The 45,421-nt window shown below is 66.9% G+C and carries 30 protein-coding genes and 1 pseudogene; 11 read left to right on the top strand and 20 right to left on the bottom strand.

What is annotated here, in order from left to right; all coding sequences use genetic code 11:
- Positions 1–255 precede the first annotated feature (255 nt).
- Positions 256–1,416: a PucR family transcriptional regulator gene (locus AC3EUJ_RS31405; protein ID WP_431967355.1), complete on the bottom strand. Its 1,161-nt coding sequence runs from the start codon at positions 1,414–1,416 to the stop codon at positions 256–258.
- A gap of 321 nt (positions 1,417–1,737) precedes the next feature.
- On the opposite strand from AC3EUJ_RS31405, the gene AC3EUJ_RS31400 reads away from it, so the two are divergent.
- The 3 genes from AC3EUJ_RS31400 (at position 1,738) to AC3EUJ_RS31390 (ending at position 5,424) form a co-directional block, all read left to right on the top strand.
- Positions 1,738–2,352, top strand: coding sequence for a TetR/AcrR family transcriptional regulator (locus AC3EUJ_RS31400; RefSeq protein ID WP_431967353.1), 615 nt, complete (start codon positions 1,738–1,740; stop codon positions 2,350–2,352).
- 307 nt (positions 2,353–2,659) lie between these two features.
- Positions 2,660–3,856 carry a sensor histidine kinase gene (locus tag AC3EUJ_RS31395; RefSeq protein ID WP_431967363.1) on the top strand — a complete coding sequence of 399 codons (1,197 nt, stop codon included), beginning with the start codon at positions 2,660–2,662 and terminating at the stop codon, positions 3,854–3,856.
- Positions 3,857–4,074: 218 nt separating this feature from the next.
- A complete protein-coding gene (locus AC3EUJ_RS31390; RefSeq protein WP_431967351.1) occupies positions 4,075–5,424 on the top strand; it encodes a sensor histidine kinase in 1,350 nt (449 codons plus the stop codon).
- 18 nt (positions 5,425–5,442) lie between these two features.
- On the opposite strand, the gene AC3EUJ_RS31385 is transcribed toward AC3EUJ_RS31390, so the two are convergent.
- Both AC3EUJ_RS31385 and AC3EUJ_RS31380 read right to left on the bottom strand, forming a co-directional pair.
- Positions 5,443–7,536 (bottom strand): SpoIIE family protein phosphatase, encoded by a 2,094-nt coding sequence (locus AC3EUJ_RS31385; RefSeq protein WP_431967349.1) that lies wholly within the window; start codon positions 7,534–7,536, stop codon positions 5,443–5,445.
- Between the two features lie 170 nt (positions 7,537–7,706).
- Positions 7,707–8,363 carry a response regulator transcription factor gene (locus AC3EUJ_RS31380; protein ID WP_431967347.1) on the bottom strand — a complete coding sequence of 219 codons (657 nt, stop codon included), beginning with the start codon at positions 8,361–8,363 and terminating at the stop codon, positions 7,707–7,709.
- Between the two features lie 343 nt (positions 8,364–8,706).
- Between AC3EUJ_RS31380 and AC3EUJ_RS31375 the strand changes: the two genes are divergently transcribed.
- Positions 8,707–9,534: a DUF3152 domain-containing protein gene (locus tag AC3EUJ_RS31375; protein WP_431967345.1), complete on the top strand. Its 828-nt coding sequence runs from the start codon at positions 8,707–8,709 to the stop codon at positions 9,532–9,534.
- 98 nt (positions 9,535–9,632) lie between these two features.
- On the opposite strand, the gene AC3EUJ_RS31370 is transcribed toward AC3EUJ_RS31375, so the two are convergent.
- From AC3EUJ_RS31370 to AC3EUJ_RS31360, 3 genes are all read right to left on the bottom strand, one after another.
- Positions 9,633–10,034, bottom strand: coding sequence for a tautomerase family protein (locus AC3EUJ_RS31370; RefSeq protein ID WP_431967343.1), 402 nt, complete (start codon positions 10,032–10,034; stop codon positions 9,633–9,635).
- A 79-nt stretch (positions 10,035–10,113) separates the two neighbouring features.
- Positions 10,114–10,902, bottom strand: a complete 789-nt coding sequence (locus AC3EUJ_RS31365; RefSeq protein WP_431967341.1) for an acetoacetate decarboxylase family protein — start codon at positions 10,900–10,902, stop codon at positions 10,114–10,116.
- Positions 10,903–11,203: 301 nt separating this feature from the next.
- Positions 11,204–14,170, bottom strand: coding sequence for an FAD-binding and (Fe-S)-binding domain-containing protein (locus tag AC3EUJ_RS31360; protein ID WP_431967339.1), 2,967 nt, complete (start codon positions 14,168–14,170; stop codon positions 11,204–11,206).
- A 1,732-nt stretch (positions 14,171–15,902) separates the two neighbouring features.
- Between AC3EUJ_RS31360 and AC3EUJ_RS31355 the strand changes: the two genes are divergently transcribed.
- From AC3EUJ_RS31355 to AC3EUJ_RS31345, 3 genes are all read left to right on the top strand, one after another.
- Positions 15,903–20,483: an AAA domain-containing protein gene (locus tag AC3EUJ_RS31355; RefSeq protein ID WP_431967337.1), complete on the top strand. Its 4,581-nt coding sequence runs from the start codon at positions 15,903–15,905 to the stop codon at positions 20,481–20,483.
- On the top strand, positions 20,480–21,337 hold the full coding sequence (locus AC3EUJ_RS31350) for a hypothetical protein (protein WP_431967335.1): 858 nt from the start codon (positions 20,480–20,482) through the stop codon (positions 21,335–21,337). The genes AC3EUJ_RS31355 and AC3EUJ_RS31350 overlap by 4 nt, the downstream gene beginning before the upstream one ends.
- A gap of 734 nt (positions 21,338–22,071) precedes the next feature.
- The gene (locus tag AC3EUJ_RS31345; protein ID WP_431967333.1) at positions 22,072–22,728 is read left to right on the top strand and encodes a sigma-70 family RNA polymerase sigma factor; all 657 of its coding nucleotides are present in this window, start codon (positions 22,072–22,074) and stop codon (positions 22,726–22,728) included.
- Between the two features lie 225 nt (positions 22,729–22,953).
- Here the strand turns inward: AC3EUJ_RS31345 and AC3EUJ_RS31340 are convergent.
- Positions 22,954–23,088, bottom strand: a pseudogene (locus AC3EUJ_RS31340) (IS5/IS1182 family transposase); the annotation flags it as partial.
- A gap of 59 nt (positions 23,089–23,147) precedes the next feature.
- Here AC3EUJ_RS31340 and AC3EUJ_RS31335 point away from each other — a divergent pair.
- The gene (locus tag AC3EUJ_RS31335; RefSeq protein ID WP_431967331.1) at positions 23,148–23,321 is read left to right on the top strand and encodes a DUF389 domain-containing protein; all 174 of its coding nucleotides are present in this window, start codon (positions 23,148–23,150) and stop codon (positions 23,319–23,321) included.
- 142 nt (positions 23,322–23,463) lie between these two features.
- On the opposite strand, the gene AC3EUJ_RS31330 is transcribed toward AC3EUJ_RS31335, so the two are convergent.
- The 5 genes from AC3EUJ_RS31330 to AC3EUJ_RS31310 form a co-directional block, all read right to left on the bottom strand.
- Positions 23,464–24,471, bottom strand: coding sequence for an aldo/keto reductase (locus AC3EUJ_RS31330; RefSeq protein ID WP_431967319.1), 1,008 nt, complete (start codon positions 24,469–24,471; stop codon positions 23,464–23,466).
- Between the two features lie 92 nt (positions 24,472–24,563).
- Positions 24,564–25,475 (bottom strand): SDR family NAD(P)-dependent oxidoreductase, encoded by a 912-nt coding sequence (locus tag AC3EUJ_RS31325; protein ID WP_431967329.1) that lies wholly within the window; start codon positions 25,473–25,475, stop codon positions 24,564–24,566.
- Positions 25,476–26,070: 595 nt separating this feature from the next.
- The gene (locus tag AC3EUJ_RS31320; protein ID WP_431967327.1) at positions 26,071–26,970 is read right to left on the bottom strand and encodes an SDR family oxidoreductase; all 900 of its coding nucleotides are present in this window, start codon (positions 26,968–26,970) and stop codon (positions 26,071–26,073) included.
- A 383-nt stretch (positions 26,971–27,353) separates the two neighbouring features.
- On the bottom strand, positions 27,354–28,091 hold the full coding sequence (locus AC3EUJ_RS31315) for an SDR family oxidoreductase (RefSeq protein ID WP_431967325.1): 738 nt from the start codon (positions 28,089–28,091) through the stop codon (positions 27,354–27,356).
- A 1,127-nt stretch (positions 28,092–29,218) separates the two neighbouring features.
- Complete coding sequence (locus AC3EUJ_RS31310; RefSeq protein ID WP_431967323.1) at positions 29,219–31,336, bottom strand: PP2C family protein-serine/threonine phosphatase; 2,118 nt, start codon at positions 31,334–31,336, stop codon at positions 29,219–29,221.
- 610 nt (positions 31,337–31,946) lie between these two features.
- On the opposite strand from AC3EUJ_RS31310, the gene AC3EUJ_RS31305 reads away from it, so the two are divergent.
- Positions 31,947–32,414, top strand: a complete 468-nt coding sequence (locus AC3EUJ_RS31305) for a DUF1348 family protein (protein WP_431967321.1) — start codon at positions 31,947–31,949, stop codon at positions 32,412–32,414.
- Positions 32,415–32,803: 389 nt separating this feature from the next.
- Here the strand turns inward: AC3EUJ_RS31305 and AC3EUJ_RS31300 are convergent.
- From AC3EUJ_RS31300 to ilvC, 6 genes are all read right to left on the bottom strand, one after another.
- Positions 32,804–33,612, bottom strand: a protein-coding gene (locus AC3EUJ_RS31300; protein ID WP_431967361.1) for an IS5 family transposase whose coding sequence is annotated in 2 segments (ribosomal slippage) — positions 32,804–33,273 and positions 33,273–33,612 — 810 coding nt in all. Because the reading frame shifts where the segments join, the coding sequence is not laid out codon by codon here.
- A 188-nt stretch (positions 33,613–33,800) separates the two neighbouring features.
- On the bottom strand, positions 33,801–34,808 hold the full coding sequence (locus tag AC3EUJ_RS31295; protein WP_431967319.1) for an aldo/keto reductase: 1,008 nt from the start codon (positions 34,806–34,808) through the stop codon (positions 33,801–33,803).
- A gap of 92 nt (positions 34,809–34,900) precedes the next feature.
- The gene (locus AC3EUJ_RS31290; protein WP_431967317.1) at positions 34,901–35,101 is read right to left on the bottom strand and encodes a hypothetical protein; all 201 of its coding nucleotides are present in this window, start codon (positions 35,099–35,101) and stop codon (positions 34,901–34,903) included.
- Positions 35,102–35,531: 430 nt separating this feature from the next.
- Positions 35,532–36,896 (bottom strand): NAD(P)/FAD-dependent oxidoreductase, encoded by a 1,365-nt coding sequence (locus tag AC3EUJ_RS31285; protein WP_431967359.1) that lies wholly within the window; start codon positions 36,894–36,896, stop codon positions 35,532–35,534.
- A gap of 357 nt (positions 36,897–37,253) precedes the next feature.
- Positions 37,254–37,778: an MEKHLA domain-containing protein gene (locus AC3EUJ_RS31280; protein ID WP_431967315.1), complete on the bottom strand. Its 525-nt coding sequence runs from the start codon at positions 37,776–37,778 to the stop codon at positions 37,254–37,256.
- A complete protein-coding gene (gene ilvC / locus AC3EUJ_RS31275; RefSeq protein ID WP_431967313.1) occupies positions 37,771–38,769 on the bottom strand; it encodes a ketol-acid reductoisomerase in 999 nt (332 codons plus the stop codon). The genes AC3EUJ_RS31280 and ilvC overlap by 8 nt, the downstream gene beginning before the upstream one ends.
- Positions 38,770–39,515: 746 nt before the next feature.
- On the opposite strand from ilvC, the gene AC3EUJ_RS31270 reads away from it, so the two are divergent.
- Entirely contained in the window at positions 39,516–41,222 is a 1,707-nt protein-coding gene (locus AC3EUJ_RS31270) for an aldehyde dehydrogenase family protein (RefSeq protein ID WP_431967311.1), read from the top strand.
- A 138-nt stretch (positions 41,223–41,360) separates the two neighbouring features.
- Here the strand turns inward: AC3EUJ_RS31270 and nicT are convergent, their stop codons facing one another.
- Together nicT and AC3EUJ_RS31260 are read right to left on the bottom strand one after the other, a co-directional pair.
- Positions 41,361–42,464, bottom strand: coding sequence for a Nickel transporter NicT (nicT, locus tag AC3EUJ_RS31265; RefSeq protein WP_431967309.1), 1,104 nt, complete (start codon positions 42,462–42,464; stop codon positions 41,361–41,363).
- Between the two features lie 167 nt (positions 42,465–42,631).
- Entirely contained in the window at positions 42,632–43,660 is a 1,029-nt protein-coding gene (locus AC3EUJ_RS31260) for a DUF4331 family protein (protein WP_431967357.1), read from the bottom strand.
- A gap of 390 nt (positions 43,661–44,050) precedes the next feature.
- Between AC3EUJ_RS31260 and AC3EUJ_RS31255 the strand changes: the two genes are divergently transcribed.
- Positions 44,051–44,878 (top strand): helix-turn-helix transcriptional regulator, encoded by an 828-nt coding sequence (locus AC3EUJ_RS31255; RefSeq protein ID WP_431967307.1) that lies wholly within the window; start codon positions 44,051–44,053, stop codon positions 44,876–44,878.
- The last annotated feature ends 543 nt before the right edge of the window (positions 44,879–45,421 follow it).

Genomic DNA, 45,421 nt, shown 5'->3' with positions numbered 1-45,421 from the left:
ATGGGCTCGCCATGAAACGTGCAGCATCGACGGCATGGTCGCGAGGCTGAGGGGCTGCGCGTTTCACGCGCCGCCCGACGTTGACTGAGAGCAAGGTCGGGCCTTCCGAGGACAGCGGGACGCGAACGGCGGACCGACCACCGGAAATCCCGACGCGCGCACCCTCCGCGAGTGCGCGCGTTTCCTGGCGCACTTCGCCCGTACCCAAGCACGACCGATGTGAGCAGGACGTGAGCGATGCTCGAAGTGCCCAGCTCAGGGGGTGCGAGCCGCCGGATCGGGGCCCGGGTTCTCCGGCGGGTACAGCACGATGGCGGCGAGGGAGCGGGCCAGCCCCTCCCAGCATCGAGGGTCCCAGCCCGTGAGGTGGTGCCAGCGATCCAGCCGGTAGGACACGGTGTTGGGGTGCAGATGCAGGACCGCGGCACTCGCGCTGATCGAGAAGCCGTTGTGCGCGAAGGCCAGGACGGCCTCGGCGAGGCGTGGGTGGCTGCGCGGCACCGTGGAGCGCACGAGGGGGGCCAGCCGATCACGCTGGGGCAGGAGGGTGGCGATGAGCCACTTGTCGTCGAAGGAAACGGTGCACCCCCGTTCCCGGGCGACCACGAGTGCCCGTTCCGCGTCGCCGATGCTCTCCGCGGCACCCGCAAGTCCGGCCCTGGGCATGCCGATCCCGGCCACCGGGTCGACTCCCGCGGGCAGCAATTCGCCGGCGTCCGCGATGATCACGCCTTGCGCCAGGATGACGACGCGCTCGCCGTGGATCACAGCGTGCAGCGTGCCGCCGTCCGCGTGCAGCTTCCGCCGCAAAAGGTCGAAATGGGTGTCGGACCAGGCTTCGACGGGTGCGCACACGGCCTGGAAGGAGGCGTAGGGGTCGAAGTCCAGAGCCCGCGCCATGCACAACCCGTCCTCGCCCTGCGCGCCGTCGGCGTAGAGGGCCCCGATGAATCGGTGCCGAAGTTCGACGAGAGCCGTTTCCCTGCCCCGGCTCGTCTCGGTGTAGCCCTCGGCCACAGCGCCGCACATGTGCTGCACCCATGCCCAGGCCTGGTCCACCAGTTCCAGCAGGGCGAGCAGGGCCGCCGCATTCCTGTTGCGGGCCTCGCGGCGCAGCATGCCCCACAGATGCCGGTAGCCGATGTGGAAGCCAGTGATGACGGCTTCCATGGGAACGAACTGCCGGGCCCGCCTTCGTCCGAGTTCTCGGGCAGCCTCGATCTCGCGTCCGGTGGGCGGTCGCCTCTCCTGGAGCGAGGCGAGGAATGCCTGGTACTGCTCCAGCACCGCCTTCTCGTGGTCGGCGCGTGGCATCGCTTCGAACGATCCGACCTGGCCGCGGATGTCGTCCACGACGGCAGGCACCAGATCACCGATCTCCCGAGTTGCCCATCGGTAGAGCGAGGAGAGCTCCACGGCAACGGCATCATCAGTGCTCGGGAGATCCGCTTGTCGTGCGCTCACGAGAATCCTGGCCCTTCGAACGGATGACGATTTCCACCGTACCTCAGCACGTCATGCCTCCTCCCCGGTGCGCAGTCGCGTGATCCGTCTCTGATTCCGTGCAGGAATTCATTCGGCCGGGCCTCCTCCGCGCTGCGATCGCATATCCGGAAAACGCGTCGGCCACGAAGGGAAACCCTCCGCCCGGCCCGGGTCCCGAGCCCGGTCGGCACGTGTCCCGGCAGCGCGGCACCATGCCTTGACGCCGAACAAAACGATACGTATCGTTTTGGCATGGCACTGGAATTCTCCTCGGGACCGCCGACCGGTGGGCCGCGGTCCGCAGCGAAGATCCTCGACGCGGCGCGGGATGTCCTGTCGGCACAGGGCTACCCGGCACTGACCATCGAAGCCGTCGCGGCCGCCGCCGGCGTCGGCAAGTCGACCATCTACCGCTGGTGGCCGAACAAGGAAGCCCTCGTCGCCGACGCCCTCGCCGAGATCTTCCGGGCCGAGGAGATCCCCGACGTCGGCGACACCCACGCCGAACTGCGCCACGCCGTCGACATGACCATCGACAACTACACCAACGAGGACATCGCGGCCTCACTGCCCGCCCTCGCCGCGGGCCTCCTCCCCCACCCCGAACTCATGACCCGTTTCCGCGAGACCTTCCTCCGCCGCAAACGCGAGAACATCGCCGCCGCGCTACGCCGCGGCATGCGCCGCGGCGACCTCCCCGGCGACCTCGACACCGACCTCGTCCAGGACATCTGGGCCGGCACCATCCTCTACCGGCGCCTCATGACCGACACGCCCACCGACACCGCCCTTGCCGAGCACCTCACCAGGCTCGTCACCGAAAACGGCTCCCACTTCGCGCTCCGCGCGGCCGAGCCCTCCGCGTGAACCCGGCACCCGCCGCCCCGGCCGCGGCGATCAATGAGTCGGGGTGGGCTCCTGTGATTTCCACAAGGATGCCGGCCTGGATTCTTCGGTCTTCCCTCTACCCCCGTGACGGGAGATGCGAAAAAATGGGGACGAAGCCTTTTCCATCCCGGCTGAAAGCGACCGCATTTCACTGACGGCCGGGCCCTCGATCCGCGGACGGAATCGAATGCGGATGGGCGGGCCAGAGAAGTCGAACCGGGAGCCAGTGAATGCCCCCCCTGCCCCGTAGCCTGAAGGCCGGCGTCGCGGGCCGGAAATCGTGAGCATGGTCATCCGCCGGCTCGCCGAGCACTGGGGGAGCTTGCGCCTCCGGCTGACCGGCATATTCGGCGTGATGTTCTTCCTGGCCGTCGCCGTGGTGCTGGGTGTCACCGTGCTGCTGGTCTACCGCTTCCGCCAGACCCACCCCGGAGCGTCCTTCCCTTCCTACGTGAAGATGCGTCCACCTCTCACTCCGCAGCAGCAAGCGCAGTTCCAGGAACAGGCCAGGTGGCTCGCGGCTGCCCAAAGCACGGACACGCGTGCCGACATGTTGTGGATGCTGAAATGGGGATCGCTCGTAGCCACGGCCGTGGGAGGCGCGGCCACTGCGGCAGGCTGGGTGGCGGCCGGCCGGCTGCTGCGGCCGCTGACGCAGATCACCGGAACGGCCGAACGCGTCGCCGAAGGGACCCTGCACCAGAGGATCGCCCTGAAGGCCGGGCCGGGCGAGGTCAAGAGGCTGGCGGACTCCTTCGACCGGATGCTGGCGAGACTCGACGAATCCTTCGCCGGCCAGGGCCGCTTCATCGCCAACGCGGCACACGAACTCAAGACCCCGCTCGTCATCAACCGCACCCTCGTCGAAGTCGCCATGAACCGGCGCGACGTTCCTGTGGAGACGCGTCACCTGGCCGAGGACCTGCTCGCGGTCAACGCTCGCCACGAGCGGCTGATCGACGCCTTGCTGGCCCTGGCCCGCTCCGAGAACGGCACCGTGGACCGCCTGCCGACCGACCTGGCCGAGGCGGCCGCCTCGGTCGTCGCGGCCTCGGCGCAGGCGGCCGAACAGGCCGCGGTGACGGTCCGAACGGATCTGCGTCCCGCGCCACTCCGCGGAGACCCGCTCCTGCTGGAGCAAGTGGCCCGGAACCTGGTCGACAACGCCATCCGCTACAACGTTCACGGCGGCGCGGTCGGCGTCCTCACGGCACAGGTTGCCGGCGAAGTGCGCCTCACCGTCACCAACACAGGGCCCGTCGTCGCCGCGCATGAGGTACCCGTCCTGTTCCAGCCCTTCCGCCGGCTGACCGACCGGGTCGGCGACGAGGCCAGGGGCAGTGGTCTGGGCCTGTCGATCGTCCGGGCCGTCGCCCACGCCCACGGCGGAGACGTCGATGCCGTACCTCGTCCGGGCGGCGGCGTCACCGTGACGGTCACCCTGCCCACCCCGGTCCCGGGCAGCGCAACGCCCACAAGATGACGCCGCCGAACGTCGGTCTTGACCAGGACCGCCTCGTCCTTTGATGGCCGGGAGGCAGCGTCCTTCAACGGCACTTTCAAGGAAGTCCTGGTCACGCTGCTGCCGGCATACCAGCAGCAGGCCGGTGAGCAGCCCGTGAGCACTCGCGCTCACCCCCAGCTCACGCCCGGTCCGGACACTGGGCGTAGCAACATCGCTGAGTGGAGGAAGGTGGACGGATGGGTGTGGGGGCGGCAGTGCGGAAGTTCGTCCCGGTCGGCTTGCCGCGTTCGCCGGGCCTGAACCAGCGGATGTCCGTTCATGACGGCGGCCGGGTTCCGCGGGCGGAGGCGGACCACCCGAAGCGCCGCGGTCACCGGTGCTGGACCCGGCGAGCGCCGGCCTCACCGTTCCTGTGGATCGCCGCTCACCGCGGCAGCCTGCGCCTGCAACTGACCGCCGTCTTCGGCTTGATGTTCTTCCTCGCCGCCTCGGCCGTACTCGCGGCCACCGTGCTGCTTGTCGTCCGCTACCTGCATTGGGACAGACAAGTGGTGGCGCCCGAAGCGCATCCGAAGATCTATTCGGTGGTGGCGCCGGAGCACAGAGGTGCGTTCAAGGAGCTGTCGAACGAAGACCGTTCCGTTGATCCGGTCCTCCTGCACAGTGATGTGTGGTGGTTGCTGAAGTGGGGGTCGCTGGTCGTCGTCATCGTCGGCATCACGGCCACAGCGGCCGGCTGGTGGGTGGCCGGACGGCTTCTCCGACCGCTCACGAAGATCACGCGAACCGCCGAGCGGGTGGCCGGGAGCACGCTGCACCAGCGCATCTCCCTCGAAGCGCCGCCCGGCGAGGTCAAGACTCTCGCCGACTCCTTCGACCACATGCTGGAACGTCTGGACGAGTCGTTCGCCGGTCAGGGCCGCTTCATCGCCAATGCCGCGCACGAGTTGAAGACGCCGCTCGCGCTCAACCGCACACTCGTGGAAGTGGCCATGAACCGCCGCGACGCCACGGCGTCCCTACGCCACCTCGGTGAGGACCTGTTGAGGGTCAACGCTCGCCAAGAGCGCCTCATCGACGCCCTCCTCGCGCTCGCCCGCTCGGACAGCGGCACCGTGGAGCGCCTGCCCACCGACCTTCGCCTCGTCGCCGAAACGGTCCTCGACGCCTCCGCGGCAGCGGCACGAGAAGCCGGGATCGCCCTGCGCGGCGATCTCGATGTCGCGCCGCTACAAGGGGATCCCACCTTGCTGGAGCAGCTCGCGCGGAACCTCGTCGACAACGCCATCCGCTACAACCATCACGGCGGTACCGTCCGCGTCATCACCCGGTTCAGCCCCGAAGCAGCCGTGCTGACCGTCACCAACACCGGGCCCTCGATCGCCCCGCACGAGGTGCCCACTCTCTTCCAGCCCTTCCGCAGGCTCACCGACCGCGTCGGTTCCGCCAAGGGAAGCGGCCTGGGCCTGTCCATCGTCCAGGCGATCGCCCACACCCACGGCGGCGAAGCCGAAGCCACCCCACGCCCCGAGGGCGGCCTGACCATCAGCGTCACACTCCCCCACCGAGGAGCCCGGCCCCGGTAGGGGCACCGAACGCTGTCGTCACGCGGCCGTCAGCGTCTGCTCGGCCCAGATCGTCTTGCCCACGTCCTCATAGCGCATGCCCCAGCGGTCGGCGAGGGACGCGACGAGGAACACGCCGCGCCCGCCCTCGTCCTGCAGGCGGGCATGACGCAGACGCGGGGTCGTATTGGCGTCGTCCGCGACCTCCACGGTCAGCACACGGTCGCGTATGAGGCGGAGCCTGATGGGCCCCTCGGCATGCTCGATCACATTGGTGGCGAGTTCGCTGACGATCAGTTCCGTGACGGGGGCGCACTCCTCCAGCCCCCACTGCGCCAGCCGGTCCCGTGCGGCCCGGCGCGCCTCGCGCACGGAGATCGCTCGGGCGGGGAGGGTCCAGGAAGCGACACTGCCGTCGCCGACGGACCGGGTTCTGGCCACCAGCAGCGCCGCACCGTCCTGGGGAGTGCTGCCACGGAGGACCTGGTACGACACCTGGTCGCAAATGTCGTCCGGAGCCGCGAGGGGGTGGGCCACCGCGGCTCGGAGCCGGTCGACGCGGTCCCTGGCCTCCGACGGATGGCGATCGGCGCTCCCGTCCGAGTACAGCGCCAGGAGACTGCCCGGCGCCAGCTCCGCACTGACGACCTCGTGCGGCTCGCCCTTGCCGAGAGTCGCGCCGCGCGGCACGTCGAGCGTCCCTACGCCGCCCTCGGGACTGGTGACGAGTGGGCTGTCGTGACCGGCGGACGCAGCCGTACAACGGCAGGTGACCGGGTCGTACGTCATGTACAGGCAGGTCGCGGTGAACGGCGGCCGTGCACGGTGGAGGGTGGCCGGGTCCGCTTCCTGCTCGCCGGCCAGTCGCTGGGCGACATCGTCGAGATGAGCCAGCAGCTCATTCGCCGGCAGGTCCATCGCGGCCAGGGTGGAGGCCGCCGTCCGCAGTCGCGCCATGGCGACGGACGCCTGCAGGTCCTCTCCCGGCACATATCCGATGGTCAGACCCACACGGCAGCTCGACAGCGGGAGCACCTCGAACCAGTGAGCGCCGTAACGGCCGACCCGGTAGCAATGGGAGGCTTCGACGGCGGAGAGCTGGGGCGTCTGGCGGGGCAGCAGGGTGCGTTGCAGAGCCGTCGCGACCACGTGCTCCCGGGTGAAGCGACGTGCGTTGTCGATGCAGACCGCCGTGCAGGAGGCGAGCTGCGTCGCCAGCGACAGATCGTCGTCGCCGAACGGCTCGGGGTTGGAGCGGGTCCGGTAGAAGCTGGCCAGACCCAGGACCAGGCCGTGCACGGTGAGCGGTGCCACGATCATCGAGTGCGCCCCGGACCGGACGATGAACTCGGCCCGCATGCGGTCGTGCACCAGCCAGGCGCCCGAATTCGTCGCCAAGTCGACCAGCCGCGGCCGCAGGTCCGCCAGGGCCCGCGTGTAGGGCGTGTGGGACGTGAACTGGCTGGTGCCGCCCACCGGATAGACCCCGTAATACCCCTCGTGAGAGGAGAAGGCGGCACGCCGCATCGGGAGGTGTGCCGTGACGGGCGCTATGGGGGCGTCGCCGTCGGACACGGCCTCCGCCAAGTCGACGGTGACGGCGTCGGCGAAGGCCGGAACCGCCATGTCGGCGAGTTCCTGGGCCGTACGAGGTGCGTCGAGCGTGGTGCCGATCCTGGACCGGGCCAAGGCCATCAGGTCCGTCGCCCTCTGCTTGCGGACCTGCTCGGTCACATCGCGGACCATCGCCGCGACGGCGCCCGGTTTATGGCCGTCGCGTCGCAGGGGGTAACCGGTGACGGAGTACACGTGCTGATGCTGCGGGTCGTCGGCCGGGACCGCGGCGACCGTGCGTTCCCGGACCACTTCCCGGGTGTCCAGAACCTCACGCATGATCGGCGACAGAGGGATCCGGCCGTCCAGATCACCCAGGCTGGCTCCGACCACTTGCGCCTCAGGCATGCCCCGCAAGGCCAGGAAGACGGCGTTGGAGCGCAGAACCCGCAGATCCGGACCGTACACCTCAAGGCCTGTCTGGGCCCTCCTGAACAGTTCCCTCTCGAAGGTCTCCGCTTTCTCTCCCGGAGGCACCTTCGGGAAACCCGGTTCGGCGTGTCGATGTCCACGAGGCATGACCGACCTCATCTTTCCTCGGCATCGCCAGTAAACCCGCCTCCGGACCGATGGGCCAACCGGGCGCGGTGGCGCACGGCGTCCAGTGCGGGCGCAGGTGGCCGGAGGGTGCGCTCGTCCCCGGTCGCCGACGGCCGCGGAGGCATCGCGGGGCAGCGGTGCCCCCCGGCTCAGCGGATGCGGTACCCCACTCCGGTGACGGTCTCCACGACGCCCGGCTCGCCGAGCTTGCGCCGCAGGCTGCGCATGGTGACCCGCACGATCGTGGTGAAGGGGTCGATGTTCTCGTCCCACACCCGTTCCAGCAACTGCTCCGCCGAGACCGGCCCGCCCTGCGCCCGGAGCAGTTCCTCCAGGACCGCGAACTCCTTCCTCGACAGCGGTACGAAGCGGCCGTCGCGGGAGGTCTCACGCAGGTGCGGGTCGAGGCGGATTCCCGCACGCTCCAGAACCAGCGGGGCCGGTGGCCGCACCCTGCGGCCCAGCGTCCTGATCCGGGCCACCAGCTCGGCGAACGCGAAGGGCTTGACCAGGTAGTCGTCCGCCCCCAGGCGCAGCCCGGCAACGCGTTCGGCGACCGTCGTCGAGACGGTCAGCATGAGGATCTTGACCTCGGCCCCCGCGGAGGCGGTGCGTCGGCACACTTCGTCGCCGTGCAGCTTCGGAAGGTCCCGGTCGAGCACCATCACGTCGTAGTCGTTGACCGCCAGCCGCTCCAGAGCCGCCTCACCGTCATGGACGACATCCACCGCGAACGCCTCCTGCCGCAGACCCTCGGCGATGGCACCCGCGAGCAGTTCTTCGTCCTCCACGACCAGCACCCGCACCTTGCGTCTCTCCCATCAGCCGTTTCTGCGCCGTCCGCCGGGCAGCAGCCATCTCGTCATGTCCGCGCCGAAGGCGCCCGTTCAGCCTCACCGGCAGCGGCACGAAACCGGCCCGTCCTTCGCTGGACCGCGGGCCGGACGACCGAGCTGCCAGGGCGTACGCGGGCCTCCGCGATGCGTCCGGGTTCGCCGCCGCTTCATCCCCTGCCCGGAGCGGGAAGGTGGCGTGGGGGCCGGCAGCGGTTCCGGCGCTTTCTTGCCAACTATGCATCGCGCCGCGTGAGGACAGCGTGAGTCGCGGTGCTCACCGCTGTTTCACCGGAGGCGTTGTGTAGTCCGAGGCATGAAGCACCGTCGCCGCAAACACCGCCGGGCAAGGAGGCGGCGCAGGGTTCTTGTCATTCCCTGCCTCGCGATCCTGGGAGTGTGCCTCGCGGGGGTGTTCGCCGTCACAAGGCAGGACACACCGGAGCCGGCCGTGCCCGCCGCGCACAAGAGCCGTCCCTCGCCGACCACGCCCGCCTCGACGCCTCCACAGGACTCAAGCCCCTCGACGACACCGCCGAGTCCCCGGCGCAGTCCGTCGCCCCCGCCGGCTCCACGCGTGCCGCAGCACGGGGCCGGCACGTTCACCTCCGCCGCCGGCTCATCGGAGGCCGTCGGGCACGGCAGAACCCTGCGGTACGTCGTACAGACCGAGGACGGCAGCGAACTGACCGCGGCGTCCGTGGCCGACGAGGTCGAACGCATACTGGCCGACAGCCGGGGCTGGACGAGGAGCGGCGTGGCATTCCGGCGTGTGGAGGGGCCGCCGTACGACTTCCGGGTCCGTGCGGCGACCCCGGACACCGCGGATGCCCTGTGCGCCGCCTATGGCCTGGACACCCAGGGTGAGCTGAATTGCAACGTCGCCCAGACCGTCGTGGTGAACATCAAGCGCTGGATCCTGCTCAGCCCCCAGTACGAGGGCCGGCCGGCCGATTATCACGCGATGATCATCAACCATGAGGTGGGTCACTTCCTCGGGCGTGGACACCGGGGATGTCCTGGACCGGGCATGCCGGCCCCCGTGATGATGCAGCAGATCAAGGGGCTGCACGGATGTATCGCGAACCCATGGCCCTACGACGACCAGGGCGACCTGATCACCGGGCCGCCCGTGCCCCCCTGACCCGGAAGCGGCCGAACGGTCCTGCCCCTCGTGAGCATGAGCTGTGGCCCGCGGAATCGACGATGCGCACGTCGGGAACTCGCGCGGAGCATGCGCCGCTACGCCTCCCGCCGGCCCAGCCATTCCTTCTCGTGGCCGGGGTCCGGCAGGACATGGCCGCCTTCGACCGCGGACCGCGCGGGGCTGTCCTGGATCACCACCAGAACGCGGCGCTCGGCGATCCCGGTGACGCGGGAGGCGGCCGCCGACAGTTCAAGCGCCAGGCGGGTGGTCTCCTCCTGCGGGTGGCCACGCCGGGCCCATCCGGTGATCAGCAACGGCGCTCCGGGCTCTCCGCCGACGTAGACGCTGTCCCGGGGCAGTTCGGTGAAGACCACGTTGACGTAGGCGGGCGGCACATGGTTGATCTCCGAGTGGATCCGGGTGATCTCTCCGGCCAGTTCCCCTTTGGTCGCGACTTCCAGCGTCCCCTGAGCGGTGGTGCAGGTGTAGATGGGCACGTCGGCTCCTGAAGTGTGAGGCCTACGGGCATGCCCCTCGATGCGAGGGGCATGGCTGGGTCGTCGGGTGGGGTGGGGCTCAGTCGGTCAGGGTGGTGAGGTCGGTGACCGTGTAGGCGAGGTCGAAGTGGAAGCCCTTGCCAGTGCGGCGGACGGGGAGGTCGGCGAGTTCTTCGCCGTGGGCGGGAAGGAAGGTGAGGTCGGCGGTGCCGGCCCAGGCGTCGCTGACGGCGGGGTTGTCCAGGACGGCCATGACGAGTTCGTGGACGGCGGGCTTGTCGTGCTGTCCGGCGGTCAGGTTGGGGAAGTGCCGGAGGTTGATCAGGGGGCGGCCCATGAGTGCGGTGGGGTCGGGGACGGGCTGCTGGAGGGTGACGGTGGCTTCGGCGATGCGCTGTCCGGCGGAGGATGCGGTGGCGGCGAATTGCCCGCCGGGGCCGAGGACGGGGGTGCCGGGGCCGCCGACCGAGTAGGCGCGGGTCTGGTGGACGGCGCCGAGCTTCTTGGGGAAGCCCTGGACCCAGCCGCGGGCCATGGCGGAGTCGTTGTCGACGTAGATGTACGGGCACCAGGAGACGGGGGTGCCCTTGTGGTGGGCGTCAAGGGTGATGAAGAACTCCCGGTACTGGGAGCGCGCGGGGTCGAGGTACTCCATGTTGGTGGAGGAGTACTGCCAGTCGATGAACATCGCGACGCCGCGGCCGGCGGAGTCCGGGTCCGGGGTCAGTCCCTCGGGCAGGGTCGCCGCGGCCGCGTCGGGGTCGGTGAAGAACTCGACGGCGACCACGGTGCCGGCGTAGTGCCACGGCGGGGCAGGCGCCAGGTTCGCGATGCCGCGGGGCGAGAGGGGGACGGTGTAGCCCTTCATCACACGCACTCCTTCACAAGAGAACCAATCAAAACGATACGTATCGTTTCGTTCGACTGGTACGACCGTAGCAGACGTTGATCGGGAAACAAAACGATACGTATCGTTTTGCCAATGTGCTCGTCATCCCTTCCGGTTCGGCGGCCGGTGAGCTGCGGTCTGCTTCAAAGATCCTCGACGCGGCGTGCGATGTCCTGTCGGCACAGGGCCGCCCGGCACTGACCAGCCGGTGACCGAACACGGAAGCCCTCATCGCCGCAGCCCTCGCCGAGATCTTCCGGGTTCCGGCGACCTCCTGCAGCTACGCGTCCGGGCTGCAAGACCCGTTGCCCACCGCGCCAGTCGGGGGGCGGGTCAGTTCTTCCAGAAGGAAGACGAAGGACTCGTACGGGCGGCCGGTCGCGTGGCGCAGCCCCATCTCGCAGGTGCGGTTGGCCGACAGGTAGGCATCCGCGGGGGTCTCGTCCAGGACGGCTTTCTCGTCCCGCGTCGCGGACCGGACCAGTTCCGGGTGGAGGAGTCCCCGGTCGCCGGCCGTGCCGCAGCAGGTGGTGCCGACCGGTACAAGGACCTCGGCGGCGAGTTGTCCCGCGATGACTTCCAGCGTCTTGCTCAGCCCCAGATGCGCTGTCGAACAGGTTGGGTGCAGCGCCACGCGGTTCACCCGTCTGGTGATGGTCAGGTGCGGCAGCAGGTCGGCGCACCAGGTGATCGCGTCGAGAAGAGTGATGCGTTCCAGTCGGGCGCGGTGTTCGTCGTCGAGGTAGTTCTTGACGTCGTCGAGCAGGCCGTTGGTGCATGAGGCGGCGTCGATGACCACGGGCAGGGCGCCGTGCCCACTCCAGGACCACAGGGCGTCGCAGGTGGTCGCGGCCATCCATTCGTGGCCGCGCGTGTAGCCCTTGCTGCTCCACGGTGTGGAGCAGCACTTGCCTGCCACGTCGTCGGGGATCCACAGCGGCTTGGAGGCACGTGCCGAGACCTCGACGAACGCCTGCTGCAGGGACGGATGCCGTGGCTTCCCTGGGTCACGGCCGAAGATGCGGTTGACACAGGCCGGGAAGTACACCGCCGCCGCGCCGTCGCGGGAAGTGTCGGGTGGTTTGCTCGCCGCGCCGCGCGGCATCGGTCCGGGGATCGCCGGCATGAGGTCGTTGCTGATCGCGAGCCGTGCGCCGGCCGTCAGTCCGGTGAGTGCTTTCGCGCCCACGGCTCGCTGGACGATGCCGGCGGCGCCCATGGCAATGCGGGCGATTCCCTCCACCGTTGCCCAGCGCTTGGCGATCTCCAGGGCGGCCTTCTCGCGGTGTTCCGTCGATTCGTCCCGCCGGAAATCCTTGATCAACGCGCCGGTGTTGATATGTACGGGGCAAGGGAGCGCACAGGTGCCGTCGACGGCGCAGGTCTCGATGCCGTCGTACTCGTATTCCGCCTGCAACTGAGCCAGCAGCGGCGATCCTGCCGGTTGTCGCGCCATTTCCCGGCGCAGGACGATGCGCTGGCGGGGAGTGGTGGTGACGTTCCGGCTGGGGCAGGCGGCCTCGCAGTACCCGCACTCGATGCAGTGGGTCGCGACGTCCTCGATGTCGGGCGTCGACTTGAAGGACTTCAGGTGGATGTTGTCGTCGCGGGTGAGGACGACGTTGGGGGCGAGTACGCCGTGCGGATCGGCGAGTTCCTTGATCCGCCACATGATCTCGGTGGCCTTGTCACCCCATTCGTGGCGGACGAACGGCGCCATGTTGATCCCGGTGCCGTGCTCCGCCTTGAGCGACCCGTCGTACTTGTCGATGACCAGTGCCACGAGGTCGGACATAAAGGCGGCGTACCTGTCGCGGTCGGCGGGATCGGCCAGCTTGGGGGTCAGGGTGAAGTGCAGATTGCCGTATGCGGCGTGGCCTGCGACGCCCGGCAGAAAGCCGTGCTTGGTCAGGAGAGAGTGCAGATCGCCTGCCCCTTCGGCGATCCGGGCGGGCGGGAAGCAGACGTCCTCGTTGACCACCGCGGCGCCGGACGGACGCAGTTGGCCGACGATGCCGAGCAGGCCCTCGCGGATGCGCCAATCCAGTTCGATGAGTTCCTGGTCGCGGGTGAAGTCCAGCGGGTGCAACAGGTTCGCGTCCACGACGAGCTCCGCGACGCGGGCTTCGACTTCGTCGAGGCCGGCCGGGTCCTCGGAGGCGAACTCGACGAGAAGCGCCGCCGCGCCCGGATCGAGGGTCTTCCAGTATTCGGGTGTGTGGGGGAAGGCCTGGGCGGCGGCGGTGAGGGCGGGCGCGACCATGAGTTCGACGGCTTCGGCGCCGAGACCGACCAGGCTGGGGACGAGAGCGACCGCTTCGTCGACCGACGGGAGCGCGATCCAGGTGACCGTGGTCGCGGTGGGGGCCGGGAGGGTGTCGATCACCGCCTCGGCGATGAACGCGAGGGTGCCTTCGGAACCGATGATCAGGCGCCGGAAGATCTCGAGCGGGGTGTCGGCATCGAGCAGCGCCGCAAGGGTGTAACCGGTGGTGTTGCGTATGGTGAACTTGCGGCGCACGCGGGCGGTGAGCTCGCTGTCGGCAAGCAGGTGCTCCCGCAACTCGGCAAGGCCGGCCGCCAGCCGGGGTTCCGCTGCGGCGAAGCGCTCCTCGGCGTCGGGTGCGGCGGTGTCGATGACGGTCCCGGACGGCAGCACCAAGGTCATCGACGCCACGGTGTGGTAGGCGTTGCGCTCGGGGGTGCAGCGCATTCCCCCCGCGTTGTTGGCGAGCACTCCGCCGATCGTGGCGACGTCCGAGGAGGCCGGATCCGGGCCGAGGCGTCGACCGTGGCTGCGAAGTACCGCCGCCGCGTGGCCGAGGATGGTGCCCGGCCGCGCTCGCAAGCGCGCGCCGCCGTCCTCGACGGCCATCCCGTTCCAGTGCCGGCGCACGTCCATGAGGATGTCATCGGACTGGGCTTGGCCGTTGAGGCTGGTCCCGCCGGCACGGAATGTCGCGTGCCGCCCGCTCCTGCGGCAGTAGCCGAGCACTTTCTGGACGTCGTGCACGTCGCGTGGCAGGACGACGACCTGGGGCAGGTAGCGATAAGGGCTGGCGTCCGAGGCGTAGCGCACGAGGTCCGAAATGCGGTGCAGCACTTGGTCCTCGCCGAGCAGCGCGACGAGGTCGTTCTTGAGTTCGTGAGGTGTCCCGCCCGCGTGAGCGGTGTCGATCGCATCCGCCTCTGGCAGACCCGACGGGCGGCCGACCGCGGAAACGCGGGGACTGAGCAACTTCTTCACGGTGCCGACCTCTCCGCCACGGCACCGGTGGCGGTACACACGGCTTCTTGCGAAACGGTGCACTCGGCGGGGCTCACGGTCTGTGGAGTTCACTGTGGCAACCCGAAAGACCGTGAGCGGGCCGACCGAACTCGGCTCCCGCGCGTCTCACCCTGGCCGGCGCCGGGGGACCACAGACCCTGGTATCGCGCCCTGATCACACAGTGGCAAGTCGTAGTCGAAGCGGACTTCAGACGATTTTACCGCGGCCATGCGGCGCGCGCCCGGTGACGTCGCGTGGCTTGCGCTTGCGCTTCCAGGGCCTTGAGGGGCGGCGGTGAGTGCCCGGTCGGCGGCCACCCATGCGGCGGCCGGCACGTCCCGGCGCACGAAGCTCGCCGCAATTACCTGGTGGTCCCGGCCCAGGCGTTTTCTCCAAGCGGCCCGCTCCGCCCGCACTCGGCTTCCGAGTGGTGAAGTGCTGGGCCTCACATGGGAGAACGTGAACCTTGATGCTGGAGCGATCACGATGCAGCCCCAACTCCAGCGTATCCAGCGCCGCCTGGCACACGACGAGACCAAGACCGAGGCGTCGACGGCGACCCAGCCGCTGCCGCAGATCTGCGTCGCAGCCCTACAGTTCCGCCGGAACGAACGGGGAAGCCGCCGGCGTGCCGCCGGGGAGCCGGCGAGGGCCACGTCGAGGGCGGTCAGGACCCGCGTGGTTCCCCCGGTGGCGCGGCCGATCCCGCAAGCCGAACGGCTGCGGCCCCTTCCCAAGAAGGACCTGCCGCGGATCTGCCCATAAGCCCACGATCACCGTCCAACCCGGCGCCCTCGGCAAGCTCGACAAGTTCCCGCCAGGACCGGCACTGCCTCCACCCCACCTGACACGACGCCTACCGGCCGGAGCGAGCGAACACTGCACGGCCGCCCGACGCGGCTGGCCTGCCGCCGCCCACGGGCCCGCCGATCCGCACGACCACCCGAGACCCCAGCACCACAAGCCGGGATCACGCACGCCCGACGACAGTGCCAGAACGCCCCACGCACCCGAACCACCCCGGAACTCCAGGCCGGCGATCGCCAGGCAACCGCCTCCAGCACCGACGCCGTTCGGACAACACCTCGAACAGACCCCGGGAACGCCGAGATCCCGCCCGATCAATCAGATCGGACGGGATCACGTGAACTCTTCTTGAACCAACTCAAGAACAGTCGTGCTGTGGGCCGTTCACGAGTCTGGTTGACCTGCACCCATGCCTGCCATGCAGGGCACTCTTCCCGCAATCCGCAAGATCACTTCCCGCAACGGCATGCCCACGCCAAAACCTAGAGAAACGCACGGCTTGCTCGGCGCCGCCACCTTCAGCGCGTCCGACGAGTGGGAAGCAGACGCGGAGGGGCCTGCAGCCGGATCCGACACTGGCTGACCACCAGGCGCCCTGGCCCTGGCACCGGCCGCCCCGAAGGGCGGGCAACCGACTCTATGCGTCGTCGCCCTTCTGTCAGCGCCTCCTTTGGTGTGCGCGCTGCACAGTCGCCTACACCTGGCTTCCCGGTCTTGCCAGAGATAGCGCGGAAAGCTGCCCATGCGCCACCCCGCCCGCAGACACGACAGAGCTCCACCTGCTCAAGTGGTGGCGAAAACCAGTCATCACCGGCGCAATTCACGCCATTCTCAATTCAACAACTGCGGCACGGTCAGCCGGCCCCGACCCTGAAATGTTGGTCACCGACTGAGGGGAGAACGGTGAACGCGACCGGACGTCATGCAGGGCATCCCGAGGTCATCGCCTCGACAACGGGGCTGGTCAGCTTCCTGCGCGAGGTGGTGCAGAACGGGACGCAGCGATTGCGGGACTCGCGAGACAGGTCGCGGGAGTACTGGTGGCTGTCAGAGGTGCCGGAGGGCGTGCGGAGGCCGGCGGAGCGGCTGGACGGGGTGCTTTTCAGGCTTGACTACGTGCCGCCGGTTGCAGCGCCTGAGCTTCCAGAGGTCTTGGTCGGATGGGTTGATCCCGTGCGTCTTGCCGATCCCGAGGGGGGTGACCCGCCGCTGGCCGAGGAGGGGCCGGTGCGGGAACGGGTGCGGGATGAGTTCGGGCGCGCCATGTGGGAGGAACGGACCAGCGCACAGGTGGACGCGGGAGATGTCCTGCATGCGTACGGTGCCTGGCTGGCCCGATGGCGGCGCTGGGCGGAACGGGAGACCGGGGACCGTCCCAGGCGGGAACGTTATGAGGCGTTGTACGGCTGGCATCAGCAGTTGGCTCAGCACGACGACCAGCGTGAGCTGGTGCTTGCGGTCGGGCTGCTGTCGTGGGTGGATGCCCATGGGGAGGCCGTGTACCGCCACCTGGTCACGCGGCGGGTCGAGATCGCAGTGGAACGCCGCACGGCCAGGCTGACGGTTCGCCTTGCGCCGGACACTGCATTGCGGGTGGAGGACCAGGACTTCCTCGACAGTGACGACGGCTGGGATCCGGAGAGAGCCGCGGCAGTCGGCGAGGATCTGGCAGCGCGCTCGCCTCATCCGCTGAGTGAGGCGGTACTCGAGCACCTGGTCCAATGGCAAGAGCGGGCGCTGTCCCGGCCCGTCGCCTTCAGTGCGGAGTGGGCGCCTCCCACGGACATCGAGCCGGGAGCGCGCCTGACGTATGCCCCCGCGCTGGTACTGCGTCCTCGTGACCGGAACGCGCTGCTGCGTTGCTACGAACAGATTGCCGCCGGGCTTGCTACAGACGGACACGCGCCGCTGGGGCTTGCCCAACTGGTGATGACGTTGGATGACGACGACCGGAAGCGGTGGAGCAGCGTCCAAAACGCTCCCTTGCTGGGAGATGACCCGCTGTTCCCGCTGAAGACCAACGCCCAGCAGCGGTCGGTGCTGCACCGCCTGGAGCGCAGTTCGGGCGTCGTGGTCCAGGGTCCGCCGGGCACAGGCAAGACGCACACCATCGCCAATCTCGTAGCCGCGCTGCTGGCTCAGGGCAAACGCGTTCTGGTGACCAGCGCCCGCGACCAGCCGCTGACGGTGCTGCGCGACAAGCTTCCTCCGCATGTGCGGGACCTGTGCATCTTGATGCTCAGCTCCACGCGTCAGGACGGGGCCAGCGAGCTGGAGCGCACCATCAATGCGCTGACCGACCAGGTGGCCGTCAGTGATGTCTCACACCTGCAGGATGACATCGCCCGCCTGTCGACCCAGCGTGACGGGCTGCGGGCGAGGATCTCTTCACTGAGCGACCAGGTGGTCGAATTGCGGGAGGCTGAGATTCAGCCTCACGACGACGTGGCTGCGGGCTATTCCGGCACGCTCGCCGTCATCGTGGAGCAGGTGCAGCGTAATGCCGATCAGTTCGGCTGGATCGGTGCTCTTCCGGAAGGCTCGCGCACAGGACCGCCGCTGACCGGGCTGGAAGCACAAGAGTTGCTTGCGCTGCTACGTGAGGGGGCGCTGGAACCACGAGCGGACGGCTGGTTGCCTGCTCCGGGCGATGTGCCGTCCGTCGGTTTGGTCGCCGAGACACTTGCTGCCGGCAGCGTCGCCGATGGGGACCTTTCGGAGGCGACGGTAAGCATCAGGGACTCGCTGGCCCGGCTCACCGAGACGGTGACCGACGAGCTGGCTGTTCTCGTCGAGCAGTGCCGGACTGCGCTGCATCATCTGGGACTGCCGAGCTCGCCGACGGATTGGCCGGCTCACTCCTGGAGCGCGGCGGCACTCCAGGATCGCCTGGCGCGCAGGAAGGCATTCTTGTGGAAGCGTGTGGCGCAAGTGTCGGGGGAGCTCGATGTCGCCCGGCGCAGCCTGGATGCCGCCGGTATGCGCCATGTCTCAGTGCCGGCCGACGTGTCGCCCGAGGCCGCAGGGCGGATGGCGCAGTCGGCCCGTGACCTGCGTGCGTTTCTTGAACGCGGCGGCAGGCTCCGGTCCCGCTGGCCGGGCAAGGAGCAAAAGGCGGCGCACGACATCCTCACTCGCTGCACGGTCGATGGCCAGCCCCCTGCCGAAGAGAGCAGCCTTGACGCACTGATCGCACACCTCCAGGCCCACGCCACCGTCTCGATGGTCGTCGCGCGCTGGGAACAAGCAGGCGTGCGGCTCACCCCGGAGCCACCCGAGGTCGCCATCGCCATGCTGGCCGAGCACTACGAACATCTGTCCTTCGTCCGAGCATTCGGCGAGGGGCGGGAACGGATCGATGCCCTGCTGGTATCACACGGTGTGCACGTCCCGCTGACCACGCCGCAGCAATGGCTGGAGTTCTGCCAGGCGCTGGCGGCGCTGGCCGACCGTCGGGCCGCGGACGACGCACACAGGCGTCTCGATGCCTGGGAACAGCGACTCCGCGCACCCGTCGGGGACACGCCGCCCGCCGCCGAGGTGGTCGCCCTCGCCGGCGCCCTGAACAGCGCAGACGTCGAACAGTACGCGGCTCAGCTGCAGATCTTGGCCCGGGCACACGAACACGACGCCCGCTTCCGGCGCTGCTCCAGCCTCCTGGAGGCACTCAAACAGGCCCACCCCTCGCTTGCCATCCACCTCGGTGCCGACCCGTCAAGCCCGCACTGGGACACGCGCCTCGCGCTTCTGGGCGAGGCGTGGGCATGGGCCACCGCGGCTGGATTCGCGCGGCGCCGCCGAACCCCCGGACTGGAACAGCGCCTCGACGCCGAGTTGACCGAACACGAGCAGCGGCTTGAGCAGGTCACCGGCGAGCTGGCCGGCGCCCTGGGACGCCTGCACTGCCTGAACCGCATGACACAGGACCAGCGGTCCTCATTGCAGGCTTACCGCACGCACACCGCTTCCTACGGCCGCGGCAAGGGTCGTCGTGCCGCACACTTCAAGGCCGCAGCGCGCGAAGCGATGTCTGTCGCCATGGAGGCGGTACCCGCCTGGGTCATGCCGATCGGGCAGGTCGCCGAGATGGTCCGCATGCAGCGCGACACCTTCGACGTCATCATCGTCGACGAAGCCAGTCAGGCCGGCATGGAATCCCTCTTCCTCATGTGGCTCGCCCCACGGGTCATCGTGGTGGGCGACGACAAACAATGTGCCCCGTCGGTCACCAGCCTGGGCCGCCTCCAGGTGATCGAGGATCGTCTCACCGCGCACCTGCCGGAGATTCCCGTCCGGCTGCGGGAGCTGTACACCCCGCACACCAACCTCTACCAGTTGCTGTCCACGTTCTTCCCGCTGGTGATCCGACTCAACGAACACTTCCGCTCCATGCCCGAGATCATCTCCTGGTCCTCCCGGACCTTCTACGACGGCAAACTGATCCCGCTGCGACAGTTCGGCGGGGAGCGCCCCGAACCGCTGGTGACACACTTCGTCGACGAGGCACTGACCGAGGGTCGTGACGGCCGTTTGCGCAACCCCAAGGAAGCCCAGGCACTGGTCGACCATCTTGTGGGCATGGTGGAAGACCCCGCTTACCGTGGCATGACGATCGGTGTGATCGTGCTGCAGGGGCAAGGCCAGGTCCGGCTTCTGGACGACATGATCAAGCAGCGTATCGATGCACCCACCCGGGAACGGCACGCAATCCGAGTCGGCAATGCCGCGTCGTTCCAGGGCGACGAACGTCACGTCATCTTGCTGTCGATGGTGGTGACCAACCCGCCCCGGGTCGCGGGCGGACACCGCAGCGAACAGCAGGCCTACAACGTGGCCGCCAGCCGCGCGCAGGATCAGATGCACCTGTTCTACTCAGTTCCGCGAACCAAGCTCAAATCCAACGACCTGCGCCTGAATCTGCTCACCTTCATGGAGAACGCTCCCGCCGCCCTGGCGGCTGACGACGATCTCAAGACGGTCCTTCCCGACGTCCCCACCCCGCCCTTCGAGTCGCTGTTCGAGCAGCAGGTCTACCTGCACATCAAGAAGCGCGGCTACCACGTAGTCCCCCAGTTCCCCGCCGGCGACAAGCGCATCGACCTGGTGGTGATCGGCGCCCGCTCCCGGCTGGCCGTCGAATGCGACGGCGACCACTTCCACTCGACACCGGAGCAGATCCGGCACGACCAGAGAAGGGAGCGAGAGCTGCAACGCGTGGGCTGGGAGTTCTGGCGTGTCCGGGAAAGCGAGTTTCGCTTCGACCCGGAGGCGGCCCTCACAGGCCTGTGGACAGAACTGGACCGGAACAACATTCATCCAGCCACCTTCGGCCTCACGCCGAAGCCCTCCGGAACTGGTCAGGTCTGGACGCCCATGGACTTGCCAGAGGCCACCGACGACACAGACGACGATGTCGAGGGCATGGAGGACACAGCAGACGACATCGATCCGCCGGACACGACCTCGACAGAAGGCGCAGCATGACGCAGCACGGAACCGCGGCGGCTCTCGGCCAGCTGGACGCGAACACGCTTGAAGAGATCGCTCGCGTGATCTGCGGTGACGACAACCTCTACTACCGCAAGGGCTGGGAGATCTCCCGCTTCTTCATCAACGCTGGCTGGGAGGGGGTACCTGCCTTCGACGCCGAATTCCGCCGCGACTGGGCCAAGGAACGCCTCACGGAACGGCGCACCCAGCCCGCAGCCCTGGAGCAGGTTCTCCTCCGCCTCGCCGACCCACGCGAATACCTCGATGAGCCCAACCAACTACCCCAGGTGGTCAGCGCCCTCAACGCCTTCCTCGTCCACGAGGGGCTGCGACTGGACACCACGGGCGGCAGGCCCCGGCTGCAACTGTGCGATCCAGCCCTGGCCCAGCCCGGCCAGCACGCACCAGCGGAGTTCCGGGCCACCCTCACCGACATCATCCGCGATCCGGTGATGGCCCGGGTCCTGCAGCACCGGCTCGACGAAGCACAGACCTGCTACCACAACGGTGCGCACATCGCTGCCACCATCATGCTGGGCAGCCTCCTGGAAGGCGTCCTGCTGCAAGTCATCAAGGAACACGACACGACCCTGCTCGGCTCGACCCCACCAGACAAAGCCACGCTGGAAAAGCTCATCAATGCCTGCAACACCGCCCGGCTCATCGGCGCGGACATTGAACGCTTCTGCCATGAACTGCGCATCTACCGCAACTATGTCCACCCAGCAGCCGAAATCCGAGAAGCCCACGCTCCAGACCGCGACACCCTCAACGTCTGCTGGCAAGTTGTCGGCGCTGTACTCAACGATCTCAAAAGTTCCCACCCCGCGCCCCCGGCACCTGCCTGACCACACAGCACTCGAAGCCACAACCAGAGCTCCCCTCCCGTCGGCCCCCTCCGACGGGAGGGAGCGCCACTGCCTTCGGAAAAGGGGCGGCAGCCGGAAGGTCACAAGTCGGCCGTTCATGTTCGGCAGCGACGACAACAGCGGCTACGGAGGCGCGTGCCTTGGTCCTCGGAGCGTCGACCAGGGTCGGCGGGAATGGGCACGGAACCGGAATCGCCGAGTCTCACGGGCCCGGTCCTGGCAGCGAGCGGGGCAGCGCTGCTGCTGCAGACCTTGACCACCTTCGCGTGAGCAGCGTCCCGACCATCGAGCTCACCGCTGACAGGTGCGACGCAAGGGAATTTTTCTCAAGGTGGTCACGGGGTGGGCTACCCGGCTGGATTCGTGGGGTTACCCCTATGGTGTGTCGCGGGCGGGCCCCGCAGAAGTCCCAGGGGCTGCCTGACAGCTTCCCTGCCAGGGCAAACGCATCATGGGAGGCGAATCAGAGCGGCACCCCAGCTTCGCAACAGCGTCGTCCGCCTGAACAAGTGTCACCGTTCATCTCCGGAGTACGCCATGCCCACATCCGAACTGATACCCGACAGCCTCCCGTACCCCATGACACTCGCTGACACCGGGAGTGGCCGGCATCGCGGGCAAGCCGCACCGGAAGGCCTCAATGGCCTCGACGGCCCCGGTCAAGGCCGGCACCGCCGGCCCGATGGAGTCCTCCCTCCCACGGGGAAGCAGGCATGAGCGGAACCACCAGCACTGCCGGACGGCTCGGCTACGGTGAACTCACCGGGAAGACACATGTCAACATCGCCTGTCCACCCGGCGCCCCGGTGAGCGCCGGCAGTGCCAGGATGACTCCGACGGACCTCGTTGCACGCTTCGAGCGTCTGGCCATGCCACTCCTGGCACGAGTATATGCAGCAGCAGCGCACATGACTCCCGACCGATCGGCCGCGGAGACCTTGGTTCAGCAGACATATGTACGGGCTTACGAAGAGTTCGGGATGTGCACAGGAGTCAACCTGAAGGCCTGGCTATTGCGCCTTCTGGCCGATACGGCACGCGGAACCCACGACCGACGTCAGGACCCGCCGCACTCTGACCGCGAGAATGCACTATCGCGCCACCAACCGCCGGAACGGCGGCGCCCGGAGCTTCCCGCGGCCCGTGACCTTCTCCTCCTGCCCGACCGCAAAGTCGCCGAAGCGCTGCACCGCCTCCCACAGGACACAGCACTGGTCATGCACTTGGCCCACGCTGAGGAGTTCACCCCGCAGGAGATCGCCGAGATCCTGCGCATTCCCCAGGCCGTCGTGATATCCCGATTGCGCCATGGGCACCGACGCATCCTCCAACTGCTGACCGGCGCGGTCTCGGAAGCGTTGCCCCGGTGACAGTGACGCACCGGCTTCGGCGACGGCGCTCGTGAGCGCCCCCACAACCGTGAAGGGGCCCCCTCCCGCCCGTCCTCGTTGCCGCAACTTCTCAGCGCTCCCCGGCAGCATCCGCCTGCAGTCGCCGACGATGCCGCGGACGCCCAGCCCATCACGCGGACGAGCAACAGTGGCTTGTCACCAGCGCCGGGGACGGTCTTCATCCACGGTAATCACTGAGCTTTTTCAGCGTTGCTTCCCCAGGGTGAGGACGGCTTTGGCTGCTGACGACAGGCGGTTGGGGCTGCAGCGGGCGTGGCGGAAGATGCGCCAGCGCTTGAGGGTGGCCATGCCGCGTTCGACGGGATACCGAAGCCGGGCGTGCCTCCCGCCCACTCCCGGCTTCGCAGCGCCGTTCCCTCGACGACCTGGCAGAACTCGTGGACCTGTCCCCTCAGCGCAGCCAAGCAGTCAACTTCTGGCTGATGCTGGCGCTCTCCTCAATTGTCGCGACCGTGGGCATCATCGCTGACTCCACCCCCACGGCGATCAGCACGGTGATCACCGCGCCGCTCTCGACCCCAACCATGGGCATCGCACTCCAGTCGGTATGACAACGTCCCCTGGTACATCGGGCGCCAGCGGGGCATCCACGATGTCCTGGAGACGGGAGAGCCCTGGTTACGGAACTTCGGCTCCACAACCAGGGCTTGCCATCCGAGTGCGCTTCCGTCGCCCGGGACGGCCGCACGCTGGTCAGCGTTCGCTGTCGAGGGTGGCCATCATCGGGGCCGCGTACCGCTCGCCGGCCGCCGAGCCGGCGGGAATGGCCGCCTCGATCTCGTCCAGCGTCTCCCGGTCGAGCTTGAGGTCGTCGGCCCCGAGCGACTCCGCCAGACGCTCGCGGCGACGGGCACCGACCAGGGGCACGATGTCCTGCCCCTGGGCTGCCACCCAGGCGATGGCCACCTGACTGGTGACGGCGCCGAGCCGCTCCGCGACCCTGCTCAGTGCCTCGACCAAGCGCAGATTGGCCTCAAGGTTCTCGCCCTGGAAGCGCGGCGAGTGGGCACGGAAGTCACCGCCGCTCAGTTCGCGGGACGGCGACCAGTGGCCACTGAGCAGACCACGCGACAGGACCCCGTAGGCGGTCAGACCGATACCCAGCTCGCGCAGCACGGGGATGATGTTCTCCTCCGGGCCGCGCGAAAGCAGCGAGTACTCGATCTGAAGGTCGCTGATCGGGGCCACGGCCGCCGCACGGCGGATCGTGTCGGCGCCGAGCTCGGACAGCCCGATGTGACGGATGTAGCCAGCCTGGCGCATCTCCTCCAGGGCCCCGACCGTCTCCTCGACCGGTATCTGCGGGTTGAGGCGGGCAGGGCGATAGATGTCGAGGTAGTCGGTGCCCAGGCGGCGCAGGGAGTACGACAGACGGTCCTTCACCGCGGCTGGGGACACGTCGTAGGGCACCGGCTGGAAGCTGCCGTCGGGGGCGCGGCGCGAGCCGAACTTCACGCTCAGTACGACGTCCTCGCGGTTGCGCTCACGCAGCGCACGGGCGATGAGCATTTCGTTGGCGCCGGAGCCGTAGAAGTCACCGGTGTCGATGAGGTTGAGGCCGGCGTCGATCGCTGCGTGCAGGGTGGCGATGCTCTCGGCGTCGTCGGCGGGACCGTACAGATCCGACATTCCCATGGCGCCCAGGCCGATGGTGGACACCTCGGGGCCGTTGGCGCCCAGCTTGCGACGGCTGACGGGCATGGTGTTTCTCCTTCGTGATTCGTTACCGAAGTGCGGCACGGACGTGTATGGACGAAGCAATGCGAGATGCGTGCGGACGCGGTGCGTCCGGGTCACAGTCGGCCAAGCAGGTCGGTGACGCCCATGCGGCGGGCCAGCCGCAGCCGCAGTTCCTCAGCGGCGCCGTTGATGATCTCCGCGCCGTAGTCAGAGGCGTCGGCAACGGTGCGGCGGGGGCGCTGTCCAGCCGGAAGGCCGACCACCCGGACAATCTCGTCGGCGACAATCTGCGGGTCGGCACTGATGGCATTTATCATCATGCGTTCGGTGTCCTCACCCATGGAGGCGAGGAAGGGCGCGATCTTGTCGTAGGCGGCGGTGCGCTGGGTGTCAGCGGGGAAAGCGGCGTTGGCGAAGTGCGCCGTGCCATGGGTGAAGACGCCGGGCATCAGAATCGTGGTCTCGATGCCATAGGCGGAGACCTCCCAGGCGGTCGACTCCGCGAAGGCGTCGAATGCGGCCTTGGCCGCCGAGTACGGGGCGAGGAAGGGCGGGATGGCGCGGGTGGTGCCGGAACCGACCCACAAAAGCAGGCCCGACTCCTGGCGGCGCATCACAGGCAGGACGGCGCGGTTGACTCGCAAGGCGCCTACGGCGTTGACGTCGAAGGCGCGTATGACCTCCTCCGGGCTGAAAGCCTCGGTGACACCGACCAGCAGGTGGGCGGCGTTGTGAACGACCACGTCGAGGCCTCCGCCCTGCTGGACGATGTGCCCGACGGCGGCGGCCGCGGACTCCTCTGACAACACGTCGAGTTCGACGACGGCCAGCTCGCCGACCGCGCTCTTGGTCCGGTCCAGCAGATGCTGGGCCTTGTCGGAGTTGCGGCCCTGTGGGTCACGCATCGAGGCAAAGACGCGGTGGCCGGCCTGGGCCAGCGAGATGGAGGCGAGGGCGCCCATCCCGGTGCCCGCGCCGGTCACCAGCACGGTGCTCGGGGTGGTGTTCGCGGTCTCAGTGCTCATGATTTCTCCTGGATCGTGGCGTCGGCTCTTCCTCCGATAGGAGGAATCGCCGATCGCCGGTTCGCTACATCGACAGCGGTGAACACTGGTAACGAAATGTCGTTACCGTCGATCACATGAGTGCTCCATGCGCGGACTTCTCAACGAGGGTCGTACGGATGGGAGTCGCCGCCACATCGCCCACGGACCAGCCGGTCTCGGCGCAGGAGAGCCGGGCATACAACTTCGTCGGCGTCTGGAACCTGCACGTGGCCTTCCGGCTCCCTCTACCTGGCCCGCCCACCGGCTCCTGTGCGCCGGCTCTCGCCTAAACGCGGGTTATGCCCTCAAAGATGCTGCATTCTGGTGCGGCTGGTCACCCGGGCGGCCGAAGCCCGTCCGCTGCGGACGGGCTTCGGCCGCCGACGCGCGGCTGCCTTCAAAGCCCTGCTGGACGAGGACCGTGCGGACGAGACGGCAATGCCTACTGCTGGGCGTATGGCTGATCCGACTGACCGCACCGGCCGTCTCTGTCGTCCGCATGGTCCGAGAAGGGGCGTTATCAGGCGGAGCGGGCGTGTGCGTCGGCCCCTCGGTCCCGGATGCTGGAAGTCCTTTACGCGCTGGCCGGGTGGACGGTCAGCAGGTCGTCGAGGTCGATGCGGGTGAGGAACTCGCGGCGGATCCGGTCGGCGACGTTCGACACCTCTTCGGAGCCGTCGTTGGCCGGGTCGATGTGAACACGGTAGGGACGCTCGCCCGCGGGGAGCGCCACGATGCGGGCGATCTCGTCGGAGACCAGGGATGCCTCAGCGCCTTCGGGGGCCAAGGCCGCAAGCTTCTGGGCCACCTGCTCCATCAGGCCCGCGTACTTGGTCTCGTATTCCGCCTCGACGGCGCCGTCGGCCGGGTGGCCGGAGTGCGCGAAGTGATTGGTGCCGCTGGTGAAGGAGCCGGGGACGATGATCGACGTCTCGACCCCCCAGCGGGCCAGTTCGCCTGCGTAGGTCACCGCGAGTGAGTCCATCGCGGCCTTGGCCGCGAAGTACGGGCCGAGGTAGGGCGGGGTGCCGCCCTTGACGCTGGAGCTGGACACCCAGACGACCAGGCCCTGGCCGGCCTTGCGCAGATGGGGCAGGGCGGCACGGTTCAGGCGCTGGGTGGAGAGCACGTTGATGTCGAACAGCTGGTCCAGCTGCTCCGGGGTGAACGCCTCGGACGGGCCGGTGACCATGTGGCCGGCGTTGTGGATGAGGACGTCGATGCGACCATGCTCCTCGATCAACTGCTTGACCGCGGCATCGACGGAGTCCTGGAGGTTGACGTCCAGGTCGACCGCTCGCAGGTCGACTCCGTGCTCCTTGGCATAGTCGCGAGCAGCCTGCACCTGGGGCGCGTTACGCCCGGTGGTCTCGCGCATGCCTGCGTAGACGATGTTCCCCGTGTCGGCCAGGGCACGGGCGGTGAGGGCGCCGAAGCCGCTGGATGCGCCGGTGATGAGGACGATGTTGCTCATGGGTTCTCCTTGAACACGGTGTTGTTACTGTCGAACGGAAAGCGATGGACGCCCGGGGGGGGGCACCGGGCGTGCCTGTCGCCCGGCCGGTCATGGTTCTGCACACTTCCGGCAGCAGACGTTCATTGCCCGCGGTGGCACTCACGGGCCGAAAGGGGAGGCAGTGTTCATGGGACGGGGAGGCACTCGCTGTTGCGGCGATGAGCGAATGGCGGCTGGTGCCTGTTCTCGCAGCTGGCGCTGCTGTCCCGGTCACTGGACCGGTGGCGGCGTCGCACAGATCACTACCGGGTTGCTGCCCGAAGTCCTGGGCACCCGACGCAGGCACTGACTCCCGGCCGCTGCCGAAGCGCTGTCGACGTGAACAGCGCCATATGCGCTTGTCAGGCGATACCGCCGTTGGTGAAGATGACCTGCCCGTTGATCCAGCGGGCCGGCCCGGCAAGGAACGCCACGGCCTCGGCGATGTCTTCGGGAGTGCCGATCCGCTCCAGCGGCGCCGCCTTGGCGAGGTTGTCGAGGGCGGCCTGGTCCTTGCCCTCCAGGAACAGCGGGGTCGCGGTCGGGCCAGGGGCGACGGCGTTGACGGTGATGTCCTTGCCGCGCATCTCACGGGCCAGGACCAGGGTCATCGCGTCGACCGCGCCCTTGCTGGCCGCGTAGGCGCCGTAAGTGGGGAACTGGAGCCGGGTGAGGGACGAGGAGACGTTGATGATCGCCCCGCCGGAACGCACGCGTCGGGCCGCCTGCTGGGAGACGACGAAGGTGCCGCGGATGTTGGTGCGGTGCATACGGTCGAGGTCGTCCAGGTTCAGCGTGGCGATGGGTGACAGAAGCATGACACCTGCAGTGTTGACGACCACGTCGACCCGACCCAACTCCGCCTCGGTGACGTCGAAAGCCGCCGCCATCGCCACCTCGTCAGCGACGTCAGCGGCCACGGCGACGGCCTGACCACCCGCCGCCTTGATGGCGTCGACCGCCTCGTCGGCCTTGACCTTGTTGCCTGCATAGTGCACGGCGACGGCGAACCCGTCCTGGACGAGACGGTTCGTGATGGCCCGGCCGATGCCTCCGGTGGCGCCGGTGATCAGTGCAACGCGAGAGGTCGTGTTCGTCATGATGACCAGTCCTTGGATGAGAGTGGTACGCGGATGGACAAGTGGATGCGCCGGTCGCCGGGAGCATCCGGAAACGCGGTACCCAAGACCGGCGGACGATTGTTCATCTCCCCTCGGCGCAAGGAGAGCCGCGAGCGGGGAGTCTGACGTTGCCGGCTTGGCGCGGCGAACCACTTCGAGGTCTGCCTCTCCGTGTCTCGGCGCACCATCAAGTCTTCCGCGGGCGCCGACGAGGGACCATGTGGCGGGCCGGACACCTGACGTCTGGGCTACCCGGCGGGAATGTAGGGCCAACCCCCACCCAGGTGAATGGAGTGCCCCGACCGGCGGGGCGCGTGGAGGGAGTACCCGGTAGATCGGGGCGTCCGGCCACAACCAGTTGCTGACATCGGCTACGAGGACGATCCGCCTGGCCGGGCGCGGCAACGGGTTGGAGGCGGGTGAGGCGACCGCCTATCTGACCAACCCCAGGCACCCATGGCCGACCGCACCGTATACCGGCCCGGCCCGCAGCAACGAGACCCGAGCCCCTTCTCATGCCGGGAAGCTCGAGGCCCGGCGCCCGCCCGCGCTAAGACCACGATGCGGTGAGGAACAGAACGACGACCTCCATCCCCGACCCCGCAGATGAACCAAACCGTTTGGACGTGACGGTCGCCCTCCGGGAGTCGCTGGCAACCGGCACACGCTCCAGGTGTGCCGCGGGCGGGCCGTGAACGGCCCGCCCGCACCTGTGTGAACGCGACATCGTGCGCCAGCGCAGGCCGAAGGCCCGGTTCACGGTCTGGGTGACCGCGTAACCCGCGGAGTCGTGCGCACGTGCACGCAGCGAGACGAACCGCGCCTGCTTCGGGGCGGACAGCTTGAAGCGGCCGTCGTGCCCGCAGGCGGTCTTCCGCCAGGTGTGTCCGTCGTCGTAGGACACCTCCAGCGAGACGGCCGAGAGGGTGCCCGTGCCGCCCGGAAGGTGGGAGGCCGTGACGGACAGCGTGCTCCTGCGGACGGCCCTGCCGTCGGCGTCCGTGGCCGAGCTTCCCCAGGGCACCTACTCGTTCCCCCTGATGGCGGCCGAAGGCGCGAGCGCGGACTACGCCGGGGTGGACGCGCGCGGCAAGGCCGTGGTCGTCTTAGCCTGTCAGGCGAACGAGCAACAATGCCTTGTCGTCAGTACCGGGTACAGTGCGAGCCGCATGGTTCAGAATAGCGTCGGCGATTTCCTCTACACTCTGTTCGCCAGCGCCAGTGAGTTCGTGAGCCAAGTCGACGATGGCGTCGCCGATGTCGACACCTGGGGTTTCAACAAGTCCGTCAGTGTAGAGGGCCAAGATCGTGCCGGAACTCAGGGCAACCTCGGTGGTGGGGTATTCAGCGTCTGGGATGACACCGAGGAGCGGGCCCGGATTTATCTGCAAAATTGCGCTTTCCGCACCAGGATGACGAATCAGGGCCGGGGGATGGCCCGCAGTGGCGAAGTGGGCGCTCTTTTGGGCAACATCCACGTGTGCATACAGGCAGCTAGTGAAAAGCCCCGGGTTGAGGTCGGCAAGCAGTCGGTTCGTACGGGCCAAGACCTCTCCGGGAGCGGCACCCACGGCGGCGTGCGCATGGATGGCCGTTCGGACCTGTCCCATGAGGGCGGCGGCTTGCACACTGTGCCCCTGCACATCACCAATCACCACGTCGGCACATGCAACTGAAGAGCGAATAAGGTCGTAAAAATCCCCACCGATATCCATACCGAAGCCAGCGGGAAGATAGCGGGCCGCGACTTGCAGTCCAGGTACCGCGGCCAGATCCTGCGGGAGCAAATCCGCTTGTAGGGCCCGTGACAGATTATGCCGAACATCGAAAAGGCGAGCACGATCCAACGCCTGCGCGATCACTCCCGCCAGCGCGGTAAGGAGGGCACGCTCGGCCTCCGGGAAGGAGCGAGAGCGATCATAGGACAGGACCAGAAGGCCGATCAGTCGGCTTGAGGCTATCAACGGCAGGAAAGCCCAGGCATCCCTATTACCGTATCGGGCAGGATTGGGATAGGTGTTCTGAAATTCGGCGTAATTGGAGAAGAAGACCGGCCCTCCCATCGCCAGAACCTGCGTGGAGGGAGTGTCTGCGCTTAGCGATTCGCCGTCAAATTGTCCCACGAATTCGGCGCTGTACCCACGGTAGCCAACAACCCTGAGTCGACCCTCTTCGACTGTCATCAGGGCCAGCCCCTGAGCCCCAAAGGAAGGGACGAACTGATTGGCCACCAAGTCGACAACATCCGCAACGCCGGCGGCCTCCGTAAGCGTCGCCGCAAGGTGCATGAGCTGGTATAGAGCCGACGCGCCAGTCGGACCCGTGGCAGGGCGCTCAGCAAGACCAGGGATCGTCGGGCGACCATCCGTAAGCGGGCTGATGAGAACGCTCACGCCCGAGGTGCCGGGTCGCAATTGAAATGAAAGCTTCCCATCCGGTGGCCTCACGGAGACGAATTCGGTCGACTGGCGGCTGACAACTGTAGCGCGGTGACAATCCTCGAACGCCGGATCAGTCAACCAAGATATCTTCTCCCATGGCCGGACTCCAACCAATTCGGCGGCTCCCGTTCCGAGAAGTTCAGCCGCAATTCTGTTAATATACGCAATTCGACCGTCGGCGTCTAGCGAAAGGCACCCCACCGCCAAATATTCGACTGCATCATGCGCGGCCATTGCCTTGGCATGGGCGACGGTGCTCGAACGCGTCGGCGAAAACACTGCTGGTTCCGCTCCAGGCTGTATCGAGTTTCCGCGTTCTGCCGCGCACCGTAGCAGCTGGCCCGCATTGCCACAAAATGCATCGATTTTGTCGCGTTCTTCCTGCTCCAACTGCGGTGTATGCGAGGTCGGCCATATCAGGCTTATGCCACCCCATGCCAAATCATCGTGAATCATTGGCGCCGATGCAACCATGAAGTCGTAGGGCAGCAGGAGCCTGAGTCGCGGGTAGCGGTGAGCCATCTGCTGCGGGGTATTCACCCATACAAGTTGCCGCCCCCGCACTGCCTCGGCCACTGGTGTTACTTCACTGAGGGGAATCCGCATCCACGGAGCAACGATTCCTCGAGAGGCGCCCGCCACTACCGCGAGATGCAGCACCTCGCCTCCTTCGGGCAATACATATAGCGTGCCGACTGCAGCTTCGGTGTCCAGCACCAAGCGGTTGAACGGATCGATGATTTGCTGCAAATTCGAAGCAGCGAAATTTTCGTATTCCCTCATATCGCCGCCAACCTTGCGGAGATCAGTATGCCGACGTTGCGGATCGGGTCCGTGCGCGCTCGTCCTGACGACATCACGCGCTTTCTTCTCTAGATTGTCATGAGGATTCGCAGGCCGCAAAGCATGCGATCAGGTGCTGTGAGTCGATACCGGTGAGCTAGGGGTGTACGGCTTCTGTGCCCCTGAGGGTAACCTGCCCTACGACGACCCGCTCTCGTGCATAGGGGTGTCCCCATAGTCGAGGCCGTGCACACGTGGGGTCCACTCCATCGCAAGACTTCTACCCGTGAGAGATCATGGAGTCCGTCCCGTCGGCCGCATGAAGTGGCGCGGTTGCCGGTGCGCTAAGAGGCCTGGTAGCGAGTCCGGTAGCCGATAGGTGTCCCCGACGCCTGGATTTCCGCGACTGCTTCCAAGGCAGCGAAGATCTTCTTCGATCCGTGATGCCTGCCAGCCGTCATTCGGCCGAGGAAGCGTCCTAACCGGGTCCCCCGCGGCCCCGCGATGGGTCGCTGGGCGCCACGGTTAGTCACCCACATGTATGCGAGAAGGGGGGGTTACCGGATGATCCCGATCTATGCCTTCCCTACCCAAGCAGAGAGAAGTCGACATGACTGAGTCACGTCCGCCGTTCCCACCGTTCGATCGGCAGAGCGCCTGGGCCAAGGTGCAGGCCGCTGAGGACTCATGGAACAGTCGAGATCCGCAGAGGGTCGCCCTTGCTTACACACCAGACTCGGTCTGGCGCAACCGTGACGCGCTCATCCGAGGGCGCGCGGCGATCATCGAGTTCCTAACCGCCAAGTGGGAACGGGAACTCGACTACGCATTGCGCAAGAGTCTGTGGGCGTACGAAGGAGACCACATTGCTGTGCGATTCCAGTACGAGTGGCATGACATCGAGGGGAAGTGGTTCCGAAGCTACGGGAACGAGCTGTGGGAGTTCGACAAGAACGGGCTCATGCGCAGACGCGAGGCGAGCATCAATGACGTTGAGATCGCCGAGTCCGATCGACGCTACTTTGGTCCGCGCTCGGCGGATGAGCGCGGGAGCGGTCACGATTTCGCGTTGTATTAGATGGACCGTGGACGGCACAGTGGTCCCAGTCCGGTCGCAAGGTGCTTCGAACCGCCACTACCGGCTCTCCGCAAACGTGCAGGTCATCGACGTCGCCGGGTCGTCGCTAACCTGGGCGCCGGGCACCAGGGCCAACGCTGTTGTGTGGTGCAACTCCGTTCATGCCGCAGCAGTGCCAGGGGTCACCGTGCGCGGAGACGAAGCCTCTCTCAACACCGCCCTGCCCGTCACGCACCGCGAAGGTGCGACCGCCTCAAGCGATTGCCGGGAGTGAGTAGTCGACATGCCGCCGTTTGGGCAAGGCTGGCCTGTGCTGGACCGCTCGCGAACTCTCTCCGTCGCTGCTGATCGAGCTGGAACGGCGCGAGTGCGTCTGCTTACTGATCGTTTCAGAATGACGTGCGGAGTCGTCGGAGGCAGATGATGCTGCAGGCGAGTTCCAGGAGGCCCTGGTGGAGGTCGGCGCGGCGTTCGTAGCGGATCCGCAGTCGTTTGAACTGGTGGAGCCAGGCGAAGGTGCGCTCGACGACCCAGCGGGTCTTGCCCAAGCCGGAGCCGTGAGCGACGCCGCGCCGTGCGATGAGGGGCTTGATCCCGCGCTGCCAAAGCAGCCGGCGGTACTTGTCGTAGTCGTAGCCGCGGTCGGCAAATAGCCGCTTGGGCTTGCTGCGCGGACGCCCTTGAAGGCCCCGTATTCGGGGGATCGCGTCCAGCAGCGGGATCAGCTGCGTGACGTCATGCCGGTTCCCGCCGGTCACGGACACGGCCAGCGGGGTGCCGCGGCGGTCGACGATCAGGTGGTGTTTGGAGCCGGGGCGAGCTCGATCGACCGGCGAAGGCCCGACGTGATCCCCCCTTTGAGGGCCCTGACATGGGAGCCGTCGATCGCGCAGTCGTCCATCTCGAGCAAACCGGCCTTGCGTAGTTCGGCAAGGAGCTCCGCGTGCAGGCGGGGCCAGACTCCTGCTTCGGTCCAGTCCCGCAGACGCCGCCAGGCGGTCACGCCGGAGCAGCCCACCACGCCGGCAGGGACGTCCCGCCAGGCCACCCCCTTGCGCAGCACGTAGACAATGCCCGCCAGGGCAACACGGTCGGGCACCCGAAGTCGGCCTGGGTGCCGGTGCCTTCGCTCAGGCTGAGGCGGCAGCAGCGGGGCTATGCGTTCCCACAGGTCATCAGGGACAAGATCATCGGACACCCCGCAGACCCTGCCGACGAAGATCACTGACTGCCAGCCGACACGCCGATCTCATTCTGAAACGATCAGTTATAGGTCAAGTGCTACCTGTCCCGGACATAGCAGAGCCCTGGTTGCAGAGCCGAAGCTCGGCAACCAGGGCTTGCCATCCGAGTGCGCTTCCGTCGCCCGGGACGGCCGCACGCTGGTCAGCGTTCGCTGTCGAGGGTGGCCATCATCGGGGCCGCGTACCGCTCGCCGGCCGCCGAGCCGGCGGGAATGGCCGCCTCGATCTCGTCCAGCGTCTCCCGGTCGAGCTTGAGGTCGTCGGCCCCGAGCGACTCCGCCAGACGCTCGCGGCGACGGGCACCGACCAGGGGCACGATGTCCTGCCCCTGGGCTGCCACCCAGGCGATGGCCACCTGACTGGTGACGGCGCCGAGCCGCTCCGCGACCCTGCTCAGTGCCTCGACCAAGCGCAGATTGGCCTCAAGGTTCTCGCCCTGGAAGCGCGGCGAGTGGGCACGGAAGTCACCGCCGCTCAGTTCGCGGGACGGCGACCAGTGGCCACTGAGCAGACCACGCGACAGGACCCCGTAGGCGGTCAGACCGATACCCAGCTCGCGCAGCACGGGGATGATGTTCTCCTCCGGGCCGCGCGAAAGCAGCGAGTACTCGATCTGAAGGTCGCTGATCGGGGCCACGGCCGCCGCACGGCGGATCGTGTCGGCGCCGAGCTCGGACAGCCCGATGTGACGGATGTAGCCAGCCTGGCGCATCTCCTCCAGGGCCCCGACCGTCTCCTCGACCGGTATCTGCGGGTTGAGGCGGGCAGGGCGATAGATGTCGAGGTAGTCGGTGCCCAGGCGGCGCAGGGAGTACGACAGACGGTCCTTCACCGCGGCTGGGGACACGTCGTAGGGCACCGGCTGGAAGCTGCCGTCGGGGGCGCGGCGCGAGCCGAACTTCACGCTCAGTACGACGTCCTCGCGGTTGCGCTCACGCAGCGCACGGGCGATGAGCATTTCGTTGGCGCCGGAGCCGTAGAAGTCACCGGTGTCGATGAGGTTGAGGCCGGCGTCGATCGCTGCGTGCAGGGTGGCGATGCTCTCGGCGTCGTCGGCGGGACCGTACAGATCCGACATTCCCATGGCGCCCAGGCCGATGGTGGACACCTCGGGGCCGTTGGCGCCCAGCTTGCGACGGCTGACGGGCATGGTGTTTCTCCTTCGTGATTCGTTACCGAAGTGCGGCACGGACGTGTATGGACGAAGCAATGCGAGATGCGTGCGGACGCGGTGCGTCCGGGTCACAGTCGGCCAAGCAGGTCGGTGACGCCCATGCGGCGGGCCAGCCGCAGCCGCAGTTCCTCAGCGGCGCCGTTGATGATCTCCGCGCCGTAGTCAGAGGCGTCGGCAACGGTGCGGCGGGGGCGCTGTCCAGCCGGAAGGCCGACCACCCGGACAATCTCGTCGGCGACAATCTGCGGTGCGCCCTCCGGATTCCTCATCGAGGCGAGCACGGTATGGCCCGCCTTCGCCAGATTAACTCGAGGCTAGGACGGGCTATGCCAGTTCCCGCACCCGCCAGCAGAACGTTTCTTGGCTGGGTAGCCCTACTTCCTCCTGATGGAATTAGAGCGTGAAGTCAATTTTCGACGCAAGACTTACATTGCCGCACAGAATGGAATATGGCGCGTCATTTTTAATGCTAACGTGCGACTGTTATCGATGATTCAGAGGGAAAGATCGGGGCATCCACACCACCACTGGCCCGCCTGTATCCCGGGCCAGGTGGGCCTGGATGCGGATGCTCGTGCTGCCAGCGGACGGCTGTCGGGCCTGAGCAGCGACCAGGAAGTTATCCGAACAGTCACGTCTTCGGGCGACGGACTTGCCGGCCCCTCCGGCGTGACTGGCGTGTCCCAGGATGCGACGGCTTCAGGGCATGCTGACTTTACGTTCGGCGTCGCGGAGTGGTGCTTGCACCAGGCGTGGCCGCTTCGGCCCGAAAAGCATGGGGACGAGCATGCCAGGTGAGAAGAGACGAACAGGCGGCTTCTCCAGGCTCATGACGTCGAGCAGGGCCTCGAGCGCCTGGGGATTGCGAGCACCAGTGGCCACCGCCCGGTCGACATACCGCGCGAGAAGGCGCTCCACGGTGCTCGGAGGTGCCTCCGTGGCGCCGGGATAGAAGGCGTCCTGGCCGAGAGCCAGACTCCAGGCGGCAGAGACGGGACGCGCGGCAGCGTGTTGGAGGCGGCGGGCGGTGCCAGGAGCAATGAGACTGGTCACGCGTAGAACATCCCGGACCGCGATTGCGCTCTGAGCGGCAACCGTGAGGCCGTGTCCGTAGACAGGATTGAATCCGGCGATGGCGTCACCGATTGCAACGAATCCGTCGGGCCAGCTCTTCAGCTTCTCGTAGTACCGCCGGCGATTGGCGGTACTACGGCTGATGGTGATGTCATCGAGTGGCTCCGCGTCGCGGATGAGGCAGCCGATCAGGGGATCCGGAAGGCTGAGCGCGAAGTCTACGAAGGCGTTGGGGTCAGTGGTGGGCTCTCCGCCGCGAGTGCCCCTTAGCGTGACGAGCCAGCGGTTTCCCTCGATTGGCAGCAGCAACCCCCCCTTTCCGGGGGGAGCAGCCGGGTTGGCCTGCACGTTGATCAGAGGGAACTCCGTGTTCGAGGCAGCCGCGGGTGCATTGAAGAGACGCGTGGCATAGGTAACGCCTGCGTCCACCACCCGCTCAGCGACACGCGGCAACCCGAGACCCTGGAGCCACTGGGGTGCCCGAGAGCCGCGACCCGAGGCGTCCACGATCAAGTCGGCCGACAGGATCGACTCTTCCTCGCCAGTACGGATCCGGACGCCTGTAACTCGGCTAGCATCCCCTTCTATCCCAATCACAGTGGTGTTGGGCCGCAAGCTGACGCTGCCTAGAGCGAGGACCAGATCCCGGAGCACAAAGTCCATGAGGTCGCGAGAACTGACCAAAGCCCGGTGGCGGTTACTTAGGAAGCGCCTGAACCAGATGCCATTGGGCGCGCGGCACACCATGTCGCCCATGATGTGGGCCAGACGGCCGCCGCGCGCGAGGATGTCGTTAATGGCTCCGGGAATCAGTTCGTCGAAGGCAGTGACTCCACCGCTCCACACCAGATGTGCGTGCCGGGCTTGTGGCACCCCGCGGCGTGGGTGTGGTTGGTCGGGCAGGTCGTCACGTTCGACGAGCGTGACGTCCGCGAGCGGTGCGAGTGCAGCTGCGGTCAATAGCCCTGCTGCACTCGCCCCTATGATCAGTACGGTCCGCGGATGATTCGCTGCGCAGTCAGGCGCATATGCGGGATCATTAGTCAACTAACTTCGAGTCCTGTCGATAGCGCTGATCAAGGGAGGTGCAGTCGCTCCGTGCTCCCGATTCAGCTCGTTTCGTCATGAGCACGGTGGCCCAACGTTTAACACGCGTATCCCGGTCTCCTACGGGCTCTACATCCCGGATTCTCGCCGCGCCTCGCCCAGCGAGCGGCAAAGCGGACGAGCTCGAGATCGCCTCCGTGAACGACGGCCCGCCCAGCACCTACGGCCGGTGGAGATAAGAGCTCGGTCGTACGAGAGCGTGTCCCAATCGTGCTGCTCGAGTGGGCGCGGTTGCGGCCATCACCCGGCTGTCATCGCCTCGACCGCGGACGGTCCAGATCCGGCCGACGGATGGAACACGGCAGCCTGCCCGTGGCGGGTGCCCTCGGAGTCCTCTAGGTTCCACATGCGGACGTCCTCGATCCGGAATATGCGGCCCTCCTTGTGCCGTCGCAGTCCTTGGTATCCGTCGGCGTAGCCGTGTTCGTTCACCGACGCGAGAAGGGCATCCCGGTCCTCTTGCGCATCCGGCGCGGCCGACAGGCGCGAGGGAAGGCCGATGAACTCGTCCCAGGTGTAGCCGAAGGCCCGCTGCGCGGTGCGGTTGGCGTAGAGGAACAGCGGGTCGGCTGACGCGTCGTGAGCCAGTAGCACGAAGGGCGCCTTCTCGTAGAGCCACTGGGCGGCCTCGGCGTCCGATGCCCACACCGGTGGACACAGGTCGACGCCCACCAAACGGCGGTAGCTGTCCAGGAGGAGGGCGGCGAAGCGGGGATCCGCGCGCCGGTCGGAGGGCGCCTGCACCCGCGGGGACGGATCAGTCACCGTTCTCGACCCAGCTCATGAGCTTGCGGAGCTTCTTGCCGGTGGTCTCCAGCAGGTGGTTCTCGTCGGCCTTCTTGTACTCGTTGTAGCGCGGCAGACCGGCGTTGTACTCGGCGATCCAGTTGTTGGCGAAGGAGCCGTCCTGGATCTCCGCCAGGACCTTCTTCATCTCGGCCTTGGTGGCGTCGGTGATGATGCGCGGACCGGTGACGTAGTCGCCCCACTCGGCGGTCTCGGAGATCGACCAGCGCATCTTCTCCAGGCCGCCCTCGTACATCAGGTCCACGATGAGCTTCAGCTCGTGCAGGCACTCGAAGTACGCGATCTCCGGCTGGTAACCAGCCTCGGTCAGGGTCTCGAAACCGGCCTTGACCAGCGCCGCGGTACCACCGCAGAGCACCGCCTGCTCACCGAACAGGTCGGTCTCGGTCTCCTCGGTGAACGTCGTCTTGATGACGCCCGCACGGGTGCCGCCGATGGCCTTGGCGTAGGACAGCGCGAGCGCGAAGCCGCCCCCGGTCGCGTCCTGCTCGACCGCCGCGATGCACGGGACGCCGCGGCCCTCCTCGTACTGACGGCGCACCAGGTGACCCGGGCCCTTGGGGGCGACCATGCACACGTCGACACCGGCCGGGGGCTTGATGAAGCCGTAGCGGATGTTCAGGCCGTGTCCGAAGAACAGCGCGTCGCCGTCCCTCAGGTTGTCCCTGACGGACTCCTCGTACACCCGCGCCTGGATCGGGTCCGGGACCAGGATCATGATGACGTCGGCCTCGGCCGCGGCCTCGGCGGGGGTGACCACGCGAAGACCCTGCTCCTCCGCCTTCGCCTTGGACTTGGAGCCCTCGTGCAGGCCGACGCGCACATCGACCCCCGAATCGCGCAGCGACAGCGCGTGCGCGTGGCCCTGGCTCCCGTAGCCGATGACCGCGACCTTGCGGCCCTGGATGATGGACAGGTCGGCGTCGTCGCCGTAGAACAGCTCAGCCACTGCTTTCCCTTTCACGAACTTACTCACGCAAGGATGCAAGTCACCTTGGGTGCGGGAGCACCCCGGCGCCGGATGGGCCCGGGGAGCGGCAAGAGGCGGAAACATTGACTGACCGCAGGTTGAATGTGGCCGTATATATCGCTCGCGTGCCCAGCACTCAAGTCGGTGTACCCGAAGCCACACCTGCCGAGAATATTGTGACGTCGGCACGGTAGGCAGCCTCTTAGGCTAAGGGTAGGGCACCCGAACAACACTCAAGGTCCATCTTGGGTGTACGTAACAGGTACACTCGTGCGCCGCCACGAGTCAATGAGGCGCGTAGCCGACTCTGCCCGCTACGTCCTCATCTATTCTCACGCCGAACTGCCGAATATGTGCGCTTCGTTACACCGCGGTCCCGTACCAATGCGGAGGACCCACCAACGTGTGCATGTGCTTGGATGGGGGACGATCCAAGCAAGCTCGGACATGGGTCTCGTGTCATGTTGCACTCAGGAAAGCATGCCTGGAATCTTGAAATGGGCATTGCCGAAGTAATCTTGCTGACCGACCACTGTGGGTTCAGCAGACAGGAATGGGTAGTGGCTTCGCACCATCTTTTCCCCACAGGGGCCACCCCCCGGCGGGCACAATTTCGGAAACTCCGCGCCGCTACGAGCCCATGTGAGCGAGCACTTCGCCGACCTCACAGCACTAATTATCTGCAATTACAAGCACGAAATTGTGAGACCTAAGGAGCAACGAACGTGGACGTCAGAGCGCTCAACGCTGCTGCCCTTGACCGGTCCATCGCTGATCTGCGCCGGGGCGCCGGCTCCTGGGCCGCGAGCCCGCTAGCAGACCGCATCGTCATGCTGGAACGACTGCTCCCGCGGGTGCTGTCGCGCTCTGACGTCATGGTGACGGCGGCGGCGCGTGCCAAAGGCTACGGCCCAAGTTCTGCGTGGGCAGCTGAGGACTGGGCCGGCGGCCCGTGGGCCCTAGTACAGAGTGCCACGGCATATCTGCACGTTCTACGGCGTATCGCCAACGGCCAGGACCCCGTAAAGACCCAGAACATCCATGTGCGGGGCGCGCGCGTCCACGTCGATGTCTTCCCCGTAACCGGCTGGGACCGGATGCTGCTCAACGGCTTCAGTGCGCGGGTCTGGATGCGGCCAGGCGTTACGGCACGGCAGGTTCGTGATAGAGCGGCGAGCCCGCACCGGAGTGATGGATTCCGTCCTGGCGTGAGTCTGGTACTTGGTGCGGGGAACGTTGCCGCCATCGTGGCTCTCGACATCCTGCACAAGTTGTACGTCGAAGGCCAGGCAGTTATAGCCAAGATGAACCCCGTCAACTCCTATCTGAAGCCTCATTTTGAATACGTATTCGGAGAATTCATCGCGCGGGACTGGGTGCGCTTCGTCGACGGAGGTGCACGCGAAGGCGAGTACTTGGTCCGGCACGAGGGCGTCGACACCGTCCATGTAACTGGCAGTGGCCGTACACGCGATGCCATTGTCTGGGGCACCGGTACGGACGCCATGGATCGCCGACGTCGCGGACAGCGCCTCATGAACAAGCCTCTTAGCAGTGAACTGGGCGGGGTCAGCCCGTGCCTAGTGGCACCCGGCCCTTGGCGCGCGGCCGACTTCCGGTTCCAGGCTGAGAACATCGTCACAAGCAAGCTCAATAATTCGGGCCACAATTGCATCGCCAGTCAGATACTGGTGGTGCCTCGCGACTGGGATGGCACCGAGCGACTGCTGCAGGAGATACGGCGCCTGCTGCGTGCCTTGCCGCCCCGCAGCAACTACTACCCTGGTGCTGATGATCGGCTGGGAAAAGTTGCCACAGCCCACCCGGAGGCGGAGGTCTACGGTGATGGCTCCCGACTCCTTGTACCCGATATCACGGATTTTGACGGTCCGCTGATCAAAAGTGAGGTATTCGGTGACGCGCTGGGAGTCGTGCGCCTTCCGGGAGGGAGTACCCTGGACTACTTGACCAAGGCCGCGGAGTTCGCCAACGATATGCTTCCCGGCTCCCTCGGCGCCACCCTCATCGCGCACCCGAAAACGCTCCGAACCGATCGTGAAGTGCTGGAACGCATAATCGATCGTCTTCAGTTTGGCACTGTGGGGGTCAACTGCTGGGCAGGCCTGGGCTTCCTCCTCGGCTACGCACCTTGGGGTGCCTTCCCGGGAAACACTCAGCAAGACGTCGGCAGCGGCATTGGGTTCGTGCACAATGCCTTCATGCTCGAAGACATCGAGAAGTCTGTCCTGTACGCTCCGTTCGCGCCGGCGCCACGAGGGCTGTTCCAAGGGGCGCCGTCCATGTCACCACGGCCGCCGTTTTTTGTGACCAACCGCTCGGCGCTGACCACGATGCGGCTTGTCACGCGCTTCACTGCGGCGCCCAGTCTGCTGGCTCTCCCGGCCATTTTCGCATCCGCCATGCGCGGCTGAGAGACGATACGGCCACCACGCAAGGTCTCGGTCAGCGGGCCGGGCGCGACGTCGACCACGGCGCCGACATGTAGTTCAGCATGGGAGCGATGCGGCAAACTGACGTCCACTGCGACGCCAGCACTGCTTTCTGATGCTTCAGTTGCGGTGACCGGCCGAGGCTGCCGCCGGAGCCAAAGATTCGCTGTCTGCCTCAAGAGACGTGGTCCACTTCTTCTCGATGCCGGCGCACCTCCACACCCCCATGGCGACCATCCAGGTGCCGAAGAAGAGCGCGACAATGAAGTATCCGAGCGCGTTGAGGTCGAGTCCGCCGATCCAGCGCCAGAAGGCACCCTTCATGTGGGCCTTCTCTGCGACGAGCCCGAGTAGCTCAACAGTGCCAATGAGCCATGCGACAGCGACCGACAGGCCCGTGATGGTCAAGTTGTAGTAGACCTTCCGTACGGGCTTGGAGAACGCCCATTGGTAGGCAAAGTTCATGAAGGACCCATCGATGGTGTCCAACAGCGACATGCCAGCAGCAAATAGAACTGGCAGGCACAGAAGGGCGTACCAGGGCAAGCCGGAGGCGGCGCCGGTCCCCGCCAGGACCAAGAGCGCGATCTCGGTGGCGGTGTCGAATCCGAGGCCGAACAGCATTCCCAGGGGGTACATCTGCCAGGGCTTGGTGACAGACTTCATCACCCTTCCCAGGATGCGGTTCATGAGACCGCGGTTGTTGAGCTGCTCGTCCAGGGCTGCCTCGTCGAAGTGACCGCGGCGCATCTCCCGGAAGACCTTCCAGATGCCGGTCAGGAGGGCGAGATTGATGAACGCGATCAGGTAGAGGAAGGTGCCCGAGACGGTAGTGCCCACCCAGCTCGTGATGTGGTGCAGACGCGAATTGCTGTTCTGGACCGGATCGGCGAGGGAGCGCACGCCAACGGAGAGTATGAGGGCGAGCACGAAGACGATGCTGGAGTGCCCCAGGGAGAACCAGAAACCCACAGACAGCGGACGCTTGCCCTCGTGCATGAGCTTGCGGGTCGTGTTGTCGATCGCCGCGATGTGGTCTGCGTCGAAGGCGTGCCGCATGCCCAGCGTGTACGCCGTCAGGCCGATCCCGATGCCAAATGTCTGGGTTCCGGCGCTGTAGTGGCGTGGTGCCACGATCTCAACCAGGGTGAACCAGCCGATGACGTGCAGGAACACAATGAACGTGGCCATGCCCGCAAGCCGGGTCCATTCCGATCTGGTCATGACGCGTGCTGGCCATCGCTTGCTTCGATGGGACGAGTGACTCATAGCTTGAGCGGACATGGGGTTCTCGTGCTTTCTGTCAATTGCCGGCATCCCATGCCCCGGCAGGGGATGGAGGAGGCCGCCGGGCCGGCACGGGGGTGGTGCCGGCCCGGCGGGGCGCGGTGTCAGGCAGTCGGTACGTAGGGAAACACCTGGGACGGCTTGGAAGTGATCGAGTCCTTGTTGATCCCGAGCGTCACCGGCGTGTTGGTCGCCAGCGAGAACATCACGTCGGGGGCGTTGTCCGTCAGGGAGCGCCCGTTCCACTCCGCGAAGCCGTACACGGCGGGGGTGGCGATGGTGTACGGCAGCACGTTGGGGAAGACCTTCGCCGCGACCGTCCGGCCGTAGGCTTCGGGGTCCTCGGCGGTGCCGTAAGCACGCACGGTGCCAGCGATCATCTCGGCGATGGAAGCACCGAACGTGACGATGTCGTCGGCCGGACGGCCGATGTTGAGGTGGTCGCCCAAGTGCTCGTCGAGCTGGGTGAAGAGCGGGTGGATCATGGGGAGTCCTGCCCGGTTGATCTGCCGCCAGCCGCCGGCGTCGGTCGCCAGGCTTGACAGCGCCCATGCGCCGATGCGCCGTCCGCCCGCGAGTTCGGCAACCTCGTTTTCGGAGACCTCCAGGACGAGCGAGTGAACAGTGTGGCCCGCGAACAGGTTGACGGCACGGTCGGGGCTCCATCCGTTCAGGTCCACCCGTGTGCCCTCCTTGACCGCCTTGCCGACGGCGTGAAGCACATCGGGCTCGATCCAGAACGGATCCCCCGCCTTGCCGGCCCACGATCGGGCGCCACGGCCGAAGCTGGCAGTCTCGCCAGTGACCCCCTCGCCGATGAGCTCACCCCGGGCAAAGGGGTCCTCGGAGTGCGAGCCGATGAGGCGGTGCAGGGTGTATCGCTGGGCACCGTCCGGGTCGGCCTCACCAAAGGTGAAGCGGTAGGTCAGCTCCTCCACCGCGTCACCGTTCCCGTCGATCTTGAATTCGTAGCGGCCCTCCGGGTGGAAGCCACGGGGAATGTCCTCCCCGGCAAGCGAGTGCGACACGTTCAGGACGAAGACCGTGCCGCGCTCACCTCGGAAAAGGTAGAAATCCGTGATGTCCAGTCGCGGGTCCTGGCGGGCGATGGGGGAATCGAGGTGGTGAGACATTTTTACTCGCTTTTCTCGCGCGGCTTGTGCAGTGCTGCACCGATGTCTGACATCAGGGCCCGTCGCGTCACGGAAACTGTATCGATGTGCGTCGTGCCCTGATCGCAGAAATAATCCTCGCGAAATTTCCTGCCAGGTTCTGTCGAGCGACCCCCAAACTTGGCTGATGCCATCCCCATCGCGGGCGTGGTGTCCCCTCAAGGAACGGCATCGGGTTATCCCCACGATCGGCAATGAGACATCGGAACGCCGGATGAGCGGCTCACGTCGCGATAGCGCAACCCACTGTGACGTGAATACTGCAAAGAGTCACGTGGCGAAAGGGCCACGCCGCCTGGGTGGACGCCACACGTACACCCAGCGCCAGCCCCGAGGCGTTAGCCTGCCTTCATGGAAGATTTCACCGGTCTTGGTGCATTCATTCGGGCCAGGAGGGCGGCGACCTCGCCGGCTCAGGTGGGGCTACCCGACACCGGACCGCGCCGCACGCCAGGGCTGCGGCGCGAAGAAGTTGCCACCTTGGCTGGCCTCAGTGAGGGGTACTACGCGCGTTTGGAACAGGGGCGCGAGAAGTACCCGTCGGACCAGGTCCTCGATGCGCTCACCCGTGTCTTCGGTCTTGATCGGGAAGCCGAAGAACATCTGCACCACCTCGCTCGACGGACAGGGCAGCACTGGGCCAAGCGCCGAGAGGACGTGAGCCCGCACCTCCAAGACATGCTGGAGGCATACGGGGACACGCCTGCAATGATTCTTAGCCCTCGACTCGACATCTTGGCTGGTAACAGGCTGGGGCGAGCCCTGTATTCGGTGGTCCTTGAGGATGGCAATTTGGTGCGTTTCACCTTCCTGAATCCTGCCGCTCGCACGTTCTACCAGAACTGGGATGAGATCGCCCGCACGGGCGTGGCCCATCTTCGCGCGGCCGCCAGTGTCGATCCGGATGACACCGCCTTGCAGGATCTTGTACGCCAACTGTCCGAGAAAAGCCCCGAATTTCTCCGCCTGTGGCAGCAATACGACGTACGAGGCAAAACTCGTTCGATCAAAATGCTGCACCACCACCAGGTCGGCGACCTCACCCTGATCTACCAGTCTTTCGACGTGTCCGGCGCCCCCGGACAGCAGTTGGTCACTTACCAGGCCGAAGCCGGCTCTCCGAGCGAAACACAGCTTGCCCGCCTGTCTGCTCTAACTGCCGACGATGCCACGGGGTGACGGACCGCGTCAGCCAGCGTTTCCTCTTAAGCCTCGCGGATCGATTCGCGCCCCAGGCCGCTCAAATGCGGGCATCGCCTGAGCTGTTCGTCCACCCGCACGGTGTACGGGGCAACCTGCATCTGAAGGAAAAGGGGGGGCAGGCGCTGGGCCGAACCGCACAAATCCCGTCCCCACAAGTTGCCGCACGGATTTGTGTTGTCAGACGTGCCCGGAAGCGGTCCCCGATACGTGCACAATGCACCAGCACGGGACGGGGAGGGCACAAGGATGGCGCGACGAATGCGGCATGCGCGATGCCGGGCCGACTGGCGCACTCCGGAGAGGATATAGCCGACCGGAAGAACTCACAGCCCGCGCTGCCGCGTCCGGCGCCGGCACGCTGGGAGTGGGGCCCTGAGCAGGGCAAGGCGACCCACTGGGCATAGCAACGGCGGACCGCGTCTTCCATCCCAACGCGGGAGCATCGTCCCGGGGGGGGGGGGGGGGGGGGGGGGGGGGGGGGGGGGGGGGGGGGGGGGGGGGGGGGGGGGGGAGAGGGGG

It is taken from the genome of Actinacidiphila sp. bgisy160 (assembly GCF_057707815.1).
This window is presented reverse-complemented; position numbering and strand designations above follow the sequence as displayed.

Excerpts from the sequence above, each read along its gene's own strand:
- AC3EUJ_RS31305 (WP_431967321.1), top strand. The coding sequence starts at position 31,947 with ATGACTGAGTCACGTCCGCCGTTCCCACCGTTCGATCGGCAGAGCGCC.
- AC3EUJ_RS31330 (WP_431967319.1), bottom strand. The coding sequence starts at position 24,471 with ATGCCCGTCAGCCGTCGCAAGCTGGGCGCCAACGGCCCCGAGGTGTCC.
- AC3EUJ_RS31320 (WP_431967327.1), bottom strand. The coding sequence starts at position 26,970 with ATGAGCAACATCGTCCTCATCACCGGCGCATCCAGCGGCTTCGGCGCC.
- AC3EUJ_RS31345 (WP_431967333.1), top strand. The coding sequence starts at position 22,072 with ATGAGCGGAACCACCAGCACTGCCGGACGGCTCGGCTACGGTGAACTC.
- AC3EUJ_RS31325 (WP_431967329.1), bottom strand. The coding sequence starts at position 25,475 with ATGAGCACTGAGACCGCGAACACCACCCCGAGCACCGTGCTGGTGACC.
- AC3EUJ_RS31310 (WP_431967323.1), bottom strand. The coding sequence starts at position 31,336 with ATGAGGGAATACGAAAATTTCGCTGCTTCGAATTTGCAGCAAATCATC.
- AC3EUJ_RS31375 (WP_431967345.1), top strand. The coding sequence starts at position 8,707 with ATGAAGCACCGTCGCCGCAAACACCGCCGGGCAAGGAGGCGGCGCAGG.
- AC3EUJ_RS31395 (WP_431967363.1), top strand. The coding sequence starts at position 2,660 with ATGGTCATCCGCCGGCTCGCCGAGCACTGGGGGAGCTTGCGCCTCCGG.
- AC3EUJ_RS31365 (WP_431967341.1), bottom strand. The coding sequence starts at position 10,902 with ATGAAGGGCTACACCGTCCCCCTCTCGCCCCGCGGCATCGCGAACCTG.
- AC3EUJ_RS31255 (WP_431967307.1), top strand. The coding sequence starts at position 44,051 with ATGGAAGATTTCACCGGTCTTGGTGCATTCATTCGGGCCAGGAGGGCG.
- AC3EUJ_RS31315 (WP_431967325.1), bottom strand. The coding sequence starts at position 28,091 with ATGACGAACACGACCTCTCGCGTTGCACTGATCACCGGCGCCACCGGA.
- AC3EUJ_RS31290 (WP_431967317.1), bottom strand. The coding sequence starts at position 35,101 with ATGAGGAATCCGGAGGGCGCACCGCAGATTGTCGCCGACGAGATTGTC.
- AC3EUJ_RS31400 (WP_431967353.1), top strand. The coding sequence starts at position 1,738 with ATGGCACTGGAATTCTCCTCGGGACCGCCGACCGGTGGGCCGCGGTCC.
- AC3EUJ_RS31385 (WP_431967349.1), bottom strand. The coding sequence starts at position 7,536 with ATGCCTCGTGGACATCGACACGCCGAACCGGGTTTCCCGAAGGTGCCT.
- AC3EUJ_RS31260 (WP_431967357.1), bottom strand. The coding sequence starts at position 43,660 with ATGTCTCACCACCTCGATTCCCCCATCGCCCGCCAGGACCCGCGACTG.
- nicT (WP_431967309.1), bottom strand. The coding sequence starts at position 42,464 with ATGACCAGATCGGAATGGACCCGGCTTGCGGGCATGGCCACGTTCATT.
- AC3EUJ_RS31295 (WP_431967319.1), bottom strand. The coding sequence starts at position 34,808 with ATGCCCGTCAGCCGTCGCAAGCTGGGCGCCAACGGCCCCGAGGTGTCC.
- AC3EUJ_RS31350 (WP_431967335.1), top strand. The coding sequence starts at position 20,480 with ATGACGCAGCACGGAACCGCGGCGGCTCTCGGCCAGCTGGACGCGAAC.
- AC3EUJ_RS31390 (WP_431967351.1), top strand. The coding sequence starts at position 4,075 with ATGGGTGTGGGGGCGGCAGTGCGGAAGTTCGTCCCGGTCGGCTTGCCG.